The 55,682-nt window shown below is 62.1% G+C and carries 53 protein-coding genes, 1 tRNA gene and 1 pseudogene (1 of these 55 running past the window's edge); 18 read left to right on the forward strand and 37 right to left on the reverse strand.

Annotated elements, in window-relative coordinates:
- The first annotated feature begins 110 nt into the window (after positions 1–110).
- Positions 111–722, forward strand: a complete 612-nt coding sequence (locus tag JMN22_RS20260; protein ID WP_198797352.1) for a TetR family transcriptional regulator — start codon at positions 111–113, stop codon at positions 720–722.
- A 38-nt stretch (positions 723–760) separates the two neighbouring features.
- On the opposite strand, the gene JMN22_RS20265 is transcribed toward JMN22_RS20260, so the two are convergent.
- The 3 genes from JMN22_RS20265 to JMN22_RS20275 form a co-directional block, all read right to left on the reverse strand.
- Positions 761–1,864, reverse strand: a complete 1,104-nt coding sequence (locus JMN22_RS20265) for a polyamine ABC transporter substrate-binding protein (protein WP_198797370.1) — start codon at positions 1,862–1,864, stop codon at positions 761–763.
- A gap of 51 nt (positions 1,865–1,915) precedes the next feature.
- A complete protein-coding gene (locus JMN22_RS20270) occupies positions 1,916–3,253 on the reverse strand; it encodes an alginate export family protein (protein WP_198797351.1) in 1,338 nt (445 codons plus the stop codon).
- 117 nt (positions 3,254–3,370) lie between these two features.
- Positions 3,371–4,633, reverse strand: coding sequence for a serine hydrolase domain-containing protein (locus JMN22_RS20275; protein ID WP_198797350.1), 1,263 nt, complete (start codon positions 4,631–4,633; stop codon positions 3,371–3,373).
- Positions 4,634–4,848: 215 nt separating this feature from the next.
- Between JMN22_RS20275 and JMN22_RS20280 the strand changes: the two genes are divergently transcribed.
- Complete coding sequence (locus JMN22_RS20280; RefSeq protein WP_198797349.1) at positions 4,849–5,952, forward strand: sigma-54 interaction domain-containing protein; 1,104 nt, start codon at positions 4,849–4,851, stop codon at positions 5,950–5,952.
- 193 nt (positions 5,953–6,145) lie between these two features.
- Here JMN22_RS20280 and JMN22_RS20285 read toward each other — a convergent pair whose 3' ends face one another.
- The 6 genes from JMN22_RS20285 to sfnG form a co-directional block, all read right to left on the reverse strand.
- Positions 6,146–7,471 carry an ABC transporter substrate-binding protein gene (locus tag JMN22_RS20285; RefSeq protein ID WP_198797348.1) on the reverse strand — a complete coding sequence of 442 codons (1,326 nt, stop codon included), beginning with the start codon at positions 7,469–7,471 and terminating at the stop codon, positions 6,146–6,148.
- Between the two features lie 49 nt (positions 7,472–7,520).
- Entirely contained in the window at positions 7,521–8,588 is a 1,068-nt protein-coding gene (locus JMN22_RS20290; protein ID WP_198797347.1) for a branched-chain amino acid ABC transporter permease, read from the reverse strand.
- 9 nt (positions 8,589–8,597) lie between these two features.
- A complete protein-coding gene (locus JMN22_RS20295; RefSeq protein WP_181287053.1) occupies positions 8,598–9,479 on the reverse strand; it encodes a branched-chain amino acid ABC transporter permease in 882 nt (293 codons plus the stop codon).
- A 67-nt stretch (positions 9,480–9,546) separates the two neighbouring features.
- Positions 9,547–10,329, reverse strand: coding sequence for an ABC transporter ATP-binding protein (locus JMN22_RS20300; RefSeq protein WP_198797346.1), 783 nt, complete (start codon positions 10,327–10,329; stop codon positions 9,547–9,549).
- On the reverse strand, positions 10,326–11,492 hold the full coding sequence (locus tag JMN22_RS20305; protein ID WP_198797345.1) for an AMP-binding protein: 1,167 nt from the start codon (positions 11,490–11,492) through the stop codon (positions 10,326–10,328). The genes JMN22_RS20300 and JMN22_RS20305 overlap by 4 nt, the downstream gene beginning before the upstream one ends.
- A gap of 13 nt (positions 11,493–11,505) precedes the next feature.
- Entirely contained in the window at positions 11,506–12,603 is a 1,098-nt protein-coding gene (sfnG, locus tag JMN22_RS20310; RefSeq protein WP_198797344.1) for a dimethylsulfone monooxygenase SfnG, read from the reverse strand.
- A gap of 382 nt (positions 12,604–12,985) precedes the next feature.
- Here sfnG and JMN22_RS20315 point away from each other — a divergent pair, with 382 nt between their 5' ends.
- From JMN22_RS20315 to JMN22_RS20325, 3 genes are all read left to right on the forward strand, one after another.
- Positions 12,986–14,230, forward strand: coding sequence for an acyl-CoA dehydrogenase family protein (locus JMN22_RS20315; protein ID WP_198797343.1), 1,245 nt, complete (start codon positions 12,986–12,988; stop codon positions 14,228–14,230).
- A gap of 144 nt (positions 14,231–14,374) precedes the next feature.
- Positions 14,375–15,088, forward strand: a complete 714-nt coding sequence (locus JMN22_RS20320; protein ID WP_198797342.1) for a hypothetical protein — start codon at positions 14,375–14,377, stop codon at positions 15,086–15,088.
- A 21-nt stretch (positions 15,089–15,109) separates the two neighbouring features.
- Positions 15,110–16,249 (forward strand): epoxide hydrolase family protein, encoded by a 1,140-nt coding sequence (locus tag JMN22_RS20325; protein ID WP_198797341.1) that lies wholly within the window; start codon positions 15,110–15,112, stop codon positions 16,247–16,249.
- A 65-nt stretch (positions 16,250–16,314) separates the two neighbouring features.
- On the opposite strand, the gene JMN22_RS20330 is transcribed toward JMN22_RS20325, so the two are convergent.
- Together JMN22_RS20330 and JMN22_RS20335 are read right to left on the reverse strand one after the other, a co-directional pair.
- Positions 16,315–18,627, reverse strand: a complete 2,313-nt coding sequence (locus JMN22_RS20330; RefSeq protein WP_198797340.1) for a hypothetical protein — start codon at positions 18,625–18,627, stop codon at positions 16,315–16,317.
- Positions 18,628–18,651: 24 nt separating this feature from the next.
- Positions 18,652–18,726: transfer RNA gene (locus tag JMN22_RS20335), tRNA-Lys, on the reverse strand.
- 528 nt (positions 18,727–19,254) lie between these two features.
- On the opposite strand from JMN22_RS20335, the gene JMN22_RS20340 reads away from it, so the two are divergent.
- Together JMN22_RS20340 and JMN22_RS20345 are read left to right on the forward strand one after the other, a co-directional pair.
- Positions 19,255–19,536 carry a fructose-bisphosphate aldolase gene (locus tag JMN22_RS20340; protein WP_198797339.1) on the forward strand — a complete coding sequence of 94 codons (282 nt, stop codon included), beginning with the start codon at positions 19,255–19,257 and terminating at the stop codon, positions 19,534–19,536.
- Between the two features lie 393 nt (positions 19,537–19,929).
- Positions 19,930–20,250, forward strand: coding sequence for an isochorismate lyase (locus tag JMN22_RS20345; protein WP_030138766.1), 321 nt, complete (start codon positions 19,930–19,932; stop codon positions 20,248–20,250).
- A 203-nt stretch (positions 20,251–20,453) separates the two neighbouring features.
- Here JMN22_RS20345 and JMN22_RS20350 read toward each other — a convergent pair whose 3' ends face one another.
- The 5 genes from JMN22_RS20350 to JMN22_RS20370 form a co-directional block, all read right to left on the reverse strand.
- Positions 20,454–20,675 (reverse strand): formate dehydrogenase subunit delta, encoded by a 222-nt coding sequence (locus JMN22_RS20350; protein ID WP_030138765.1) that lies wholly within the window; start codon positions 20,673–20,675, stop codon positions 20,454–20,456.
- Positions 20,672–23,548, reverse strand: a complete 2,877-nt coding sequence (gene fdhF, locus JMN22_RS20355) for a formate dehydrogenase subunit alpha (protein WP_198797338.1) — start codon at positions 23,546–23,548, stop codon at positions 20,672–20,674. The genes JMN22_RS20350 and fdhF overlap by 4 nt, the downstream gene beginning before the upstream one ends.
- Positions 23,545–25,104 carry a formate dehydrogenase beta subunit gene (locus tag JMN22_RS20360; RefSeq protein ID WP_198797337.1) on the reverse strand — a complete coding sequence of 520 codons (1,560 nt, stop codon included), beginning with the start codon at positions 25,102–25,104 and terminating at the stop codon, positions 23,545–23,547. Before JMN22_RS20360 ends, fdhF begins: the two co-directional genes overlap by 4 nt.
- Positions 25,098–25,580, reverse strand: a complete 483-nt coding sequence (locus tag JMN22_RS20365; protein ID WP_030138762.1) for a formate dehydrogenase subunit gamma — start codon at positions 25,578–25,580, stop codon at positions 25,098–25,100. Before JMN22_RS20365 ends, JMN22_RS20360 begins: the two co-directional genes overlap by 7 nt.
- Before the next feature lie 240 nt (positions 25,581–25,820).
- Positions 25,821–26,750: a LysR family transcriptional regulator gene (locus tag JMN22_RS20370; protein ID WP_198797336.1), complete on the reverse strand. Its 930-nt coding sequence runs from the start codon at positions 26,748–26,750 to the stop codon at positions 25,821–25,823.
- 127 nt (positions 26,751–26,877) lie between these two features.
- Here JMN22_RS20370 and JMN22_RS20375 point away from each other — a divergent pair, with 127 nt between their 5' ends.
- The 4 genes from JMN22_RS20375 (at position 26,878) to JMN22_RS20390 (ending at position 29,680) form a co-directional block, all read left to right on the forward strand.
- Entirely contained in the window at positions 26,878–27,324 is a 447-nt protein-coding gene (locus JMN22_RS20375; RefSeq protein ID WP_198797335.1) for a cyclophilin-like fold protein, read from the forward strand.
- A 25-nt stretch (positions 27,325–27,349) separates the two neighbouring features.
- A complete protein-coding gene (locus JMN22_RS20380) occupies positions 27,350–28,378 on the forward strand; it encodes an alpha/beta hydrolase (protein WP_198797334.1) in 1,029 nt (342 codons plus the stop codon).
- A gap of 30 nt (positions 28,379–28,408) precedes the next feature.
- Positions 28,409–28,702 (forward strand): hypothetical protein, encoded by a 294-nt coding sequence (locus JMN22_RS20385; RefSeq protein WP_030138758.1) that lies wholly within the window; start codon positions 28,409–28,411, stop codon positions 28,700–28,702.
- Positions 28,703–28,786: 84 nt separating this feature from the next.
- The gene (locus JMN22_RS20390) at positions 28,787–29,680 is read left to right on the forward strand and encodes a LysR family transcriptional regulator (RefSeq protein ID WP_198797333.1); all 894 of its coding nucleotides are present in this window, start codon (positions 28,787–28,789) and stop codon (positions 29,678–29,680) included.
- Here the strand turns inward: JMN22_RS20390 and JMN22_RS20395 are convergent.
- Positions 29,668–30,831 (reverse strand): (R)-mandelonitrile lyase, encoded by a 1,164-nt coding sequence (locus JMN22_RS20395; protein ID WP_198797332.1) that lies wholly within the window; start codon positions 30,829–30,831, stop codon positions 29,668–29,670. The two genes, JMN22_RS20390 and JMN22_RS20395, sit on opposite strands and share 13 nt — an antisense overlap.
- A 250-nt stretch (positions 30,832–31,081) precedes the next feature.
- On the opposite strand from JMN22_RS20395, the gene JMN22_RS20400 reads away from it, so the two are divergent.
- A complete protein-coding gene (locus JMN22_RS20400; RefSeq protein ID WP_198797331.1) occupies positions 31,082–31,951 on the forward strand; it encodes a GyrI-like domain-containing protein in 870 nt (289 codons plus the stop codon).
- Positions 31,952–31,969: 18 nt separating this feature from the next.
- Here the strand turns inward: JMN22_RS20400 and JMN22_RS20405 are convergent, their stop codons facing one another.
- From JMN22_RS20405 to JMN22_RS20435, 7 genes are all read right to left on the reverse strand, one after another.
- Positions 31,970–32,485 (reverse strand): hypothetical protein, encoded by a 516-nt coding sequence (locus tag JMN22_RS20405; RefSeq protein WP_198797330.1) that lies wholly within the window; start codon positions 32,483–32,485, stop codon positions 31,970–31,972.
- A gap of 69 nt (positions 32,486–32,554) precedes the next feature.
- Complete coding sequence (locus JMN22_RS20410; protein WP_030138753.1) at positions 32,555–32,998, reverse strand: HIT family protein; 444 nt, start codon at positions 32,996–32,998, stop codon at positions 32,555–32,557.
- Complete coding sequence (locus JMN22_RS20415; RefSeq protein ID WP_198797329.1) at positions 32,995–33,381, reverse strand: response regulator; 387 nt, start codon at positions 33,379–33,381, stop codon at positions 32,995–32,997. The genes JMN22_RS20410 and JMN22_RS20415 overlap by 4 nt, the downstream gene beginning before the upstream one ends.
- Complete coding sequence (locus JMN22_RS20420; protein ID WP_198797328.1) at positions 33,378–35,561, reverse strand: PAS domain-containing sensor histidine kinase; 2,184 nt, start codon at positions 35,559–35,561, stop codon at positions 33,378–33,380. The genes JMN22_RS20415 and JMN22_RS20420 overlap by 4 nt, the downstream gene beginning before the upstream one ends.
- Before the next feature lie 187 nt (positions 35,562–35,748).
- Positions 35,749–36,579, reverse strand: a complete 831-nt coding sequence (locus JMN22_RS20425) for an amidohydrolase family protein (protein ID WP_198797327.1) — start codon at positions 36,577–36,579, stop codon at positions 35,749–35,751.
- A gap of 30 nt (positions 36,580–36,609) precedes the next feature.
- Positions 36,610–37,899: an MFS transporter gene (locus tag JMN22_RS20430; RefSeq protein ID WP_198797326.1), complete on the reverse strand. Its 1,290-nt coding sequence runs from the start codon at positions 37,897–37,899 to the stop codon at positions 36,610–36,612.
- Between the two features lie 134 nt (positions 37,900–38,033).
- A complete protein-coding gene (locus tag JMN22_RS20435) occupies positions 38,034–38,765 on the reverse strand; it encodes a GntR family transcriptional regulator (RefSeq protein ID WP_198797325.1) in 732 nt (243 codons plus the stop codon).
- Positions 38,766–39,049: 284 nt separating this feature from the next.
- Here JMN22_RS20435 and JMN22_RS20440 point away from each other — a divergent pair.
- A pseudogene (locus JMN22_RS20440) lies at positions 39,050–39,169 on the forward strand (Crp/Fnr family transcriptional regulator); the annotation flags it as partial.
- 123 nt (positions 39,170–39,292) lie between these two features.
- On the opposite strand, the gene JMN22_RS20445 reads toward JMN22_RS20440, so the two are convergent.
- Positions 39,293–40,183: a universal stress protein gene (locus tag JMN22_RS20445; protein ID WP_030138747.1), complete on the reverse strand. Its 891-nt coding sequence runs from the start codon at positions 40,181–40,183 to the stop codon at positions 39,293–39,295.
- Between the two features lie 83 nt (positions 40,184–40,266).
- The gene (locus JMN22_RS20450; RefSeq protein WP_198797324.1) at positions 40,267–41,160 is read right to left on the reverse strand and encodes a universal stress protein; all 894 of its coding nucleotides are present in this window, start codon (positions 41,158–41,160) and stop codon (positions 40,267–40,269) included.
- A 218-nt stretch (positions 41,161–41,378) separates the two neighbouring features.
- Here JMN22_RS20450 and JMN22_RS20455 point away from each other — a divergent pair, with 218 nt between their 5' ends.
- The gene (locus JMN22_RS20455) at positions 41,379–41,942 is read left to right on the forward strand and encodes a GNAT family N-acetyltransferase (RefSeq protein WP_198797323.1); all 564 of its coding nucleotides are present in this window, start codon (positions 41,379–41,381) and stop codon (positions 41,940–41,942) included.
- 176 nt (positions 41,943–42,118) lie between these two features.
- Here JMN22_RS20455 and JMN22_RS20460 read toward each other — a convergent pair whose 3' ends face one another.
- Together JMN22_RS20460 and JMN22_RS26680 are read right to left on the reverse strand one after the other, a co-directional pair.
- A complete protein-coding gene (locus JMN22_RS20460) occupies positions 42,119–43,369 on the reverse strand; it encodes an MgtC/SapB family protein (RefSeq protein WP_198797322.1) in 1,251 nt (416 codons plus the stop codon).
- Between the two features lie 370 nt (positions 43,370–43,739).
- Positions 43,740–43,865: a hypothetical protein gene (locus tag JMN22_RS26680; protein ID WP_272929150.1), complete on the reverse strand. Its 126-nt coding sequence runs from the start codon at positions 43,863–43,865 to the stop codon at positions 43,740–43,742.
- Here JMN22_RS26680 and JMN22_RS20465 point away from each other — a divergent pair.
- From JMN22_RS20465 to JMN22_RS20475, 3 genes are all read left to right on the forward strand, one after another.
- Positions 43,858–44,781, forward strand: coding sequence for a universal stress protein (locus JMN22_RS20465; RefSeq protein WP_198797321.1), 924 nt, complete (start codon positions 43,858–43,860; stop codon positions 44,779–44,781). The genes JMN22_RS26680 and JMN22_RS20465 overlap by 8 nt on opposite strands.
- 239 nt (positions 44,782–45,020) lie before the next feature.
- Positions 45,021–45,455 (forward strand): YeeE/YedE family protein, encoded by a 435-nt coding sequence (locus tag JMN22_RS20470; RefSeq protein WP_198797320.1) that lies wholly within the window; start codon positions 45,021–45,023, stop codon positions 45,453–45,455.
- A gap of 2 nt (positions 45,456–45,457) precedes the next feature.
- Positions 45,458–45,883 (forward strand): DUF6691 family protein, encoded by a 426-nt coding sequence (locus JMN22_RS20475; RefSeq protein ID WP_198797319.1) that lies wholly within the window; start codon positions 45,458–45,460, stop codon positions 45,881–45,883.
- Between the two features lie 23 nt (positions 45,884–45,906).
- Here JMN22_RS20475 and JMN22_RS20480 read toward each other — a convergent pair whose 3' ends face one another.
- From JMN22_RS20480 to JMN22_RS20520, 9 genes are all read right to left on the reverse strand, one after another.
- Complete coding sequence (locus JMN22_RS20480; RefSeq protein WP_030138740.1) at positions 45,907–47,274, reverse strand: sensor histidine kinase; 1,368 nt, start codon at positions 47,272–47,274, stop codon at positions 45,907–45,909.
- The gene (locus JMN22_RS20485) at positions 47,271–47,933 is read right to left on the reverse strand and encodes a response regulator (protein ID WP_030138739.1); all 663 of its coding nucleotides are present in this window, start codon (positions 47,931–47,933) and stop codon (positions 47,271–47,273) included. The genes JMN22_RS20480 and JMN22_RS20485 overlap by 4 nt, the downstream gene beginning before the upstream one ends.
- 13 nt (positions 47,934–47,946) lie before the next feature.
- Entirely contained in the window at positions 47,947–48,591 is a 645-nt protein-coding gene (locus JMN22_RS20490; protein ID WP_198797318.1) for a tetratricopeptide repeat protein, read from the reverse strand.
- The gene (locus tag JMN22_RS20495) at positions 48,588–49,397 is read right to left on the reverse strand and encodes an SDR family oxidoreductase (protein WP_198797317.1); all 810 of its coding nucleotides are present in this window, start codon (positions 49,395–49,397) and stop codon (positions 48,588–48,590) included. The genes JMN22_RS20490 and JMN22_RS20495 overlap by 4 nt, the downstream gene beginning before the upstream one ends.
- Positions 49,384–50,058: a TenA family transcriptional regulator gene (locus JMN22_RS20500; protein ID WP_198797316.1), complete on the reverse strand. Its 675-nt coding sequence runs from the start codon at positions 50,056–50,058 to the stop codon at positions 49,384–49,386. Before JMN22_RS20500 ends, JMN22_RS20495 begins: the two co-directional genes overlap by 14 nt.
- Positions 50,059–50,060: 2 nt before the next feature.
- Positions 50,061–51,536, reverse strand: coding sequence for an AMP-binding protein (locus tag JMN22_RS20505; protein WP_198797315.1), 1,476 nt, complete (start codon positions 51,534–51,536; stop codon positions 50,061–50,063).
- Positions 51,526–52,203, reverse strand: a complete 678-nt coding sequence (locus JMN22_RS20510; RefSeq protein WP_198797314.1) for a thermostable hemolysin — start codon at positions 52,201–52,203, stop codon at positions 51,526–51,528. The genes JMN22_RS20505 and JMN22_RS20510 overlap by 11 nt, the downstream gene beginning before the upstream one ends.
- 70 nt (positions 52,204–52,273) lie before the next feature.
- Positions 52,274–53,494, reverse strand: a complete 1,221-nt coding sequence (arsJ, locus tag JMN22_RS20515) for an organoarsenical effux MFS transporter ArsJ (RefSeq protein WP_198797313.1) — start codon at positions 53,492–53,494, stop codon at positions 52,274–52,276.
- A 9-nt stretch (positions 53,495–53,503) separates the two neighbouring features.
- A complete protein-coding gene (locus tag JMN22_RS20520; protein WP_198797312.1) occupies positions 53,504–54,508 on the reverse strand; it encodes an ArsJ-associated glyceraldehyde-3-phosphate dehydrogenase in 1,005 nt (334 codons plus the stop codon).
- A 376-nt stretch (positions 54,509–54,884) separates the two neighbouring features.
- On the opposite strand from JMN22_RS20520, the gene JMN22_RS20525 reads away from it, so the two are divergent.
- Positions 54,885–55,682, forward strand: partial view of an amidase gene (locus JMN22_RS20525; protein WP_198797311.1) — the beginning only. 933 nt of this gene lie beyond the right edge of the window; 798 of the gene's 1,731 nt are visible here — the first part of the coding sequence; its start codon is at positions 54,885–54,887; its stop codon lies beyond the right edge, outside the window.

Genomic DNA, 55,682 nt, shown 5'->3' on the forward strand with positions numbered 1-55,682 from the left:
GGTGTGTCAGCCACCTTATACGCAACTGACGCAACGCTATCGCGAGCAAGCTCGCTCCCACATGGGGCTTGCGCTAGCCCTCGATCCCTCTTTTCAACAAGGACCTCTTCGTGACCGGACTGCGTGAACGTCAGAAAGCCGAACGCCGCCAAGCCATCAGCAAGGCGGCGGTGGCGTTGTTCGAGCGCCAGGGTTTCCAGAACACCACCATCGAACAGATCGCCAGCCAGGCCGGGGTCTCGGCGCCTACGGTGTTCAAGTACTTCGGCAACAAGCAGGAAATCATCCTGGAGATCCTCCACGACGCCGACCAGCGCGCGCTCAAGGACACGCGCAGCCAGATTCCCGAGATCGATGATCCTGTCGAGGCGCTGTGCTACCTGGAGCGGCTGCTCACCGGTTATGCCTTGGAAGTGATGCACCCGAGCCTCTGGCGGGAGTTGCTGCCGTTGATCCTGTTCGGTGGCGGCAACGGTTTGCCCGAAGGCTATCGAGCGATGAACGATGCCCTCAGGGCCGAGATCAGTGGTTTGCTCAGGGAACTGCAGCAAGCCGGCAAGCTGCGCCCGGACCTGGACGTCGAACTCGCCGCGTTCCTGCTCAACGACTACTCGCACCTGCAACTGTTTCGCCTGGTGAACCAGGAAAAGCCAGACGTCGAGGCACACTCCTTCCAGGTCCGGCGCATCACCGAGCTGCTGTTCCAGGGCATGCGCGCCTGATGATGCGAACCCGGCGCCGAAACGCCGGGTGGCGTCTCTCAGCGATTGGTCTTGATAGCGGTCCAGGTGCGGGTGCGGATCCGCTCGGCGGCGGGTGACACCGGCGCCAAGGCGAACAGCGTCCTGCGGGCTTCGTCCGGCACATACATCGCCGGGTTGTTGCGGATCTCTGCATCCACCAGCGGCGTGGCGTCCATGTTCGGGTTGGGGTAGCCGATCTTGTTGCTGATCCGTGCGATGACGTCGGGACGCAAGATGTAGTTGATGAACGCGTAGGCTTCCTCGGTGTGTGGGGCATTGGCGGGGACCATCATCACGTCCGACCACATCGGCGCGCCTTCCTTGGGCAGCGCCATCGCCACCTTGACGCCCTTCCCTGCGGCGTCGGCCAATCGCGTGGCCAGGGCGACACCGCCAGACCAACCCACGCCCACACAGATCTCACCGTTGGCCAGGTCCATGCCATAACGCGACGAATTGAAATAGGTCACGTAGGGGCGGATCTTCGACATCGTGGCCTGCGCCTGGGCATAGTCCTCGCGCTTTTCACTGTTGGGGTCCAGCCCGGCGTAATGCAGGGCGATGGGCACGATCTCGTTGGCGGCATCGAGAAAACCGACGCCGCAATGGGTGAGCTTGGCCATGTTCTCTTCCTTGAAAATCATGTCCCAGCTGTCCATCTGCACATCGGCACCCAGTGCCTGGCGAACCTTGTCGACGTTATAGCCAATCAACGTCGTGCCCCATAGGTACGGCGCCGCATAACGATTGCCCATATCGCCCACCGCTTCCAGGGACTTCATGAACTGCGGATCGAGGTGCTTCCAGTTCGGCAACTGGCTGCGGTCCAACGGCTGGACGGCGCCAGCGGCAACCAAATGACTGATGTTGGAACTGCTCGGGTACACCACGTCATACCCGGAGTTGCCGGTCAGCAGCTTGGATTGCAATGTCTCGACGCTGTCGAAAACGTCGTAGATCGGGCGGATGCCGGTTTCCTCTTCGAAGCTCTTGAGGATTTCCGGCGGCAGGTATTCGATCCAGTTGTAGATTCGCACGGTCCGCTCCTCGGCCAGGCTCGCACCGCAGATCAGCATCGAAACGACTGCACCTGACAGCGTTTTGGACAACAGACTCTTCATACTCAAGCTCTTCATTATCTGACTCCAGCGCGGCCGCGACGGCTCGCGGCATCAATAGCGGTAGGTGAGGTAGAGTTCCAGCGCACTGAATTCCCGATCGTCGCCAAACACCTGCCGGGCCGCCGCCAGTGGCTTGACCCAGTTATACGAGAGTGAAGTCGTCAGCGACTTCGAAGCCGCCCAATCGAGGAAGATTACGCTCTCGTCGGCAAAGCGCCGATCGCTGACCGCCGCGCCCATGTAGTTTTTTTCGTCGAGCCAGAATTGATAGTGGATCGCGCCCAGGGTGAGGGTTTCGTCGAGGTGGGTCTTGAGGGAGAACTGCTGGACGTTTTCGTTGCTGTTGAACAGCAGGTAGTTACCGACCACATCGCCGATCAGCCAGGTGCTCCAATCGACGAACCCTTTGCTCAAGGACTCCCAGGCTTGCTGGCGGTTGTCCGTGAGGTTGCCGTCGCCGGAGAAACTTGCGTAGCGGTAACCAAGGACGGGCGTCAAAGGCAGGCGGTTGAAGGCATAGTCAGCCTGGCCGTACCAAGCCTTGGCTTCGTAATCCACGCCTTCGCCGCTGCCGCGTTCCAAGGCGTATTCGGCGTTCAGCGTCAGGTCGGGAATGCCCGGGATTCTGGCGTTCAGCGCCCTGACGTTGTACACCAGCATGCCGTCGCGATGTCTCGGCGAGGCCGGGTCCTTGTGCCCCATGGCCTTGACCTTGAACGCGGTGGCCCCGAGCGTGACCTGGTCCTGGACGTTGTAGTCGAGGTTCACGCCGCTCATGCGAAAGTCCCCCAGGTCGCTGTCTGTCCCGAGGATGAAGCCTTGGGTCTTGAGCGCGCCATGATCCCAGGCAACCACGGCGGAGTCCTTGAACGCCGTCCGTGGGGCCAGCCAGTAGGCGCCGTCCTTCAACTGATCGAGGTTGCCATCCATCACGATGAAACCGGTGCCGATCATGTAGTTCTGGCGGCCGGCGGTGACGGTCCATTCACCGCTGCGGAACCCGCCGTAGAACTCCTCGGTGTCGACCTTGCCGTCGGAGCCGCGGGTGAAGCCACCGGCATCGCCGTCTCCCGTGTTGGTCGCGCCGACGAGAGAGCCGCCGGCCAACAGCGCGAAGTCCGGCTGCAAGGCGTATTCCAGCTTGACGCCGGGCTTGACGTAGAACTCCTGCCAATCGATTTTCGTGCCGTCGTTCCTGCCGCTGCGCATGTCGACGCGGCCCGCGCCGAAATTGACGTTGCGGGTGGAAAGCGCCGCCGCACCGGCGGTGAGATTGACTTCGCCCTTGAGGTTGCCGTCTTCGAAGGTATAGCCCGCGAAGGCGGCCTGGGTCGCCAAGGGTAGCCCGAGCGCCATCAGCGTCCGGGACACATGGGTCGTGCAAACCATAAGTAGCTCCTGTTGATTTATTGTTGTTACAGGGCAGTGAATGGCGGCGCAGAACGTCGCCAACACCTGGCGAGGCCAGGTGAACGAAACGTGATTTCTTGTGGGGCGCAGCTCAGCTCAGCGGGCAAGGTCCGCCGCGATTGCGCGCAACATGCGCACGCTGTCACCGTCGAACGGGCTGACCGCCTCTTTCAACGACGATTGCTTGACGATCACCACGCCGGAAGGCTTGTCGATGAACAGGTATTGCCCATGGATGCCGCCGGCCATGAGCGCCTGGCTGTGGTCGTTGAACACGTACCATTGGCTGCGGTAGGACGCGCCGGGGGTCCATTCGGCGAAGTCCGGTGAGGTGGCGTAGATCGCCGGGTCGGCGCCGGCGGTGATGCGGGCGACGGTCTGCGCCGAGAGCAATTGGCGGCCGTCATGGCGGCCCTCGTTGGCCAGCAATCGACCGAAACGCGCCATGTCACGCAAGGCGGCGTTGAACCCTGCACCGGCGACGCTGCGCCCCCACGGGTCAGCCAGGAAATAACCATCGCGCTCGCAGCCCAACTGGCCCCAGATCTTCGCCAGCTGTTGATCGCAGGACTGGCCCGACGCCCGTTCCATCACCCAGGCCAGCGCTTCCGTCGTCGCCGTGACGTAATGAAAGAAGCCCCCATGACCGCCGCGCTTCTTCAATGACGGCAGGAATTGATAAAGCGACTCGAACTGCGCGTATTCGGCCGGCGTCGGCTGGAACCCGCAGGCGTAGCCGTACTGGGAGCTTTCCGAATCCGGGTCTTCATAGACTTCGCTGTAGGCGATGCCGACGGCCATGTCGAACAACTGCCGCACCGTCGCGTCGCCGAAGGCGCTGATGGCCAGTTCCGGCACGTAGTCGGCGGCAGGTCGGGCCGGATCCAGCAAACCTTCACTCACCAACTGCTCACCCAGGGTGCCGATCAGCGATTTAGTCACCGAAAACATGACGTGGCGGTCGTGGGGTTGTTGGCCGTTGAAGTAGCGCTCGAACAGCACGGTATCGCCCTGCATGACCAGGAACGCATCTGTCTGGCTGGCCACGAGATGGTCTATGACGCTGATGCTCAAGCCACATTCGCTGTCGAAATGCAGTTGATCCAGCGCCCGTGGGGCCTGCTGCAACGGGGTGACCGGGCCGGTGCCTGCCGGAACATCGATCGAAGGCCGCAGCCGCGCGAGGTGGCGAAACCCCCATTGGTTGAACGGCGGGCGCATCCAGTTGTGCCAGGTGACGCGGCGCTGGGGTTCGGCGGGAAAGCCCTGCATGAACGTGGGTGCCACGCTCGCTCGGATGGGAGATTCGTGGGCCTGGACATAAAGGTTGGCCAGAGTAGGCACAGTGTTCTGATTCATCGGGTCGCCCCCGGAAATGACTCTGCGTCAAAGCAGATGCAGGGAAATAATTACCCGATGTATTTCTTTAGTCAATAAATGTTTTTATCAGTAATAATATTTTGCGCAACCACTGGGCGATCAGCGCCCAGCCTTAAGCTTATAACTTGATGTTATTTGTTTTATGTTTTTTAGATCACTTAGATTAACGTTCCCTCACCAAACGGGCCACCGTCATGCAGCTCCTCACGCTTCCCCCCTCCCCCGGCCTGGCCACCTCGATTCGTGCCACGGCCCAAGTGTTCGCAGACCCCAGTTCCCAGGCCTTGCTTGCCCATTTGCAGCAAGTGGCGCCCAGCGACGCCAGCGTATTGATCATCGGCCAGACCGGCACCGGCAAGGAATTGGTGGCGCGTCACGTCCACAACCTCAGCGCCCGACGCGACAAGCCGTTCGTGGCGGTGAACTGCGGGGCGTTTTCCGAGACGCTGGTGGAAGCCGAGCTGTTCGGCCATGAGAAAGGCGCGTTCACCGGGGCATTGACGGCCAAGGCCGGGTGGTTCGAAGAGGCCGATGGCGGCACGCTGTTTCTCGATGAAATCGGCGACTTGCCGCTGCCGATCCAGGTCAAGTTGCTGCGGGTTCTACAGGAACGCGAAGTGGTCCGCCTGGGCTCGCGCAAGAGCATCAAGATCAACGTGCGGGTACTGGCGGCCACCAACGTGCAATTGGAGAAAGCCATCAACGCCGGGCATTTTCGCGAGGACCTGTATTACCGCTTGAATGTGGTCAGCCTGGTGCTCAAGCCTTTGCGCGAACGGCCCGGCGATATCCTGCCGCTGATCCGTCATTTCATCGCCGAATACAGCCGTCGGCTCGGGCATGGCGAAGTCACGCTGGACGCCCAGGCCCAGCGTAAACTGCTCGATTATTCCTGGCCGGGGAATATTCGCGAACTGGAAAACGTCATCCATCACACCTTGCTGATTTGCCGCAACAGGGTGATCGGCGAGCAGGACCTGCACCTGTCCAATTTCCGCATCGAGCGCCAGGACACGCCACAGGACAACGCGCCACAAACGGCCGAGGCGCTGCTGGAAAAAGCCTTTGTGCAGTTGCTTGAGCAAGCGCAAGGCGATGTCCATGAAAAAGTCGAAGCCGCCCTGCTGCGCACCGCCTACCGCTACGCCAGTTGCAACCAGGTTCACACCGCCAGCCTGCTGGGCCTGAGCCGCAACGTCACCCGCAGCCTGCTGATTCGGATCGGTGAGTTGGTGGTCAACAAACGCCGCGGGGCGCTGAGCACGCGGGATGGGCGGGTGGTCAACCTGTCAACCTGAGCCAACGCTCGCCCGTGGCGAGGGAGCTTGCTCCCGCTGGGCTCTGTAGGAGCTGGCGAAGCCTGCGATCCTTTGATCTTTCGCTTGAGATATCGTCATCCGCAAAGATCGCAGCCTCGCTTCGCTCGGCAGCTCCTACAGGCTGGAGTAGACCTCCAGCCCCGACGCTGTCACCAGGTCGCGACCCAAATCGTCAGGACTCCTTGCTGCAATCACGCGGCGTGATGCCCTTTTCCCGCGCGTACTGGTGCGACGACGCTTCGATGATCGGCCGCAACAAGGCGCGGTCGGCCTGTACCCAGTCGCTGATCAGTTTCCATTGCGTACCGTCCCACTGCTGGAAGCGCACCGCGCCGCCCCCTTCATGGTCCGAGCAGGACAACTGCAACGGCTGCACCAGCCCCAAGGCGCCCAATTCCTTGAGACGGGCGTCATCCAGCCTGAGGTTCTCGAAGCCCCAGCGCACCTGCTCGCCGGTCAACGGTTGCTGGCCGAATTTCTGTTGGGCGATGCGCAGGGCCTCGACGTTGAGGATGCCGTTGACCACGCCCAGGTTGTAGTACACCGTGCCGAAACGCTTGGGGTCCGCCAAGTCGCCATGGCCCGCGTCGACCACGTCTTTCTTGATGCCTTGCAGCACCGGGAAATCGGTGCCCGACGGGTGCGTGGTAATGGCGATGAAACCCTTGGCGGCGGCACCGGCCGGCGCGGCGTCGTCTTCGGAGTTGCTCCAGATGTTGCCGATGATGTGGTCCGCCGGGAAGCCGACTTTCTGCGCGGTTTTCAGTGCCACCGGGTTCATCACACCCCAGCCACGCAGGATCACCCAATCGGGTTTTTCCCGACGGATGTTCAGCCATTGCGATTGTTGTTCGTTGCCCGGATGCGGCACCTCCAGCAGGGTCAGCGCGAAGCCGTATTTGTCTGCCAGGGTCTGCAACACCTCGTTGGTTTCCTTGCCGTACGGCGAGCCGTGGTACAGGGTGACGATCTTCAGGCCCTTGAGCTTGTCCAGCCCGCCGGCGCGCTGGCCGATGTAGTTGATGATCGCCGACACTTCGGAATACGGGTTCAATTGCAACGGGAAGACGTAGGGAAACACGCTGCCGTCAGTGGAGTCCGTGCGGCCGTGGTTGATGGTGATCAGCGGCAATTTGTCGGCCGTCGAACGGTCCAGCGTCGCGTAGGCGATGCCCACCGACAACGGGTTGGTGGCAGCCGCCGGCGCGCCGTTCAAGCCTTTCTTCAGGCGTTCGTAGCACTCGACGCCCTTCTCCACCACGTACTCGGTTTCGCACTCGCTCCAGGTCAGCTTCACCCCGTTTACGCCACCGCTGGCGTTGACGTACTTGAGGTAGTCGATGAAGCCACCGAAAAAACCGGTGCCACCGGCCGCGTAGGGACCGACGCGATAGCTTTGCAGCGGGAAGTATTGTTCGTTGCCCGCCTGGACGGATAACGCTGCGGCGGTGAGTGTCAGGGCCAGCGCGAGGCGGCTGGCGATCAATCGTTTGGACATCGGATTTTCCTTGTTATGAGGCCATAGAGAATCAACGCAATGGAGCTGTTCAGTAGCGCAACGGCCAACGCCGCGCACGCTCGCGAAAACCTTGCCAGAGGCGCGCAAGGCCCTCCGGCTCCTTGATCAGGAACAGGATGATCAGGGCGCCAAAAAACATCTTTTGCAGGTTCTCCAACTGGCCGGCGTCGACCAGTCCGCCGGGCAGCAGCGACACCAGGTTGGAAAGCAGCACCGGAAACAGGACGATGAAGGCCGCCCCGAGGAAGTTGCCCAACAGGCTGCCGAGGCCACCGATAATGATGATGAACAGGATCTGGAACGAGCGGCTGAGATCGAAGCCATGGGGCTCGACGGTGCCCAGGTAAGCGAAGGCCCACAGCGCCCCAGCCACGCCGAGGTAAAACCCGCTGAGGGCGAAGGCCAGCAGCTTGGTTTTCGCCAGGGGAATACCGATCACCGCCGCGGCCGTGTCCATGTCGCGCACGGCCATCCACTGGCGTCCCAGTTCGCTGCGCACCAGGTTCTTGCCCAGCCAGAACAGCGCCACCACCACGGTCAGGGTCAACAGATAACGACCGGCCGGCGCATCCAGGTTCACACCGAAAATGTCCAGGCGTGGCGCGCTGATCACCCCCGATGCGCTGTCATTGGAAAACCAGCCAAACCGGGTCAGCGCCCAGCCCACGAAGAACTGCGCCGCCAAGGTCGAGACCAGCAGATAGAAGCCCTTGATCCGCAAACTTGGCAGGCCGAACAACGCGGACACCAACGCCGCCGCCAGCCCGCCCAGGGCTATGCTGATCAATAACGGCAAACCGTCGACACGCACTTCAAGGTTGTACGTGGCAAACGCCCCCACGGCCATGAACGCCGCAGAACCCAAGGACAATTGCCCGGCGTAGCCGGTGAGCAAATTCAGTCCGAGCCCAGCCAGGGACAGCACCAGGAAAGGGATGAGGATTGCGCTGAGCCAGTAGTCGTTCCCCACCCACGGCACCACGACAAAGGCAACCGCCAGCAGCGCCGCGAGCCCATGGCGATCCTGGCGCAAGGGGAAGCTACGGCGATCCTCGGCATAACGGGTGTTGAACTGGCCTGCTTCTCGATAAAACATATTGTTCTCCTAGACCCGTTCGATGGCGCGTTCGCCAAACAGCCCCGCCGGCCGCACCAGCAGAAACAGCAGCGCCAGCCCATAGGGAAACCAGTTTTCGATGCCGCTGCCGATGATTGGCCCCAGGTACACCTCCGCCAGTTTCTCCGAGGCGCCGATGATCAGCCCGCCGACAATCGCCCCGCTGATCGAGGTGAAGCCGCCGATGATCAGCACCGGCAACGCCTTGAGTACCACCAGCGACAGCGAGAACTGCACCCCCAGCCGAGCGCCCCAGAGCAGGCCGGCGACCAGGCCGACGAAGCCCGCCACCGTCCACACCACCACCCACACCCGCTGCAACCGGATGCCCACGGCCAATGCCGCCAAGGGATCGTCGGCCACCGCCCGCAACGCCAACCCCAAGCGGGTCTTGTTGAACAGCCAGGACAACAGCGCCACCAGTGATGCGGCGGTCAGCGCGGCGAAAATGTCGAACTGCGACAGCAGCATCCCGCCGAGTTCCAGCGGTTCGTCGCTGATGCCCAGGTCCAAGCCGTGCACCTGCGCGCCCCACAGCGCCTGGGCGAAACCTTCGATGACGTAGGAAAGCCCCAGGGTGGCCATGAACAGCGTGATCGGCGAACGATTTACCAGCGGGCGCAGCACCACGCGCTCCACCGCCACGGCAATCAGCAGCATCGCCGCCAGGCTGATGAGAAACGCCAGCCAGAACGGCACGCCGCGTTCCAGCAGGCTGACGAAGGTCAGCGCGGAAAACAGCACCATCGCGCCCTGGGCGAAATTGAACACCCCGGAGGCCTTGTAGATCAGCACGAAACCGATGGCCACCAAGGCGTACATCACCCCCGCGAGCAACCCGCCAATCAATACTTCAAAGAAAAATTCCATCGTGTTTTCCTGTTTCGCGGGCGCAACCTGCCGGCCCTCCCGGACGGGAAGGCATCGAATTGAAAAATCAGTGCCGCGTGCCGAGGTAGGCCGAAATGACCTCGGGGTTCTTCCGTACCGCTTCGGGCGAGCCGTCGCCGATCTTGCGACCGTAGTCGAGCACTACCACGTGATCGCTGATGTTCATGACGACGCCAATGTCGTGTTCGATCAGCAGCACCGTCGTCCCCAGCTCCCGGTTGATGTCGATGATGAAACGGCTCATCTGCTGCTTCTCGTCGGCGTTCATCCCGGCCATCGGCTCATCCAGAAGCAACAATCGGGGCTCCGCCGCCAGGGCCCGGGCCAGTTCCACGCGTTTCTGCAAGCCGTAGGGCAAAGTCCCCACCAACGCATCACGCCACGGTTGCAAGTGCAGGAACGCGATGACCCGCTCGGCCGCTTCGCGCTGGCTGTCGTCCTCGGCAGCGGCTCGTCCGACTCGCAACGCCTGTTCGATCCACGTACTGCGGCGCTTGAGGTGGCGTCCGGTGAGCACGTTGTCGAGCACGCTCATGCCCTTGAACAGCGCGATGTTCTGGAAGGTCCGGGCGACGCCACGCACCGCCACGTCGTGGGCACGCATGCGACGGCGCTCGCGGTTGTCGAAACGTATGCGCCCTTCCTGGGGTTGGTAGACACCGCTGATGATGTTGAGCAACGAACTCTTGCCGGCGCCGTTCGGGCCGATCAAGGCGCAGATCTCGCCGGCGGCGACGCGAAAGCTGATGTCGGTGACCGCTTTTACGCCTTTGAACGACAGCGAGATATTGTCCAGCTCCAGCAGGTGCGTGGCGGCCGTTTGTGTCATGTCGTCGCCTCCTTCCAGATGCGGTGTGGATGATGCTCGTCCCGTCCATTCGAAACGCTCGCCAACGAACTCGACGACTCTTCCCATTCGGTCGAATCCCCCCACTGGCGAACCTTGATCCCCAGCGATTCGAAAAACGCTTGTGTCCCCGGCTGCAACGCCTCACCCACCACCAGCGGCGCATGAGTGCGTGAAAAACCCAGGACATCGCGCAGCGGCCGGCGAACCAGCCAATGGCCCACGACCCGCCGCAACAGGCCCGGACGTGCCGCCAGGGCCCAATCCACCCACTTGCGGGCCCTATCGCCCGGTGGCGGCAGACGCTCCAGCGCGTAGCCGTGCAAACGTTCATAGGTCTCGCGCGTGCCGGCCACCAGCGTCGGGCCCAGCTCCCGTCGATCGCGGTCACGGGTCGCGAGGTTTTCCGGGAAGTTCAAGCGGAAACCGGCGATCAGCCAGGGCGCGAGCAGGTACCGCGCCTGGCCGCCCGAGGCAAAACCTCGGGCCGCCAGCGCTTCGTCCTGTCGGCCCAAACCTTCGCGCTGAACCAGGTGCTGTCCGTGCTGCAACAGCTCGGCGTGGCTGATGCGTTGTTTCTCGGTGGTGTGTTGGCCCCGTCGGTAGAAGACGAACGCCGTTTGTTGCGCTTGGGCCTGCGGGATAGTCTCAGCGAATGCCTTCGTCGCAATCAACGCGGCGTAGTCCAACGCCTGGTCAAACGGCCCCGAGTCCGACAGCCCGCGCTTATCCAGGTAGATCAGCACGCGGGGCGCCACCTGCGCCGCGCCCAGGCGCAACAACTCTTCGTGCCCTTGGGCCAGCACGAAATCCGGCTGCAACTCACCGAGCAGTTCTATCTGCCCGGCGGGTGCGTCCAACGGATCTAGCAGGCTTGCGGCGCCGCCCAGCCATTGCGCGGCCAACGCCGCGATGATCGCTTGCGGCGTCGGGCGGCTGATGATCGTCAGGGTCCTGCCCACCGAGAACCCCCGCGCTTGCAGAGCACCCGCCAAGCTCTGCACCTCATCGGCCAGTTGCCGCCAGGTCCGCACTTGCCAGATGCCCAAGTGCTTGTGACGCAGCGCGACGTCCGTGCCGTGCTCGAGCGCTTGTCGATGCAGCCAATGGGGCAACGTGTCGAGGGTATCCGTGAGCGTGCCCATGCTGCCTCCCCGCCTAAGCGACCGCCGCCGTTTTGACCGTGACTTTCTGCTGTTCCAACTCACGCACCAGTGGCAAGACCCGTTGGCCGAAATACTCCACTTCCTCCTGGAAATGCAGGAAAGCCGCAAGCACCAGATCCACACCCACGGCTTTCAACGCAACGATGCGCTCGGCAATCTGTTGCGGCGTACCGATCAGGTTGGTCTTGAAGCCATCGTTATACTGCACCAGGTCTTCGAAGCTGGACTTGGCCCAGTTGCCCTCGCCTTCCGGGCTGGCCTTGCCGGCCTGCTTGGCGGCGTCGCCAAACGCGTTGACGGCTTCGGGGTCGGCCTGGTCGATGATCTGGGCCAGCACCGCGCGGGCTTCTTCCTCGGTGTCGCGGGCAATGATGAAAGCATTCACCCCGACCTTGACCGTGTGATTGTTCGCCGCCGCCTTGGCCCGCAGGTCATCGACCTGAGCCTTGACCCCTTCCACCGTGTTGCCGTTGGTGAAGTACCAGTCCGAGACTCGGGCGGCCATGTCCCGCGCGGCGCGGGAACTGCCACCCTGGAAAATTTCTGGGTGCTGTTGCAGCGGTTTGGGCTTGAGGGTGTAGCCGTTGAAACGATAGAAATCACCGCGAAAGGTGTAGTTGTCGGTGGTCCAGATGCCCTTGAGCGTGGTGATGAATTCCTCGGAGCGGCGATAACGTTCGTCGTGCTCCAGCCAGGGTTCGCCAATGGCGGTGAATTCGCCCTTGAACCAGCCGGACACCACGTTGATCGCCACGCGCCCGCCGGTGAGCTGGTCGATGGTTGCGATCTGCTTGGCCAGCACCGAAGGCGTCCACGGCCCCGGCAATACCGCCGCGATGACTTTGAGGCGCGTGGTGGATGCCAGCAGCGCATGACTGAACGCCACCGATTCGTGCTGGTATTCGGCGCCGTAACCGGCGGTGAAACGGATCTGGGTCAGGGCATAGTCAAAACCAGCAGCCTCGGCGATCTGCGCCAGCTTGCGGTTGTAGTCAATGCCCCAGTCGGTGCGCTGCGGGATCTTGCTGACCACCAGTCCGCCGCTGACGTTAGGCACCCAGTAGGCAAACTTGATCGTGTCCTGGCTCATTGCGTGTACTCCCAGCTCGTTGAGATATAGGCGTCGTCGCCTCTGTACAACGGCTAGAGCAGCAACCGTGCCACATATATTTATCCTTTAGTTTCAACAGCTTAGTCAGTTTTCTGATTTTCATGGCTGTCGTGCGACAGGCAGGCTGTTGGATCGCTGTTGCACAGCCAACACCCGGCGTGCCGCTGCTGGAAATACGCATTGTTGCCTGACACACAGTCACCCAACAGATTGTCCGCCGGACGACAGCCTTTGTGCTGGGAAACCCGGCGAACGCCCCGTTTTCGTTGGCTTCAAGCACCGGGCATGGAGCGTGCAAAGGTTGTCGCCAACGGCAGGTTTTCACCCCGCCCGTCCCCTCGCCATCAGAAGGAACACCGCCATGACCGCACAGCAACAACACTTGCCACCAGTCCTTTCCACCGGCACCGACTATGAAACCCTGGCCGAGCGGTTCCGGCCGATTTTCGCGCGCATCCAGGCCGGCGCCCTGGAGCGTGAACAATCACGCAGCCTGCCGTTCGAACAGGTGAAATGGTTGAAGGAAGCGGGCTTCGGTGCCGTGCGGATTCCGGTCGAATTCGGCGGCGCCGGGGCTTCGTTGCCGCAGCTGTTGCACCTGCTGATCGAACTGGCCGAGGCCGACTCCAACCTGCCCCAGGCCCTGCGCGGCCACTTCGCCTTTGTCGAGGATCGTCTCAATGCCCACGCCAGCAGCCCGCAAGACGTCTGGTTCAAGCGCTTCGTCGACGGTGACCTGGTGGGCAACGCCTGGACCGAAATCGGCGCGGTGAAACTCGGCCAGGTCATCACTCGCGTATCCCGCCAGGGCGGGCAATGGGTGGCCAACGGCACCAAGTACTACAGCACCGGCAGCATCTTCGCCGACTGGATCGACCTCTATGCCCAACGCGACGACAACGGTGCCGATGTGATCGCCGCCGTCAATGTCCACCAACCGGGTGTCAAGCAAAGCGATGACTGGGACGGTTTCGGCCAGCGCACCACCGGCAGCGGCACATCGGTGTTCGAGAATGCCGTGGTGGAGGCTGAAAACCTCATCGATTTTTCCACCCGTTTCAAATACCAGACCGCGTTCTATCAACTGGTCCTGCTCGCCGTGCAGACGGGCGCCGGCCGCGCCGCCATCCAGGACTTCAGCGAACACGTGCGCCAACGCACCCGCGTGTTCAGCACCGGCAACGCCAGCGAAGTGAGCCAGGACGTCCAAGTACAGCAAGTGATCGGCAAGGCATCAGCCCAGGTCTACGCCGCCGAAGCCACGACCCTGCGCGCCGCCAGCGCCTCGCAGCGAGCCTATGAACGTCGCTTCGGCCAGGACACCGAAGCCGAGCACACCGCCAACATCCTCGCCGAACTCGAATCGGCCCAGGCCCAAGTGGTGGTCGCCGACCTGACGCTGCGCGCCACCAGCGACCTGTTCAACGCCCTCGGCGCATCCGCCACCAGCACCGGCAAAGCCCTCGACCGCCACTGGCGCAACGCCCGCACCGCGGCGTCCCATAATCCGCTGATCTACAAGGAACGCATCATTGGGGATTGGGAGATCAATGGGACGGAACCGCCGTATGTCTGGCAGATTGGTGGGGGGTCGAAACAGCGTTGAACGGGGCGTGGCCAATTGCCGGTGCCTGTTCAAATCGCCTACCCTAGGCGCCTGAATCGGCCTGCCAGCGGGCCAAGACAAAAACGACTGCAGTCGCCTGCCTTGGCCCGCCCCCGACCATTACGAGCCACGAACGGATGCAACATGCCGCTGAAAACCCGCGATTTGATTCTTGCGGCACTGGAAGAGCTGGATATCGGCGACTTCCCGGCCCGCCCCTTTGACTGCGCCTTCGAGCTGCTTGCCGCGCCAGCGAGTCGCAAACGATTGATCATGGTCGGCTTCAACGGCTCACTCGCCGACGCCATTCACACCAACGCGGGAGCCATCCACGCCGGCTATGACCAACCGTCCTTTTCCAACGTCGCCCATGGATTGGAAGGTGGCTGGGGCACCAAAACCCTGGCCCGGCGCCTGACACAACTGCCTGCCGACCTGGGCTTCGACTGGCGCGACACGGTCTACACCAACGCCTTGCTGCTTTGCTCCGCCGACGCCGCGGCCATCCAGAAAGTGGCGCGCCAGTCCTCTGCGGCCAGCCTTGAATCGTTGACTCGAAAATCCATGGATTTCTTCCAGCGCGTAACCGTACCCCTCGCCGAGCCTGAGCTGATCATCGCCTACAGCAATGGCCTGGGCAGCCCGTCGGCCGCGCGGATCCTGTGGGAAGCATTCGGGAACGAAGCACCGCTCGACCATATCGATTCTTCGTCCTACCGCGCCACGTACGGGTTTACCGCCACCATCAACGACCGCAAGGTACCGGTAGTGGGAGTTCGGCATATGTCCAGGTTCGTGCCGAACATCGAAGCCATAAAACTGGCCTGGACCCGGCAGAAAGCACGCTTCGGTTCCTGATCCGGCTGTTTGGAGGAAAACATGTTCGCCAGACCTTTTGTCATCGACACGCCTGAAAGCATGCTCGCTGACTTGAAAGATCGCCTGCGAAACACCCGGTTGCCGCAGCCCTTGGCCAGCGTGGGCTGGAACGAAGGCATGGACGCGGACGTGCTGCGCGACCTCATCACCCACTGGTCGACAACCTTCGACTGGCGCGCTCAGGAAGCAGCACTCAATCGCCTGCCACAGTTCCTCGCCACCCTGGGCGAGCAAGAGATTCATTTCGTCCACCAGCGCGGGGTCGGGCCCAATCCCATGCCGCTGGTGCTCACCCATGGCTGGCCCGGCTCGTTCATCGAGATGCAGCGGATCATCGAACTGCTGACGGACCCCGCCAGCCATGGCGGCGACCCGGCCGATGCCTTTGACGTAGTGGTGCCGTCCTTGCCGGGCTACACCTTTTCCGCGCCGTTCAAGCAAACCGGTTGCGGGCCTTATGAAGTGGCCGGTTTGTGGCGCGAGCTGATGGCCGGGCTCGGTTATGAGCAGTTCGGTGCCCAGGGTGGCGATGTGGGCGCGGCGGTCACCAGTTGGTTGGGCCTGCGCTTTCCCGAGCGCCTGACCGGCATCCACCTCAACTACATCCCCGGCGCCTATCGCCCGCCCCTGGGCGAAGTCGACCCGCCTTTGAGCGAAGAGGAAACGGCGTTCCAGCAACGCGCCGCGGCCTTCAGCGAAGCCGAAGGTGCCTATGCGCACATCCAGCGCACCAAGCCGCAAAGCCTGGCCGTGGGCTTGAACGACTCACCTGCGGGATTGCTCGCCTGGATGGGCGAGAAGATTCTGTCGTGGTGCGATCCGAGCGCCCCCATCGACCGCGGATGGTTGCTGACCAATGTGACGCTCTACTGGCTGACCAACTGCATTGGCTCGTCGTTTCGCCCCTACGTGGAAGGCAGCCGCCGACCTCTGGTGCTTGCCAGCGGTGAGCGAATAAAGCCGCCGTTGGGGGTCGCGCTGTTTCCCAAGGAACTGCCGCTGCCGCCACGCAGTTGGGTGGAGCGTGGCTACAACGTCCAGCGCTGGACGCAGATGCCCCGGGGCGGTCATTTTGCGGCGTTGGAACAGCCTGAGTTGTTGGCGGAGGAAATTCGGGCGTTTTTCCGGGACTACCGTTAAGCACCTATTGCCTTGCGATGAGCAGGGCAATCTTCAGCCGGCTTGCCCTTCGTCAGCGCACGTCTTTATCGCAACCAATGCGACTCAGTCGTCCACCCCAGGAAAACGCGTGCACCTTCGATGGTTCGATTCTGTTGCGGCAAGCGACGTCCCGCTGCTGCAAGGCGCAGCCCAATCATCACAGGTCGAAACTTCTCCTGAAAAGCCGCCGGCTGGCTAACGAAATGCGCTTCGATGCGTTCGATAGCCGACCCCCTTTCGGATTCGTCGAGCATCGACAGGTAAAAAATCATCTGGCGCCAGGCATACGCCGTGTTCTTGAGCATGATCAAGCGCCCGTGATAATGCTCGATACGCATCTGCTGGCGTCTGCAGATCCATTCAAAACAGGCCTGGGCGAGTGAGTTCAAGCGTGGGTGCAACAGTGTTTTCAATTCAAGCTCGCAAAACAGCACCGAGAGGTTCTGCGTGGTGACTATCTGTTGCTGTTCAATGATGGTGCCGTTGGTTGCGGGACGCCACGTACCCAGCTCTGCGTTTGCCCGCTGCGCGCACAAGGTCGTCAAGGCATCGGTGCCTGTTGACGAGCGCCGCCAGAAGGGTTGGCTCGCCCTCGACTTGGGTTTGTCGGGAAGCGTCGTCAGGACCTGCGTATCGATATCGTAGTAACGGGCGTACAGGGTACCTGCCAGCGCCCTGCCAGCTCGCCTGGCGGCGTCGATGAACTTGTTGGAAAATTCCCCCATGAAGATGTCCGAAGCAACTTCGTCCACGAATGGCAGATCCAGCCCGGCTGTTTCGGCGAGGGCACGCAGTTCCTTGAGCAGCTTGTTGGGCAGGATCGCCTGGGGAAAGGCAGTCAGCGTCAGCGCTGATGCCTCGATAAGCGCCTGCCGAGCGATGTCCGCGTCGAGAGAGTGACGTTGTCGTTGGCCTTCCATGAGCGCCACCCAGGGCAGCTCGTCCAGCCTGACCTGGCTTTGAAGATCGATCAATAACAACGAGCGGCGCCGGCGAAAAGCACGATAAGTCGCCGCGTAGAGATTGCCCAGTATCGGGTCGGGAAACCCGGCGCTATGTATGTCAGCGGTCATCGCCGGCAATACCCGCGCGACGGTGTCGCCCGAGGTAATCAAGCCGCGTTCGATCAGTTCGGCAATCGTACCGCTACCGCAGCGCTCCACCCGCTGGCGAATCGACTTCGGAAGGTCAGCCCCGTCGGCAAGGGCGAACACGGCTGCCTCCTCTGCGGTGATCGGCTCAAGCAAGGGCGCCAAGTCCGATACGCCGTCATGGGCCGGATAATGTTCCATTCGCTTGGCAACCGCCTTGGCGAGCACGTGGTGGTCCGGCGCAGCGACATCCTCGCGCTGTCTGGATCGGTACTCACGATGAAGGTCGGAGTCGGGTAGACCATGCTTGCGCACGAAATCTCCAACGATCTGACGAATCCGGCCGACTTGCCGGCCTGTCAGCGAGCTTGGATCGCCAGCGCATTGTTCGAGCAGTGCGAACAGTTCCGAGAGGCGTGGTTTAGAAGCGCCAATGGTGTGCCCTTCGGCATCGCGGAACGCATAGAAACGCGTGCACAGCGAAGCGGCCTCTTCGGGCCAGCCCTCGGGATAAACCCTGCACGGCCACTCATCCTGGTAAGTCAAAAGGAAATGGGAGACAGCGGCGTCGTACAGCGGCAGGCAGATTTCGATGACCTGCTTCTGGACCGCCAGTCGTGGCTGAGCCCGCAACTTCAAGAGCCGCTGGCGAATATCACCGACATTGAAGACATGGACTTGCGCCGAAGAAGATTGCGGTTTTGCACAAGGCGATGGAAAGAAGCGCAGCCGATCGAAGAACGGGGTGATGGTCTCGATGAGTGCCCAGGCTTCATCCACTTGACGTTGGTCCAGCAGCCACGCAACGCCCAGCAGGGCCGACTCCTCCGGAACGTCGACACGGTAATTGCCCGTCGCCAGATAGCTCCGCAATACGTCGAGCCCTTCATCCGTCAGATACCACGCATTGAGGTCCAGACGTTCGAAGCCGGAACGGATGCCCGGGATCGATGCAGCCAACGCTTGCTCGTGCTCATTCAGCTCACCACCGGCCAGCAGCTGCCCCGTGGCAAATCCGCCCGTGGCAACTTCCAACGTCACCCAGACAGGAATATCGGCTATCGGCATCCGGGCGCCGTACCGCAGAGTCCTCTGCGCGGCGTGCGCTAACACCTGCTGCCAACGGGCGATCCGCTGAGCCACTTTGGCCTGGGCTTCTGGCTCGGGATCGGCGCTTTGGGCGACGAGTGCCTTGGACAATTGGAAGGCCGTATAGCCCACGCCGATGCCCTGTGTTCCGTCAGATTCGGTGTCGTCCGTGAGCATACGTGCTGATGACCCTGCGAATAATGGGTCCGGGGGCTGGATTCGAACCAGCGCCCACCCGGTTAAGAGCCAGGTGTTCTACCGCTGAACTACCCCGGAGCAGAGCGGGCATTGTCGGTCAGCATCACCGAGATGTGAAGCGTCTTGGATGACAGGATATGTGGCGCGATTTTGCGGTCCGAAAATCACGTAGGAAATGACGACCCGTGGCGAGGGAGCTTGCTCCCGCTGGGCTGCGAAGCGGCCCCAAATCAGCGATTCCATTTGTCCAGGTACACCGCATAGCCCGGTTTTGCGGCGGCTGCGCCACCGAGCGGGAGCAAGCTCCCTCGCCACGGGGGATCGGGGGCGTCCTACAAGTCGGTTGTGGGGGGTGGGATCGACTTCTATAGTTGGGGCGTCGCTGGCTTTCGTCAGTGACTGGGTTTCGCAGCCCGATCACAAAGGAAATGCACCGTCGAGTGAAATTCAGGCAAACTTGCCCGCTTTCATTTTATGGCGGTTGCGCGCGGGAGACTTTCGGGTCTGCCGAGTTTTCCTTCCTCGGTCTGCGAACCTGCGCGCAACTGCCACCCATTTGTTTCGCAGCGAAAAGGGGGCATTTCTTTTATTGAAGGAAGTAATCTCATGACAGCTAATCAACAGTTACCCCGCTACACCCCTCTGACCCAAACCGCTACGACCCAGCCCGTCCTGCTGATCGACACTCAAGCCCCACTGCCCGAACTTCACGCCTGCGTCAGCGAACGCCTGCACGCCACGCTCGATTTCCTGACCCTGGTAGCCTGCTCCAGCCTGCGCGACTCCTCCACCAGCGACATCAACACCCTGACCAACGTTGCCCGGATCCTCGTGCGAGACGCGACGGACGTATTCGGCGTCATCGAACAACGCGGCCTAGAAGGCTAACAGCACTGTAGGAGCGAGCTTGCTCGCGATGGCACCGTGTCAGCCACCACGGATAGTGACTGATCGAATGTCATCGCGAGCAAGCTCGCTCCCACAAGAGATCTGTGGAGCGCATAAGTTTTATATTCGCTAAAGATCCACTGTGGGAGCGAGCTTGCTCCGGGCGGCGTTCCGACGATGACGGCGGCACAGCGAATGCAGATGCAAGCTGACCCACCGCTTTCGTCGGAACGCCGCCCGGAGCAGGCTCGCTCCCACAATGGATCGGAGTATGACCGTAAGAATCAGGTCGGTTACGCCAAACCCAAAAACATCCAGGCCGGCTGTAGAGCCAATATCCAGAGTAAGCTGCCACAGCAAATAGACCATCTACCACAAATGGAATAAACCTAAATGGAAGTAAAAAACCAGCTATCCCCTGCGCAATGCACCGGCATGGAAGAAATCCGCCAAGAAATCGATACCCTCGACCGAGCCGTCATCAAGCTGCTGGGCAAACGCTTCCAGTACGTGCTCGCGGCGTCGAAGTTCAAGACATCGGCCACGTCGGTACGTGCACCGGAGCGCTTCAAGGCGATGCTGGCGACTCGGCGGGAATGGGCCGAGGCCGAGGGATTGAGCCCGGATGCTATCGAGAAAATGTACAGCGACCTGGTGAATCATTTTATTGCTGAAGAGATGAAACACTGGACGGCGCAGCAGCCCCAGACCTGAGCCATCTCATAATACTGTGGCGAGGGGATTTAGCGAAACGTCGCACCGCCCCGCTGGGTTGCGCAGCAACCCCATACCAGGCACCGCGTTGCATCTAATGAACCGTGCTGACTGGTTACGACTGCTGCGCAGCCGAGCGGGGATAAATCCCCTCGCCACAAGGGCACAAGGGCACAGGGGCACAGGGGCACAGATAGTTTTGCTTAAGTGGCTCCCTCCGGCTCTTTCAACGCCGCCAACACCAACGGATGCAGCACTGCATCCGGATGTTTTTCCTGCCACGCCCCCAGGTCCCGGCGCATGCCCGGCGTCCAGAAGTTCTTGATGTGCTGGCGGATGCCATTCACCGCCAGCGCCTGGTCAGGCTCGGTGGCGAAGTACCGGGCGATTTCGTTGGCCATCTTGATCAGGTTCTGCGAGCTCATCGGCGCACCTCGGCTTTTTCGGCATGGCGACGTTCCCTCAGCAGACGGCTTTGTTCATCGCTGAAGGCCTGATAACGCTTCTGCCATTCCGAAGGCTGGCTGACCCGCACGATTTCCACCGCCGTCACCTTGTATTCCGGGCAGTTGGTGGCCCAGTCGGAGTTGTCGGTGGTGATCACGTTGGCCCCCGATTCGGGGAAGTGGAACGTGGTGTAGACCACGCCCGGCGCCACCCGCTCGGTCACCTTGGCCCGCAGCACGGTCTGCCCGGCGCGGCTGCCGATGCCGACCCAGTCTTCGTCGACAATCCCGCGGTTCTCGGCGTCGGTCGGATGGATTTCCAGGCGATCTTCCTCATGCCAGGCGACGTTGTCGGTGCGCCGGGTCTGGGCGCCGACGTTGTACTGGCTGAGGATGCGCCCGGTGGTCAGCAACAGCGGATAACGGCTGTTGACCTTCTCTTCGGTGGGCACGTAGCCGGTGAGCATGAAGCGCCCTTTGCCGCGCACGAACTCCTCCATGTGCATGGTCGGCGTGCCGTCCGGCGCGGCGTCGTTGCATGGCCATTGCAGGCTGCCGTGGCGCTCCAGTTCGGCGTAACTGACACGGCTGAAGGTCGGCGTCAAACGGGCGATTTCATCCATGATTTCCGAAGGATGGTTGTAATTCATCTTGTAGCCCAAGGCATCGGCCAGGGCGATGGTCGCTTCCCAGTCGGCCTTGCCGGCCAACGGGTCCATCACCTTGCGCACGCGGGAGATGCGGCGTTCGGCGTTGGTGAAGGTGCCGTCCTTTTCCAGGAACGAGCTGCCCGGCAGGAACACGTGGGCGAACTTGGCCGTTTCGTTGAGGAAGATGTCCTGGACAATCACGCATTCCAACGCGGACAGCGCGGCGGTCACGTGTTGGGTGTTCGGGTCACTCTGGGCGATGTCCTCGCCCTGGCAGTAAAGCGCCTTGAAGGTGCCGTCCAGCGCAGCCTCGAACATGTTCGGGATGCGCAGACCCGGGTCGGGTTGCAGGGTCACGTTCCAGGCCTGCTCGAACTGGGCACGGACCGCTTCGTTGGAGATGTGCCGGTAGCCGGGCAGTTCGTGGGGGAACGAGCCCATGTCGCAGGAGCCCTGGACGTTGTTCTGCCCCCGCAGCGGGTTCACGCCGACGCCTTCGCGACCGATGTTACCGGTGGCCATGGCGAGGTTGGCGATGCCCATCACCGAGGTGCTGCCCTGGCTGTGTTCGGTGACGCCGAGACCGTAGTAGATGGCCGCGTTGCCGCCCGTGGCGTAGACCCGCGCGGCGGCACGGATCTGTTCGGCAGGCACGCCGCAGATCGGGCCGAGTTCCTCGGGCGAGTTTTCCGGCAGGCTGACAAAATCGCGCCAGCGGGCAAAGTCCGTCGCCTCGCAACGTGCCTTGACGAAAGGCTCGTCAACAAGGCCTTCGGTGACGATCACATGGGCCAACGCGTTGAGCATCGCCACGTTGGTGCCCGGACGCAGTTGCAAGTGCAGCTCGGCACGGGCGTGGGGCGAATCCACCAGGTCGATGCGCCGCGGGTCGATGACGATCAACCGCGCGCCCTGGCGCAGGCGGCGCTTGAGTTGCGAACCGAACACCGGGTGCGCGTCGGTGGGGTTGGCGCCCATCACCAGGATGACGTCGGCTTTCATCACCGAATCGAAATTCTGGGTACCGGCGGACTCACCCAAGGTTTGCTTGAGGCCATAGCCGGTCGGCGAATGGCAGACCCGGGCGCAGGTGTCGACGTTGTTGTTGCCGAACGCCGTGCGCACCAGTTTCTGCACCAGATAGGTTTCTTCGTTGGTGCAGCGGCTGGAGGTGATGCCGCCAATGGAGTCGCGCCCGTACTTGAGCTGGATGCGCCGCAGTTCACTGGCGGCGTAGGTGACCGCCTCGTCCCAGCTGACTTCCTGCCACGGGTCGTTGATGTGCTTGCGGATCATCGGCTTGGTGATGCGATCCGGGTGCGTCGCGTAGCCCCAGGCGAAGCGGCCCTTGACGCAGGAGTGGCCGTGGTTGGCCTGGCCATTCTTGTCCGGGACCATGCGCACCAGTTGTTCGCCTTTCATCTCGGCGCGGAACGAGCAACCCACGCCGCAATAGGCGCAAGTGGTGATGACGCTGCGCTCAGGCTGGCCGATTTCCACCACGCTCTTGTCGATCAGCGTGGCCGTCGGGCAGGCCTGTACGCAGGCGCCACAGGACACGCATTCGGAATCGAGGAAGTTCTCACCGCCGGCCGCTTCCACCCGGGAATCGAAGCCGCGCCCGCTGATGGTCAGGGCAAAGGTGCCCTGGATTTCCTCGCAGGCGCGTACGCAGCGACTGCAGACGATGCACTTGCTCGGGTCGTAATCGAAATACGGGTTGGACACGTCCTTGGCTTCGGCGAGGTGATTGGCGCCTTCGTAACCGTAGCGCACCTCGCGCAAGCCCACCTGCCCCGCCACGGTCTGCAATTCGCAGTTGCCGTTGGCCGGGCACGTCAGGCAGTCCAGCGGGTGGTCGGAAATGTACAGCTCCATCACGTTGCGCCGCAGGGTGGCGAGCTTGGACGTTTGCGTGCGCACCACCATGCCCGCGGTCACCGGCGTCGTGCATGAGGCTGGATAGCCGCGCATGCCGTCGATCTCCACTAGGCACATGCGGCAGGAGCCGAAGGCTTCCATGCTGTCGGTGGCGCACAGTTTGGGAATGGTCGTGCCGAGCAAGGCCGCCGCGCGCATCACCGAGGTGCCGGAGGGGACGCTGATTTCCCGTCCGTCGATGGTCAGGCTGACCTGCACGTCGCTTTCGCGGGCCGGGGTGCCCAGGTCGATGTCGCTGGCTGGATCGAAGATAGTGATCATTGGTCGGCCTCCGAGGTCGCCAGACCGAAGTCGGCGGGGAAATGCTTGAGGGCGCTGGCGACGGGGTAGGACGTCATCCCACCGAGGGCACAGAGCGAGCCGTATTGCAGCGTGTCGCAAAGGTCATGCAGCAACAACGCCTGTTCCTGGCGGGCATTGGCATCGGTGCTGGCGAGCAGGCGATCCACCACCTCGACGCCACGGGTCGAACCGATGCGGCACGGCGTGCATTTGCCGCAGGATTCCTCGGCACAGAACTGCAAGGCAAACCGGGCCATCTTGGCCATGTCCAGGCTGTCATCGGCGACCACCACGCCACCGTGGCCGAGCATCGCGCCCATCGCCGCGAACGCTTCGTAGTCCAGCGGCGTATCGAACTGAGCAGGTGGCACCCAGGCGCCCAACGGCCCGCCGACTTGCGCGGCCTTCAGCGGACGACCGCTGGCGGTGCCGCCGCCGTACTCTTCCACCAATTCGCGCAAGCTCAGGCCGAACGCCCGCTCCACCAGGCCGCCGCGACGCACGTTGCCGGCCAATTGGAACGGCATGGTGCCCAGGGAACGGCCCATGCCAAAGTCACGATAGAACTGCGCGCCTTTCTCCAGGATCACCGGCACCGAGGCCAGCGTCACCACGTTATGCACCAGCGTCGGCAAACCAAATAGCCCTTGCAACGCCGGCAGCGGCGGCTTGGCGCGCACCGTGCCGCGCTTGCCTTCGAGGGATTCGAGCAGCGCGGTTTCCTCGCCACAGATGTAGGCGCCGGCGCCGACCCGGACTTCAAGTTCGAAGGCGCGGCCACTGCCACCCACATCCACGCCCAGGTAACCGGCCTCGCGGGCAATGCGCAGTGCTTGGTTCAGGGTGCTGACGGCGTCCGGGTATTCCGAACGCACGTAGATGTAGCCCATCGTCGCGCCCACCGCGATACCGGCGATGATCATGCCTTCGATCAGCAGGAACGGGTCGCCTTCCATCAGCATGCGGTCGGCAAAGGTGCCGGAGTCGCCTTCGTCGGCATTGCAGACCACGTATTTCTGCGGTCCCGGGGCGTCGCGCACGGTGCGCCACTTGATGCCCGCCGGGAACGCCGCCCCGCCCCGGCCACGCAGGCCGGAATCCAGCACTTGGGCAACCACCTCGGCGCCCTCTGTCTGGATCGCCCGGGCCAGGCCGAGGAAGCCGCCTTGGGCGCGGTAGTCATCGAGGGACAACGGCTGGGTGATGCCGGCACGGGCAAACAACAGGCGTTGTTGGCTCTTGAGGTAAGGAATGTGCTCAACCAATCCCAATGCCGATGGATGGCTGCCAGGATCACCCGCCAGCGCGTCGAGCAGGCCCGGTACGTCCTGGGCCGTGACCGGGCCAAAACCCAAGCGTCCTTCAGGCGTGTCCAGTTCCACCAACGGTTCCAGCCAATAAAGCCCACGGGAACTGGTGCGCAACACCTCCAGCGGCAACTGACGCCGCTCGGCCTCGCGAACCAGCGCATCGGCCACCTTGTCCGCACCAACGGCACGGGCCACTGAATCACGGGGAATGCAGAGGGTCAGCATGGACCGTCCTCCAGGCAACCATTCACCAACTGGCGCAGGCGTTCCGGGGTCAATCGCGCGTGCAGTTCCCCATCCAGTTCCAGGGCCGGCGAGCAGACACACGCGCCGAGGCAATAGACCGGTCGCAGACTGATGGCCCCGTCGGCGCTGGTGCCGTGATCGTCCAGCGAAAGCTGTTCGCGCAACTGCGCCGCCAGGCCCTCGGCCCCCATGCTCTGGCACGACTCGGCCCGGCACAGGCGCAGGGTGTGGCGCGCCGGTGGCGTGGTGCGAAAGTCGTGGTAGAAGCTGATCACACCGCGCACTTCAGCCTGGCTGAGGTTGAGGGCATGGGCGATTTCAGGGACGGCGGCGTCGGGAACGTACCCGCAACCTTCCTGGATGGCGTGGAGGATCGGCAACAAGGCACCGGGGGTGTCCTTCTCGCGCGCCAGCACGCTGTGGATCAGAGGCAGGTGAAGCGTCTCATCAGGCATAAACGTACCTCGGCATCTCGAACGACAACGCCGCGTGGCGCTGGTCGTTCGGAGTCTTGGCGGCGGCGTCCGGCCCACGTCACGGTAGCGTGGCATTCCGATCGCCATTCTCGCTCTCCGGCCAGGTGTCTTTAGCGCACTTGGTCCGGGGCATCTTCACAGCTTGCCACTCCCGGGGACTGGCGATTGCATATGGACGACTAAACGTATCCTGAAAACGACGACTGGTGCTTTTTAGCCTTATGGGCCAGCAGGCAGCGGTTTCGAGGCATCCCCCTGGATGTCCTTGCGCAACGCATTGGCAACCAGTGTAAACGCAGGTGACGGTTGGCGCCGGCTCGGATAGTACAAATAGTAGCCTGAGAATGGCGGGCACCACGCTTCCAAGATGCGCACCAATCGGCCGTCCTGAAGGTACGGTTCAAATTCTTCTTCCGGCAGGTAGGCAATGCCCAGCCCGGCCACTGCCGCCTGCACGATGTGCGTCGACGTGTTGAAGATGAGCTGGCCGTCCACGCGCACGTTCACTTGCTTGCCTCGCTGCTCGAAATCCCAGACATAAAGCCCGCCGGAGGTCGGCATGCGCTGGTTGATACAGCGATGGTTCATCAGGTCGCGAGGATGCCCGGGGATGGCGCGGCTGGCGAAATACGCTGGCGAAGCCACGGCGGCCATCCGCAAGGGTGGGCCGATCGGCACCGCCACCATGTCCTTGTCGATGGTGTCGCCCAGGCGCACGCCCGCGTCGAAACGGTCCGCGACGATGTCGCGAAAGCCGTAGCTGACATCAAACTCGACGTTGATGTCCGGGTATTCGTGCAGCAGCCCGGTCAGTTTCGGCAGCAAGGTCGTGCGCAGGACATGATCCCCGCAGGTAATGCGCACGGTGCCGGCGGGCTTGTCGCGCAGCTCCGTGAGCCTGTCCAGCTCCGTCTCTATCTCGTCGAAGCGATTGCCGATGGCCTGAAGCAAGCGTTCGCCGGCGAGAGTTGGCGAAACGCTGCGGGTGGTCCGCGTCAGCAGCCTGATTTGCAAGCGCGATTCCAGGCCATTGATGGCCTGGCTCAGGGCCGATTGCGTGACGCCCAGTGCGTTGGCGGCGCGGGTGAAACTGCCTTCGCGCGCCACCGTCACGAAAGACAGCAGATCGTTGAGATTTCTTCTGACCATGGCGAAACGCTTCAAAGGTTATTGATTAGCTGTGCTTATAGCCTCTTTAAGCATTCATTAGCTAGTCGCGCAAGTGCCCGCGCGTCACCATTGTTCCCATGAACAGAAACGAATTCGGGGCATCGCGATGAGACCGGTCTGGCTGGGTTTGCTGGCGTCAGCGTTGATGCTTGGCAGCTACGGGACAATTTCCGGTGCCGCCTCGGCACCTTCGATAACGGAGCAACCTGAGATGTGGATGACCGTGGGCGAACAACGCTTTGCCTTTACCTTGGCTGACAACGCGGCCACCCGTGCATTTGTCACGTTATTACCGCTGACGTTGGAGATGAGTGATCTCAACCGCAACGAGAAATACGCCTCCCTTCCGCAGAAGCTCCCCGCCCAAGCGAGCAAGCCGGGAACGATCCACAACGGCGACCTGATGCTGTACGGCACCGACACCCTAGTCATTTTCTACACGACCTTCGACTCAACCTACGCCTACACCCGGCTGGGGCATATAGGCGATGCCGCAAGACTGGCGCAAGCGTTGGGCCGGCGAGACGTGCAGGTGACGTTTTCCCAGAACTGATTACTTCGCACCGACAGGATTCCCCATGAAAAAGATCATCGTTTTATTAACCCTTCTGTTCAGTTCTCTTTCAGCAATAGGAGCCGATATGTCCAACGGCGCAGACAACTTCTACACCAGCGACGAAGTCACCGTGCAAAAGGTCAACTTCAAGAACCAGTATCAAATGAACGTCGCGGGAAACCTGTTCATTCCGAAGAACCTCAATGGCAAGAAAAGCAATCCGGCGATTGTCGTGGGCCATCCAATGGGCGCTGTGAAGGAACAGAGCGCGAATCTATATGCGACGAAGATGGCGGAAAAAGGCTTCGTGACCCTCTCCCTGGATCTTTCATTCTGGGGCGAAAGCGCGGGCCAGCCGCGCAATGCGGTCTCGCCGGATATCTACGCCGAGGACTTCAGCGCCGCCGTGGATTTTCTCAGCGCCCAGCCCTTCGTCGACAAGGAGCGCATTGGTGCCATCGGTATTTGTGGCAGCGGCAGCTTCGTCATCAGCGCCGCCAAGATCGACCCGCGCATGAAAGCCATTGCGACTGTGAGCATGTATGACATGGGCGGCGTCAATCGCAACGGGTTGAAGCATTCCCAGACGCTCGATCAGCGCCGGGCCGTCATCGCTCAGGCGACACAGCAGCGTAATGTGGAGTTCGTCGGCGGCGAAACGCTGTACACCAGCGGTACGGTGCATCAGTTGGATGAAAATACCCACCCGATCCAACGGGAGTTCTACGACTTCTACCGCACCCCGCGCGGCGAGTTCACGCCGGCCAGCTCGTCGAAAGACCTGACCACGCACCCGACGCTGACCAGCAACATCAAGTTCATGAACTTCTATCCACTCAATGACATCGAGACCATTTCGCCTCACCCCATGCTGTTCATTGCCGGCGCCGATGCGCATTCCAGGGAGTTCAGCGAAGAGGCTTACAACCTCGCCGGCCAGCCCAAGGAACTGGTGATCATTCCTGGGGCCGGGCATGTTGATCTTTATGATCGGGTCGATCTGATTCCGTTTGACAAGTTGACGAGTTTCTTCCAGAACAACCTGAAATGAATTCGAGCATCAACCAGGATCGGAAAAACCATGGATGAACGTGTAGCCTTCATCAAGCATCGGATCCGCGCCGTTGTGATCGCAGGCGACTGCGACCAAATCACCTATCAATCCGAATGGCTCGGCTACATGCCCTTCCCGGTCGATCACTGGGTTGAACATCAAGGCAAGACGTTCTCCGGCGACTTTCCTTTTGACTGGACGCTCAAGGACTTGGCCGTTCTTGAGCGCACGGGTTTTCTGGAAAAGTTGGAAGCTTACGAAAACCCGGAAGACCGGTTTGACCGGTGTATCCGGTATCGCGTGCATATTGGATGTGCGTAACCCTGAGTTTTCGATGATTCGGGGCTGGGTCATTCCAGTCGTTCCTGTTCATAATCCCTGCCTGCTCATACCCGAGGCGGATCAATGACCACAGAACGCTACGACCAACTCGCCATCTTCTCCGTCGTCGCCCAGGAGCGCAGCTTCACCCGCGCCGCCGCCAAGCTCGGCATGTCGCAACCAGCGCTGAGCCGGGCGATGCGTCAGTTGGAGGAGCGCCTGGGGGTCCGGTTGTTGTCGCGGACCACGCGCAGTGTCGCGCCCACCGAAGCGGGCGAACGACTATTGCAGGTGGTCGCGCCGAGGCTTGAGGAGATCGACCAGGAAATGGCGATGCTCAGTGAGTTTCGCGACAAGCCGGCCGGCAAGTTGCGCATCACCACGGGCGAGCACTCGGCAATCACTGTTTTGCAGCCCGTTCTCGCCAAGCTGTTACCCGACAATCCCGACCTTAATATCGAAATCATCGTTGACTACGGCTTTACGGATATCGTCGCAGAGGGTTTCGACGCCGGGGTGCGGCTGGGTCCCCAGGTCGCCAAGGACATGATCGCCCTGCGCATCGGCCCGGACATGCGCATGGCAGTCGTGGGCTCCCCTGCGTATTTCGCCCGGCACGCCGTGCCTCGGACTCCCAATGACCTTACGGCCCACAATTGCATCAACCTGCGCATGCCGACTCATGGCGGCCTCTACGTCTGGGAATTCGAGAAAAACGCTCAGGAAGTGCAAGTGCGGGTGGAGGGCCAACTGGTATTCAACACGATTGCCATGCGCCTGGAGGCCGCGATCCAGGGATTGGGCCTGGCGTTCATGCCTGAGGATCTGGTAGAGGACGCCGTGGCGCAAGGCCGGTTGATCCGCGTGCTGGAGGATTGGTGCGAGCCGTTTTCCGGCTATCACCTCTATTACCCCAGCCGCCGCCAGAATTCGCCGGCCTTCACGCTGTTGCGCGACGCCTTGCGCTACGAGGACTGACTGGCGTCCAACGCTTGAGCAGCACGCTTGGCCGCAGCGGCGTCGCCCTGCTCTTCCAATAACTGGATCACTTGCCGCAATTGCGCCGCGCTCAGGCCGACTCGCAGGCTGGCGGCCATGTGCGAGCGCAGTTGTGAATCCACGCCTGGGGTAACCGCCAGCGCGGCGACCGTCGCCAGCTCACGGCTTTGCCAATCCAGATTGTCGCGTTCGAAAATATCGCCAAACAAATGCGTCTGCAGGTATTGGTTGATGACCGGAACGAAGTCGAACAACGGCCCCTGGACGGGGGCGCCGGCAATGCGCGTCTGATTGGCCTTGCCTACCGCCAGCAATGCGTCGCCGGTGGGAATCGGGCCAGCGGGTTCACGCCCCGGCTCGTCCTGCACGCCACGTTGCTTGCGCGCCTCCACGACTTTCATCAGTTCACCCAGCGCGTTGAGACTGCGGGGAAAACCACTGTAGGCGTAGAGCTGCACCAGGATTTCCTTGGCCTCGCTGACGGTCAGGCCCGCATCCAGCCCTTGATTCAATGCGGTATTGAGCGCCGGCATGTTGCTCGTCGCCATGGCGGCGGCAATCACCGGGATGGCTTGCTGCTTGGCCGACAGGGTTTGTGAAACCGTCACGTTATCCGGCGCGGTCGGCGGCGTCGGTGTTGCGCCGGTTTCGTATTGCTCTTCGCTGACTTTTTCCATCCATTGCACATTCTTGCCGTCCACCGTGCCGGTCACGGCCAGGTGGGTCATGGCGCTGTCTGGCGCAGCGCCGTGCCAATGCTTGACGCCCGGCGGACAGACAATCACGTCTCCCGGGCGAATCTGCTGCACCGGCTTGCCCCACTCCTGCGTCAGGCCAATGCCGGATACCACCACCAATCGCTGGCCGGCGGGATGTGTATGCCAGGCCGAGCGCGCGCCAGGTTCAAAGCTGACGTAGGCCGCGGAGGCATTGATTTCGCCTGTGGCAGGAAACAACGGATCAACCCGCACGCGACCGGTGAAATAATCCTCAGGCCCTGCGGCCGAGGCCTGGCTGCCCGCTCGGCTGATCTGCTGTGACGTGCGCGACCCGCCGGCGCCTTCCTGGCCGGCGGCGTCGGCAAAAGGCGCCGCCGCGCATAACGCGAAATACAAGGTGCTTGCCTTCATTGGGTTGCCTCTCGATGGATATCGTCGAGAACAAACTACCCACGCAGCATTGATCGATAAACCGTGCCAATGGCATAGGACTCATATCAAAACTACATAAATTCGTATAACCGCTGATCGTCATTGACGCTCGTTGGCGAACGCCCCCAATCTCGACGGCCGAGCTACGCTCTTTTGAGCAAACGCGGCTAGGCAGGCCCATGGCCAATCGAAGACTCTACGCCGACCGCACCTCCAAGAGCCTTTACCCGTGCCTGAACAACCGAGCGATTTCGCTTACACAAAACGCTTCGCCGCCGTCCTGGCCTACATCGATACCCATCTCGAAGGGGATCTGTCGGTAAAGGCGCTGAGTGATGTGGCGAACTTCTCGGTGTTTCACTTCCATCGGCAGTTTACGGCGTTCACGGGCGTACCCGTTTCACGTTATGTGCAACTGATGCGGCTGCGACGCGCGGCACATCGCCTGATTGCAAACGCAGATTGCTCGGTATTGGACGCGACACTGGATGCAGGCTTTCAAAGTCCCGAAGCCTTTAGCCGGGCGTTCGGACGAGCGTTCGGCATGGCGCCGAGTGTGTTCAGGAAGAACCCGAACTGGCAGGTCTGGAGTACGGTGTTTGCCATCCCCCATTTCTCAAGGAATATCCTCATGCACGTTCGAATCGTTGAATGCCCTGAAATCAAGGTAGCGACGCTTGAGCACCGCGGACCTCCGGGGCTCGTCAATGAAAGCGTGCGCCAGTTCATCGAGTGGCGCATGCGCAGCGGACAATCGCCGGTGGCGACAAGCCGCACGTTCGGCATCCCTTACGGCAATCCCGATACGACACCGCCACAGGCCTTCCGCTTCGCGATCTGTGGTGAGATTGACGAGGAAGTGGCGCCGAACGAGTTCGGCGTCCAGCCGCTCGTCATACCTGGCGGCCGCTATGTCGTGGTTCGCCACGCGGGGTCACCGGATCACATCGGCGAAACGATCTACCCGATCTACCGCGACTGGCTTCCCGCCAGCGGCGAAGAGCTTCGGGACCAGCCGCTGTTCTTCCACTACCTGAGCGTCTACCCAGAGACGCCACAGGATCAATGGCAAACCGATGTGTATGTTCCGCTGCAATAGAGGCATCACGACATCGCCTTATTTGATCTCCATCAACCGCAGGGAGGGTGAGCCATCCAGGGAAAGGTGGATGACCGCCGCCCTGCTGGGGAAATTCGGCGCATCGTCGTCGGTATTTTCCATCACGGGGATGTCGATCAAGGTCTGCTCACCCGCCGGGTCGCTGACCAGCTTGGCGTCCAGCTTATCGATCGCCCGCCAGCTGTCACCGCCGATGCGCATCACGTCCAACAGACTGTAATGCGGCACGCCTTCTTCGTTCTCCTCGGGATTGAAGACCGCCAGGTACTGGCTGTAGTTGTTACCCATCCCGAAACCCTCGAGGGTAAAGACCGCGAGCGTGACCTGGCTGTCCTCACCGGTGTCCAGGGTCTGCACCAGCGTCGCTTCGGGGTAGCCGGTGGCATAGCTGTCCTTGAGCAGCGCCACCAAGTGCCCGACCTGCTGTTCCAGGGCTTTGGGGATTTTCGGCTCGGCGGCGTGGGCCAGGGTGCAGGCGAAAAACAAGGCAGCTGTGAGCAGGCGCAATTTCATCGAGTGGGGTCCGCGGTGTTGGGAGGTCAGCGCGGATGTTAGCGTCCAAACCAGACAAGCGCTACGGCCTCAGCCCGCCGAACGAACACGCTCCACCAACCGCGCCTGCAACGCCTCAAGCTCCTGCGGATCGGCCTTCCCCTGCCCGTGGGCGCCAGGCGCCTCGCCTTCCCAGCGCGGAATGATGTGCACATGGATGTGATAGACCGTCTGCCCGGCCGGTGCGCCGTTGAACTGAGCGATCTGCACACCGTCCGGCTGCAATTCGTCAACGATGACGCGGGTCAGGCGCTGCACGGCTGACATCAACGTGCCGAGAACCGCGGGTTCCACTTCGAGGATGTTGCGAGCCTGGGATGCCTTGGGAATCACCAGCACATGGCCGCGCGACTGAGGGAAAATATCCAGGAAGGCCAATACATCGGCGTCCTCGTAAATCTTGTAGGCGGGTGCTTCACCGCGAAGAATCATCGCAAAGATATTCTGCGAATCGTATTGGCCGTTCAAACTCATGGTTGCTCCTTGGACCGTGCTTGTTTGTTTAATGTCAGCGCTATCTTCAGCTGTAATTCGCTTTCTGAAAACGGCTTGTGCAAAACCGGACTTTGCGCAAACTCCTCGGGCAGGCCGCTCGCGCCGTATCCGGTGCTGAACAGGAACGGAACCCCACGCCCACGCAGGATTTCAGCCACCGGGAAGACCCGTTCCCCGGCGAGATTGACGTCCAGGATCGCCAGGTCGACTTGCGCCGTACCCGCCTTCTCCCGTGCCAGGGCGAGCCGTGGCACGGACGCCACCACTGTGCATCCCAGGTCCTCAAGCATTTCCTCGATCAACATCGCGACCGTGCCTTCGTCCTCCACGAGCAGGACCCTGATACCCGCAAAAAGGGTCATGCCGAATGCTCAGTGACCATGAACGAGAAGCGACAGAGAACGCCCTCTGGGGCATAGGTCAGCACGAATATCCCACCCAGGTCGCGCTCGATGCAGCGCTTCATCAAACGCGATCCCAGCCCTTCGCGTTCCGGCGGTGACACCGGGGGCCCGCCCTGCTCACGCCAATCCAAGGTCAACAAGTTTCCGTTCGATTGCGCTTGGACGTTCCAATTCACTGAAAGCCTGCCTGTCTCGACGGACATCGCGCCGTACTTGAGGGCGTTGATTGCCAGTTCGTTGAGGGTCATCGTGAGGCTGAGCGCTACGCGGGTATCGACATCGACGGCATCGCCTTCGATCGTGACACGGCCGGGCTCGGCGCCGAATATCGGCAGCAGTACTTCCTGGGCCAGCGACGCCAGGGGCGTCTGTCCCCAATGCCGCCTCGTCAGGAGATCGTGGGCGCGCGACAAGGCGAGCAGGCGTGCCTCGAAGCGGTTGTAGCCCTCCTTGGCGCTTTCCGCGTTGCGTGAGGTTTGGGCCGCCAGGGATTGCACGGTGGCCAGGGTGTTCTTGACCCGATGGTTGAGCTCGTCGATCAGGGTTTTCTGCCGGTCTTCGGCCTGCTTGCGCTCGGTGATGTCCACCAACATGTTGATCGCGCCCACCAGGTTGCCCTCGGCATCGTGCAGCGGCGTCGGGTATGGTGTGAACGGCACGCGACTGCCGTCGGGACGCTCCGCGATGGCCTCGACCCCGCGTATCGGTCGGTTTTCCTTCAGGGCGACGGCCATCGGGCATTGGTCGTGGGGCAGGAAGCTTCCGTCGGTGTTGAACAATTTCCAGGTCACGCACCACAGGTCGCCCAATTGAGGCGTGCGCCCCGACAACTCGATAGCCGCCCGGTTGAAAAAAGTGATGCGTCCTTGGGCGTCGGTGGTGTAGACCGCCGCCGGCAATGCCTCGAGCAGATTGCGCATGTGCCGTTCGCTTTCACGGACCTGGTTTTCCATCCGCCGCGCCAGCGTGACGTCCTGGAGTACCCGCACGCCATAGCGGAATCCGCCATGCGTATCCCGCACGGAGGAGCTGTGGATGTCCAGGTAGACAGTCTCGCCATCAGGCTTGAAGGCGCGCTTGCGCAGCACATAGTGGTCCAGCTCGCCCGCCACCTGGCGCGCATACAAGGCCGCGTCCTGGTCGTGGCTGTCGGTGTGGGTGTAGTCCAGGAACGTCATGTCCAGCAGTTCTTCGCGGGAGCGACCGAGCATGTTGCAGAGGGCGTCATTCACGCGCAGCAGTCGGCCGTCCGCCCCCGCCTCGGCGATGCCAATCGTTGCCGCTTCGTACGTCGCGGACAACCGATCATCGCTCTCCTGGCGCGCCGCCTCGGCCAGGTGGACACAGGTCATGTCAACCGTGAAGCAGCGCGTATTGAACAGCTTGCCGTCCTCGAACCGGCCATTGGAGGTGATGGTGACGTACTTGATCGAACCGTCCTTGGCCTTCAATCGCGCGGGATAACTTTCCAGGCACTCGCCACTGCTCAATTTGCCCAGGATGTCGCCAATCACCGGCTCATCGACATGAAAATCAGCGATGGGCCGGCCAATGTATTCGTCCGCCGAATACCCCAGCAGGGCCAATTCGGCCTTGTTGGCACGCAGGATGATGCCGTCGCCACTGACGATGTGCAGGCCGACGGCGCTGTTTTCGAAGAAGTCTTCCAGGTCGGCATTCTTGCGCCGCAGCTCTTGCTCCAGGGCGTGGTGCGCCGAGACGTCCTGGAAACAGTTGATTGCCCCTTGAATGATTCCATGACCATCTTTCAAGGCGCGGATGTTGACCAGTGCCACGATCCGCGTTCCGTCCGGACGCTCGATGAGCACTTCCTGGTTACGCGTCGCCGCGCCGTCTTCAAGCGCCGAGGCCATCGGGCAATCTTCGAACGCCAGCGGCGTACCGTCGGGCAGGTAGAGACGATAGGAACCGCAAAACCGGTCGCCGCCCTCACCCACTATTGGCGTGCGTCCCCACAGGGTTGCTGCCTCGCTGTTGTAGCGGACCAGCCAACCCTGGCGGTCGCAGAGATACACCGCGCCGGGAATCGCATCGAGCGCGTTGGCCCCCATTGACACGAGACTTTCGTACTCGCTCGGCGTGCGCGTCTCCAGGGGAAACGCTTCAATATTCGACATTACTGATCCTCAATCCGCCTGGCTGGATGCCTGCTACACAGCGCTTGCGGTCAAAATCCGAGGCGCGATCCCGGCCCGGATAAATCCTTTCATACGCCGGCGCGGATTTTTTCATGCAGCTGCAATGGATTCTAGATCCCTATCCAACCCGCGAGTTCAGGAAAATTCGACGGCACCTCCGCTGACATCAGAACCCGAACAATGCACGCGGTGTTTCGACCATCAGCGCACGCATGAGCGGACCCGCACACTCCAACGCCCGCAACTGTTGCATCACGGTATCGAAGCCGACGCTGGCCTCATGTTGTGTATGGGGCCAGTCACTGCCCCATACCAGACGCTGGCGGCCGAAATTCTGCTCAAGCAAGGCCAGTGCGGCGCGGGCAAATTCCAGGTTCCGCCGGTCCGTCCCCGCCAGCCGATAGATGCCCGAGACCTTCACCCATACGTGTCCGCCGAGCCCCAGCGCCAACAACTCGGCAAAACCCGGTTGGTCGATGCCCAGACGCGCATCCGGGCGACCGAAATGGTCGATGACCACCTGCACGCCAAACGGGATCAACTGACGAATCAAGCTTGGCAGCTCCGCCACCGGGGCATGCAATTCCACATGCCAGCCCAATGTCGCGAGATGGCCAAGCAATTCCTTCCAGGCGGCTTCGCGAAAATCGGGCAAGGCCTTGCCCATCAGGTTCAAGCGAACGCCGACCACCCCCAGCCGGGCCATGTGCTCCAGCGTAGCGCGGCCGATACCCGGCCCCACCACCACAACCCCGCGCAACTGCTCCGGCGCTTGTCGTAGGGCGGCCAGCAGGTAGCGGTTATCCGTGCCGAGAAAGCTCGGCTGCACCAACACGCCGTGGCTGAGGCCGTGGGTTTGCAAATGACCCAGGTATTGCCCGAGCGTGGCGTCGTAGTCCGGTGTGTAGCGCCGCACCGCCGCCCACTCCAGCTCCCGGCTGAACACATGAGCGTGGCAATCGATGCCGGTAACCGGCGTCTTGGTGAGATCAACCATGAGTCTTCATCTAGCGTAAATAAGAAATAATCAGGCCCGGGCGCGCTCGCCGCCGGGTGCCAGGTCGGACGCCGCAGGCGCAGTGGCTTCCAGGCTCCGGCCTCGGGTTTCCGGCAGGCACAGCGCCGCAAGCACCGCCACGCCGTAGGCAATGCCGGCGTCGATGCCAATGGCCGAGCCCAGGGACATCGAGTCGCTCATGTGGCCGACCAGGAACGGGAACACCGCCGACAGCACCCGGCCGAAGTTGTAGCAGAAACCGACGCCGGCACCGCGTACGTCCGCCGGGTACAGCTCATTGAAGAACGCCCCGAGACTCGCCGGGATGCCCGCCGCGAAGAAGCCCAGCGGAAAGCCCAGGAAGAGCATCTGGGTATTGCTCAGCGGCATGAACACGTAGCACTGCACGGTGATCACGCAGCACAACGCGAAGAGCAGGATGTTCTTGCGTCGGCCTATGCGATCGATCAACAAGCCACTGACCACGCAACCGCACCAGAAGGCAAAGATGATCACCGCCAGGTAGCCGCCCGAGTTAAGCACCGACAGATTGCGCTCGGTCTTGAGGAAGGTCGGCAGCCAAGTCATCACCGCGTGATAGCCACCGTGGGCGCCCAGCCCGAGCAATCCACCGAACAACGTGACGCGAATCAACTCGGGACGAAAGATGCCGGCCAGGGACTTGAAGAAACTCTGCGGGATGGCCTGTTCCTTTTGCAGGCGCTGGAAGCTGTCCGGCTCTTCGACGTTGCGGCGCACCCAGATGATCAGGAACGACGGCAGCAGGCCGACGATGAACATCACCCGCCAAGCCATGTCCTGCGGGACGAACGAATAGATCAGCGTGAAGACCCCGACCGCCAGTCCCCAGCCCACCGCCCAGGCACTCTGGACCGTGCCCATGACCTTGCCGCGGTATTTTGGATTGATGGTCTCGGCCATCAACACCGCGCCGGCGGCCCACTCGCCACCGATGCCGAAGCCCTGCAAGGCCTTGACGATCAACAACGAGTGGAAACCGGTGACGAACGCCGACAGGAACGTGAAGAAGGAAAACCACAAGATCATCCATTGCAGCGTGCGCACCCGACCGTAACGATCGGACAACGTGCCGCCGACCCAACCGCCCAGGGCCGAAGTGACCAGCGTGACGCCGCTGATCAATCCGGCATCGCCCTTGGACAAGGCGAACGCGGCAATCAGCGCCGGTATCGCCAGGCCGAACATCTGGACTTCCAGCGCGTCGAGCGACCATCCGCCGAAACACGCCCAAAACGTTTTACGCTCCCGCGAAGTGATTTGGCGATACCAACTGAACATGATTTTTATCCTTATAAATGGAACGAAAGGCAGCCGAGCGCGAACCGTGCCGCTGCAAGGCCAGTCAGGAACAACAAAATGACAAGGGCAGCGGCAACCGACTGGTCGCCGCAGGATCCGCTAGCCCGCCAAGGTCAGCGGATCTCGACGCTGTAGCGGAAATGCTCGGCATGCCCGCGTGAGCGGCGCCACTCCAGCGGGTTGCCGGCGTAGTCCCGCGCCAGGCGCTCGATCACTACCACCGGGCTGTTCACCGGGACCTGCAACAAACGGGCGTACACCTCGTTGACCGACTCGGCGGTGAGCGTTTCCTGCGCGTAGGCCACGACCTGCCCGCAGGTTTCTTCATAGATGGGATAGAGCAGCGGGCCTTTCTGGTTCAGGTCGATCTCCAGGAGCGCCTGGAACCGACTGCGCGGCAGCCAGATCTCCTCGGCCAACACCGGCTCCACCTCCAGCAGACGCAGCCGGACAATGCGGATCACCGGCGCGTCCACCGGCAATCCCAGTACCTGAGCCACCGCCGAAGGCGCGGCCACAGGTTCTACCGACAAGATCCGGCTCTCCGGAACCCGGCGTTCACCGGAGGCGGATTGAAAACGGAAGAAACGGAACAGTGACGATTGGAACTGCGGCCGGCGAATGAAGGTACCGCGCCCTTGCTGGCGCTCCAGGATGCCCTCGGCGACCAACGCATCGATCGCCTTGCGCACCGTCCCGGTGGACAGCCCGTATTCGGCTGAAAGCGCCGCCTCAGTAGGAATCGCCTCTCCCGGGCGCCAGCGATTATTGGCGATCTGCTCGGCCAACTGGTCGCGCAAACGTTGATAGAGCGGCAGGCGGGTATCGCTGGGCAGTGGGTTCATAAGATTTTGGCCTTCTTATATAGTCATCTATATGAATATTGGCGGCGAGTATTTGCCTCGCTTCGACGATTGTCAAGAATGTGGGGGTGGCTGAGGTGATAAACGGCGCTGTCGCGACGCTTGCGCCAATGTCGCGGCCAAGGGCGGCTGGAGAATAGCCACCCCAGGTGCCCCATCCTGGATAGCTGCGCTGTGGCTGTCGACAATGGGTGTCGCCTGAATTGAGAAAAACAAGCACGGCTGCGTTGCTCTTCTATGCTTGCCCCAACCAAAGGAGCTTCGCCATGGCCGAGATCGAACCGCGACTTCTACAGGTGCAGGCCCTCAAGGCCGCTTGCTCGAACTGCAGCGTGCTTGAACTGTGCCTGCCTATTGGCCTGACCGGCGGTGAGGTCGAACGCCTCGCGTGACCTGCGATTTACCTCACCTTCAGCCCACCCCAAGGCATGCGGCCAGCGCGGCAAGGCGCTCGCTCAGATCTCCACGGTGTCGCGGTACCTCGTATCGTTTGCACCAGGGCCGTTTCTTCAGACCGCCAGGACACTGCACTGCGCCTGGTACAGGATGTGTTCTGTCGTGCTGCCCAACAGCCCAAACGAATCTTTGTGCTGGGATCTGCCCATGACAATCACATCAACGTCATGCTCCAAGGCAAACTCGCTGAGCGCCGACACCGGGTGCCCCAGTAGAAAGTGCCGGCGTTCGGCAGGCACGCCGAACAGGTTGGCCAGTTCGAGTAAGGTTTTCTCCAGTCTTCGCCGCAATTCCTTGCTGAGCTGCGACAGCGCCAGGCCGCCGCCGCCCACATCGCTCAGGTAGACCGAGGACACCTCAGCGGCGTAAACCAGATGCAACTCGGCGTCACATTGCAGCGCCAAGCCCAGAGCCTGGCGAATGACCCGGTCGTTGAGCCCGCTGTTCTGTGCAAACGCACTGGAGGGGTCTACCGCCGCGACCACCTTGCGCGGCAAGGCGTGACCGGCTGCGCCGACCATGTACAACGCAATGGGGCACTCGCGTAGCAGATGCCAATCCAGCGGCGTGAAGAACGCGCGCTTGAGCAGGGATTCATGCTGGACCTGCTTGATCAGCAAGTCCGGCTGGAAACGTACGACATGTTCCAGAACCTGCTCGCGCATGTCGTCCACCCATGCCATCTCCGTGGTGACACCCAGGCCTCGACGGCGCATTTTGTCCGCCTCTCCCTCCAGCCAATCACTTTGGTCCTGGAAATATTGCTGCCGCGCAGTTTCACGATGCCCCTCCTCAAGCAAAGACAAGATATCCAGCGAAGGAATCAATGCAGTGATGTGCAGGTGTGCCTCGCTGGCTGCCGCCAGGGCGGCGGCGTGATGAAGCGCGGCGGAGTGTCGTTGCGCCGGGTTGAGGATCAACAACAAGCGTTGGTACTGGCTCATGATGAAATCTCCAGGTCCGGACTCGAACGCCACATATTGGCGCTCGATGCCGGGATTAGGGAACGACCGCCATGGCCTGGGGTTTATCCCCTGACCGCCAAAAGACTGCCCGGCAATGCATAGAGCGCCCGCTCCGTGGTGCTGCCAATCAACCGCTCCAGGCCGACGCGGTGCGCGGTTCCCATCACCATCACGTCAGCCTCGATCTCGTCGACGAACTCATGGATAACTGGCACAGGCAGGCCAAGGATGAAATGTCGACGCTCGGCCGGCACGCCACAGCGCTCGGCCAGGTTGATAAACGCCATGTGCAATGACTCACGCAAATCATCGGCAAACTCGTCATCCCAGGCGCCAGCCAACAACGCGGTATCGCCATTGACTGCAGGCGACAGGTCGCAGGCATACAACAGATGCAACGCGGCGTCACATTGTCCGGCCAGCATGGTGGCGGTTTGCACGATTCGTTCGTTCAAGGCACTGGCATGAGGATCCGAGGGATCAACCGCGGCCACCACCCGACGTGGCAAGCCATGCTCCGCCTGGTTGACCAGCAGCACCGGTACCGTGCATTCGCGCAGCAGATGACAATCGAGCGGTGTGATGAAGACACGCTTGAGCAATGGTTCAAAGGTCACGTCCTTGATCAACAGGTCGGGTTTGAACTGCTCGACATGGCGAAGAATGTCGAGCAGCGGGTGCGTGGTCCAGACCACCTCGGTATCCACTTGCAACCCCTCCTCCCTGAGCATTGTCGCTTCCTCCACCATCCAGCGCCGATAACGATGCAAATATCCCTGGATGGTCACCTCGTCGTTTTTTGCGCCCCACAGATGTGTGCGAGGCGGCGGTTGGACAAACACGCACAGGCGCAACACCGCCCCGCTGGCACGGGCCAGGGCGCAGGCCCTGCGCATGGCTGCGGAGGGATGCAAATCGGGCTCGACGATCAATAGCAGACGCTGGTACTGGCCCATCGCACACCTCCACCGGTTTGTTCAATTCATCTGCGACTCCCTTTGCAGCGTGCGCCCGGCGATGCCCCCTGCAGTTTGATCTGAATCAACTACAGCGCAATCAACGGGCGGCTACGCAGGGACTGATCCAGATCAGAATCGATTGCCGCCAAAGGCGTAGAACAGAGATGAATGCGTAGGTTTGCCGAACCGTACGCTCATACCCGATGGAGGCCTCCATGCTCACAGTCAAGGACCACAACGAACGCGCCGCCGCGCTGTATGCCAGCATCAGTGGCAAGCACTGGATCCAGGCGCTGAAAGACGGCCGGCACGTGCTGATCAGGCCGCTGCGGGAAGAGGATCGCCAGCGCGAATATGACTTCATCAAGCGCCTCTCGCCCGAGTCGCGGCACATGCGTTTCCTATCACAAATCAACGAGCCCGGAGCAGCCCTGCTCGATCATTTGATGGATGTCGACTGCAAGACGCGACTGGCCTACGTTGCCTTAGTCCATGACAATGGCCAATTGATCGAAATCGGCGTCAGTCGCTACTGCGCCACCTCTGAACATGAATGCGAGTGCGCCGTGACCGTTGCCGATCACTGGCAGCATTTAGGATTGGGGACATTGTTGATGGAGCATCTGATCGCCGCAGCTCGAAAAAATGGCTATCGCCAGATGTATTCCATCGATGCCGCCAGCAACGCCCCCATGCGGGACCTGGCCCACAGCCTGGGGTTCGAAACCCGCAGCGACCCCGACGACACTCGACAGGTCATCCATCGTCTTTATATTTAGCCGCGACATTGCGCGGGTGCCGCATCGCGGTCCCGCGCAAGGGTTTACCGCCACGCCTGCGGCTTGATCGCCCAGCCGCTGTAAGACGCCCGCTGCGGAGTGAAGAAGACCCGTTTCATCGCCGGCTCCGGCTACGCATCCTCGATGATCAACGCCAGCGGCCATTCGGTCATCATTCAGCGTGGCAGGTTCGGCAGTAGTAGCCCCGCCCAGATCGCCAGCGTCATCAATACCTGGCCAGGAATCACATACCCGGCAAACCGCCTTCCACCGCTGAGCCAGGCAACCAGGCATTTGCTCACGGAGTTGCTGCTCATTGCCATCAAGAGCGGCATGGCGGCGTCATCGAAGGGCAATAGCCCGGACTTGGCCAGGGAAGCCATGGAAGCCGCAGACGCATGGGCGTCGGCCAACCCACTGAAAGTGGCAGTCACGATCATGCCAACCCGCCCGAATTCGTCGAGCATTGCCGACGACAGAACGGTGAGTGAGGTCATCGCCACGACCACCGTCAACGCCAGTTTCAGGCTGAAGGCCCCGCCGTGCTGGATCGCCTCCTCGACCCGCACCCTGGGTCGAGCAAACAACAGCGCGCCGGCATAGACCGACACCGTCAGCAACCCGCACAGCAGCGGCCAACCTATCCAACGCAGCAAGCCAGGTTCCACCGCTCCAACGATTAACGCGATTTGCGCAAGGGTCGCCACGTTGGCCAACAGGGCGGCCGCGCTCAGCATTTTCACATTGGCCGGTTCCTTCGCGGCGAGGTGCCCCATGGCCGCGACGGTCATCGTCGCGGAGGCAAACCCCGACGCAATGGCGCCTAGAGCGTAGCCATAGCGAGTGCCAAGGGTGCGAACCGCAACGTGCCCCAGGCCGCCCACCGCCATCAACATGACCGTCAGGGAGCACAGGGTGCGAAGGTTGATGGCGTTGTAAGGCCCCAGGTAACGATCCGGGGCAAGCGGCAATATGACCAAAGCGGCGATCAACAGCATCAGGCCATCGCGCAACTCAACAGCGGTCAATTGGCTGCGAGCAAAGTGATGCAGCACTTGGCGGCTGGCCAGCAGCCCCGACATCACTACGCCTATCGCGGTGGCCAAGGCCGGAGCGCTGACGCACAGGGCGCCCAACACCAACACCGCAAACAACGCCACCTCGCTGGTGATGCCAGGATCCTTGTCGAGGTTTTTCCAATACGCCAGGGTGACCAGTGCGCCCAACGCCAGCGCGACGAACCCCAATAATAAAGGGCCACCGGCCCGGATCGTGGCGTACCCCAATAGCGAGGTAATCGCAAACGTGCGCAGGCCGGCAGAATCGCGCCTGTCCCCTTCCCCCTTGCGCCGCTCCCGCTCAAGGCCCACCAACAGGCCGATTCCCAGCGCCGCGCCGGCGTTGACAAAGCCCAGGGCTTCGGTCATGGCCGTGGTGCTACGGCGACACGTGAGCAGGCGTTCGCAGGGGCGCCGCTTGCACTATATGTGCGCCATTCATGCGCGTGACCATGCCTTGTGGCCAGACATGGGGGGCGTCGATTCGAGCCTGCAACGTCCTGGTAAACAACAGCGCGTCATCAACGTTCTTGAAGCCCACGCACCAGTCATCCAAATGCACCAGGCAGCGCGTTCCTGGCTGCTGCTCTTCGAGCCGAATAATCATGACCAACCTCTCATCACGGGTGAGCTTGGATTTGAGGAACAAGCATCAGCCTGCGCCCGATTGAACCGGGCGGATTGACCATGATCAATGTTTCGCTGTGGCGCATTCGACATCGAGGTCGATCCGGCGCTTTCAAGAGTGTTTGACGCAAGTCAAGTTACCAAGGCTCAGCGCGCCCATGATCGATACCAAGTCAATGCCCGCGCGGACGTCGTACCGCGCCGGCAGGTCCTTGCCCAGGAGGTATGTCATGTCCATGCAATCTCGCTTGATGCTGGTGGTTTCGCCACTGATGGAACACAACCCCGCGTTTGACCGGGCCGCCGCCCTTGCCCAGGCCGAAGGCGCCGCGTTGCACATCGTTGCTTTTGATTATCTGGAAGGCCTGGCCACGGCCGGGCTGGTGAATGAGCAGGCGCTGGAACAGATGCGCCTGGGCTACATCGAGCGCCATCGCGACTGGCTGGAAGAGAAAGCCAGGCCCTTGCGCAAGCTCGGCATTCAGGTCACGACTGAAGTGACGTGGGTCGAGCGTCCCCTGCAGGAAATCCTGGTGCACCTAAAGGAAACGCCGATGGAGGCGCTGATCAAGACGGTGGATCCCGAATCCTGGTTCTCGCGCCTGATGTTCACGCCGCTGGACGTGCACTTGTTGCGCGAGTGCAACGTGCCATTGCACTTCGTCAACAAAGTGGCCCACGCGCGCCCGCGCAAGATCCTCGCGGCCATCGACCCGTTCCATCGCGACGGCCGCTACCAAGGCCTCAATGACCGGATCCTGGGTGAAGCCAACAAACTGGCGGCGAGCTGCGATGCGGAACTGGAAGTCATCTACGCCTACGATCTTTCCTCCATCACTGCCTCCGAATACGGCTTTGGCAGCGGCTCGACCTTCTTCTCATCCACGCTGGCCCGACAGCTCTACGAGTCCCAGGGCGAGGCATTCGACGCCTTGGCTGAACGCAACGGCATCGCCCCGGAACAACGACGCATGATCATGGGCGATCCGGCAAGGGTGCTCGCCAGCTACGCCGGAGCCCATGACATCGACGTCATCGTCATGGGACGCGTGCGCCATAGCGGCCTGGACAAACTGATCGGCAGCACCGTGGAAAGCCTGCTGTACAAGATGCCGTGCAGCCTGTGGTTGATTGCGCCGCAGCAGACTGATTGAGAGCGCCACGAAGGTCGGCGGAGCAACGGTTCCGACCGCCTGGGAACGCCGCCGATAAGCCGCAGGCCCGATAGCCACCATTTCCTGCCCCAGCAAGGACAATGAGCCATGAACGCGTCCCGATGCGCCGCCCTCGCCCCTGACCGCCGTGCTTTTCCCCTCGCTGAGCATTTGCCGCTTGCTTTACGGGCCGGCCATCAGGCAGCTTGCAAACGATTAGTGGTTGCCGGAGGACGGTGATGGATCTTGATTGGCTCAACTTCACGCCATGGTCATCCCTGGCCGGCGGTATGTTGATCGGCCTGGCTGCCAGCCTGTTCGTGGTCGCCAACGGCCGGATCGCCGGCATCAGCGGCCTGCTCGGCAGCCTTCTGCAGCGTGGCGGCGAGGGGCTTGGGGAAAAGGCCCTGTTTCTGCTGGGCTTGCTCGTCGCGCCGCTGTTGTGGGGGATGTTTGCGACGTTGCCGCCGATCGAATTCCAGAGTGGAGGGTTCGGCCTCGCTGTCGCGGGCCTGTTGGTGGGTGTCGGTACCCGTTACGGTTCGGGCTGTACCAGCGGCCACGGCGTCTGCGGCCTGTCACGCCTTTCACCGCGCTCGTTGGTTGCCACGGCGTGTTTCATGCTCAGCGGTTTTGCGACTGTGTTTGTCCTGCGTCACCTGATGGGATTTTGAACATGCGCAAACTGACGGCATTCATCGCCGGCCTGCTCTTCGGCCTCGGCCTGCTCCTGGCGGGCATGGCCAACCCGAAAAAAGTGTTGGGTTTCCTGGACCTTGCCGGCACCTGGGATCCATCCCTGGCGCTGGTGATGATCGGCGCGATTGGCACCGCCATTGCCCCGCTGGCATGGGCGCGCCAACGCACTCATTCCGTGCTGGGCAACCCGATGCAACTACCGGCCAAGCGTGAATTGGACCGGCGGCTGATTGGCGGGAGCCTGGTGTTCGGCATCGGCTGGGGCATCGCCGGTATCTGTCCTGGCCCTGCTGTCGCCATTCTGCTGACCGGGCATTGGCAAATCCTGGTGTTCATGGGGGCGATGCTGGCCGGGATGCTGGTGTTCAACGCGCTGGAAAATCGCCAGGGCCAACGGACCTGAATCGCAGATAGGCTGCCTCGCGCTCAACAGCGACCTATCTCCAGCGTCGCGGACAACCCGCCTTCAGGGCGATTTTCCAAACGGACCTGACCGCCCAGGCGATCGGCGATCGTGCGCACGATGGTCAGGCCCAACCCCGCGCCCTGGTCATTGCCACGGCTGTAGAACCGTTCGAAGAGCCGTTCACGTTCGGCCTCGTCGATGCCCGGCCCTTGATCTTCAACGGACAGCTCGTAGTGGTCGCCCTTCTTGACCAATCGCACGGTAATCGTGCCGTTCGCGGGCGAAAAATTCGCGGCGTTGGTCACCAGGTTGTTCAAGGCGATATCGATGGCCACCGGATCGATACGAACAGGACCGACGTTATCGCTGACGTCCAGCACCGGCTCGAGCCCCTTGCTCAATAACCACGGCGTCATCTGCACCAGGCTCTCACGCACCGCGGCCGGCAGATCGATGGGAACCGCCGCATCGGCAGTCGCCTGCGGTTCAAGCCGCGCCATGGTGAGCAGTTGGTTGACCAGGCGCGTGGTGCGATCGACACCGGCGACCAGATGTTCCAAGGACTCGCGACGGCTTTGCTCGCTCCCCGCCTCCATCAGGTTCTGCGCATGCACGCGAAGCACGGCCAAGGGCGTGCGCATCTCATGGGCAGCATCGGCGATGAAACGCCGCTCACGACCCATGACCTCCTGGATCTGCGCCAACACCCGATTGAGTGCCGCTTGCATGGGTTCAAGCTCCGTCGGCAGTGGCATCAACTGCAAAGGTTCCAGGGAGCCCGGATGCCGGGCGCGCAGCTTGGCCGCCATGTCCACCAACGGCTTGAGGCCCCAGCCGATCGCCAGCCAGATCACCGCGGCCAGAATCACGCTGCCGATCAGGTTGGGCACAACCGTGTGACGTACGATCCGATCGACCAGGTCGGCACGCACGTCGTCGCGTTCACCGACCCAGATCTTCAAGCCGTATTGCGCGTCGTCGAGGACGAATGCCCGCCACCGGCGGTTCTTCTGGTCCACGACCTCGCTGAAACCGGGGGCACCCGGAGGTGAGGTGAACGACGGTGCGCTGGAGGTATGGACCAGCACCGAACCCTGGGCATTCCAGACCTGGAAAGCGATCTTGCTTTCGTAGGGATGCCCATCGACCCTGGGCGCCGCCTGTCCCAGGGCTGAATTGAACGCCTGGTACAACTGCGCGTGTTCCTGGCTCGCCATCGGCATGCGCATGACGCCTTGCAGCAGCCGGGCGTTCTGCGCCAACTGGGCATCGTAGACCTCGGCGATTTCATGATTGCTGTCATGCAGGTTGAAGACAGTGATGATCAATAGCCCAAGGAACAACAGGCCGAGAATCAGCGTGAGGGTACGCCGCCGGATCGAGCTCATCGGCGCTCCTCCACCAGATAACCGACACCCCGGAGGGTGCGGATCAAGTCGGTGGAGAATTTCTTGCGCAGGTGATGGATGTGCACTTCCAGGGTGTTGCTTTCGGCTTCCTCGCTCCAGCCGTAGAGCAGTTGCATCAGATGGTCACGGGTCATGACCCGGCCCGGCGGCGAGAGCAGCTCATGGAGCAGTTGATATTCCTTGGGCGTCAGCGCCACCGGTTTGCCTTGGTAACTGACTTGCTGGGTCACCGGGTTGAGGCTGATGCCGGCATGCTCGATCAACGCCTGGGCGCGTCCGGCACTGCGGCGCAACAAGGCCCTGAGCCGGGCCTTGAGTTCCGCCAGGTCGAAAGGCTTGACCAGGTAATCGTCGGCGCCGGCATCCAGCCCGGCGATGCGGTCTTCGGTGGCGTCGCGCGCCGTGAGGATCAGCACCGGCAGGTTGGAGCCGCTGTCGCGCAAGCGCCGCAGCACTTGCAGCCCGTCCATCCGCGGCAGGCCGAGATCAAGTACCGCCAGGTCAAAGGCTTCGCTGAGCAGTGAATGCAATGCGCTGCCGCCGTCCTGCACCCAATCGACGGTATAGCCCTCACGTACCAGCGCCTGGCGGATGCCTTCGCCCAACGCCACGTCGTCTTCGATCAGTAATAAACGCAACGCACGCTCCCCGTCAGTTCAGCCGCTTGTCCACATCCACCAGTAAAGCGTCGATTTCCTTGCGGCGCCCGGCATCGGCTGTTTCCCGGCCTGGCCTCGGCGCGGCCTGCAAGGCTTTTTCAAGCGCCACCTTGGCTTCGCTGTAGCGCTTCTGACGGTAGAGGTGATCGCCCCAGAAGTACAGGCTGTCGATGCCGTTGGGGTTGAGTTGCAAAGCCTGCTTGAGCATTTGCTCGGCCTTGTCCGAATCACCGAAGCCCAGGGGCCAGCCCGGTACTCGGTCGTAAAGTGCGCCGAGGCTGGTATAAGCCGAACCTTGCAGTGCCTTGGGATCGAGGGCCAAGGCTTTTTCCAGGTCGCCCTTGGCGTCCTTGACCTTGCCAAGGGCACCGATGCCACCCTTGGCGCCGGCCCAACTGCTGTTGACGATGCCAGACCAGATCCACGCCTCGGCCATGGATTGGCGTTGCTGTGTGAATGCCGACGCCTGGGTGGCGAGTTGTTCGAACGCTTCGGCGCGCTGACCTTCGGGCAACTCGTATTGGATGTGCGCCCAGCGCTGCTGGATGTCACTGAGGCGTTGCTGGTCAGCCGCTTCCAGCGCCCAGACGCTTTGGCTCAAGGCGCCGATCAACAGGCAAGCGAGGATTTTTTTCATGGCTTGAGGTGCTCGTTCTCGGGTTTGTGGCTGAGGCGGCGAACCAGCGGCAGTTGCTTGCGCAGGCCGCGGTCCACCAGGTTGGGCAGCAGGCTGTTGAGGCCGACGAAGAAGCGTTCGGGCCAGCCCAGATAGAGCTCGCGACGGTCGCCGATAATCGCGTGGATCACCGCTGACGCGACGGTCTGCGGGTCGTCGACGTTGGCCTTGAGCGCACGGTTGAGCGCGTCGGCCGCCGGGCTGTTCATTGAGGTGCGGGTGGCCCGTGGCGCCACGTAGAGCACGCCGACGCGGGTATCGGCCAACTCCCGGCGCAAGGCTTCGGAAAACCCGCGCAAGGCAAACTTGCTGGCGCAATAACTGGCATAGCCGGGATAACCGATGGAGCCGTAGGTCGAGCCGACGTTGACGACCATGGCGCTGGCCGCTTGTTTGAGCAGCGGGAGCAGCAGCTTGGTCAGGCAGATCGGCGCGCTGATGTTCACCGCCAGCATGGCAGTGATCTCACTGTCGTCGAGTTGTTCGAGCATGGCGAAGTGATTCACGCCAGCGGCGTTGATCAACAGGTTGATGCCGCCGATGGCTTCGGCGGCGGCCAGCACCTTGCGTCGATCGGCCAGGAAGGTCAGGTCGGCGCCGATCCAGCACAAGTGCCGGGGATAGCGCTCGATCAGCGGCAGCAAGGCTTCGTTGTGCCTGGCCACGGCCAACACCCGCGCACCGCTGGCGCACAGGGCAGTGGCGATCGCCAGGCCGATCCCGCCACTGGCCCCGGTCAGCACCACACGGGCATCACACAGGCGCATGTTCAGACTCCCCATGGTGAGGCAGGCCCCGGAACATGTCGGTGTACAAGCGGTACACCACTTTGGAAGCGTGGATCACCGCCGCCTGGTCCGCCGGATCGTCCAGCCTGTTCATCAAGCCGCGGTAGGTCTGCATGTGCTCGATGTCCAGCGAACCGTGGGAGCTGAGGTAGCTGAACGCCGTCGCGGGCAGTTCCAGGCGCTGGCGGATGCTGTCGGCGGCATGGGTCGCCAGGGCAATGCTGGTGCCTTCGAGCACGTTGACCATGCCGAACAGGCCAACCGGGTTGCCTCGGGCGATCAGGTCATAGAGGTAGCTGACCATCAATTCGATGGGCAGCGACGGCTGGCCGTTGCGCACCGCGTCCTTGTCGCCACCGCACGCGGCGATGTCATCCAGCACCCATTGCTCGTGGCCGTATTCTTCCTCGATGTACTCGCAGACAGCCTTGCGCAGCCATTCCAGGTGCGTGGGCAGGCGCGCTCCGCACGCCATCATCAATGGCACGGTGTGACGGACATGGTAATAAGCCTGGATCAGGAAGCTGCGGTAGCTCCCCAGGCTGACCTGGCCCGCCAGGGCGTCACGGATGATCGGCAGATTGAACAGTGTCTGGCGTTCCTGGCGGGTGGCTTCTTGCAGGGTGTCGAAAAAACTCATGATCAGGATTCCTCGGACTGAACGGGGTCGGTGAGCAGCGCTCGGTACTGCTCGACAATGGCCTCGCGGCGCGGACGGCCGTTGGCGGTGAGCAGGCCATTGGCGGCGCTGAAAGGTTGGTCCAGGCGCGTCCAGCGATGGACCCGGGCGTAATCGGGCAGCGTGTCATTGGCCTTGGCCACAGCCAGCGCAAGCGCCTGGTCGGAGCAGTCGGCACGGTTGGGCCAGAGCAGCGCATGGTTGTGGGGCATGGCTTCGCCATAAACGAAGGCCTGGGCGATGTCGCCGCCCTGGGTGAGTTCGGCTTCAACCCATTCGGGATTGACGTTGCGCCCGAAACTGGTGACGAACTGATGCTTCTTGCGGCCGCGCAGGTAAAGAAACCCGTCCTCGTCGAATTCGCCCAGGTCGCCGCTGGGCCACCACTGGCTGGTGCGCGACGGCTCACCCAAGTAACCGAGCAGGGTCGAACCCTTGATCAGGACTTCGCCGTCCTCGGCCAGGCGCACCTGCACATGGGGCAACGGCTGGCCGACGCTGCCGGCGCGATGGGCCTGTGGTCGATTCAGGCACACCACCGAGGCGCATTCCGACAATCCATAACCTTCATAGACCGGCAAGCCGAGGCGCTGGGCCCTTTGCAGCAGATCGTGGGACACCCGCGCACCGCCCACGGCGGCAAACCGCAGCACATGAGGGTTGAACATCTTCTGCTCGGCAGCCGTGACCAGCAGCAATAACAATTGCGGGACGAGGATCAGGCTCTGCGCACGCCGTTCCGCCAGGCAACTCAACAGCCGCGCCGGCTCGACCCCGCTGGCACCCTGGATGCCGAGTGTCTTCTGGCTCGGCAGGCTCACCATTGCACCGGCATACAACGCCGCGTAACAGCCGAGGTTTTCCAGCAGGATGGCCAGGGGCAGCAACGCCAAGTGATGCCTGGCCTCGACCGGTTGGCTGGCCTGCTCCAGTTCCCGGGCCACGCGCAACAAATTTTCGGCGCTCAGGCACACTCCTTTCGGCGTACCGGTGGTGCCGGAGGTGAACGTCAACTTGGCGGTGCCCGCCGGCATGCGACCTGGGCCGTCGAACGTCCGGCGCCAGAATTCGCCGCTGTGCCGGTAGCCGGCAGCGCGCAACTCGACATCGAACCCGGGCTCGGCGAGCACCCGTTCAGCCTGGCTCTGCTCCAGGCAGTGACGCCGCTGCGCCTGGCTGAAAAACCCGGGCAGGATCACGCAGGTCAGCCCTTCGAACAGCGCCGCAAGGTCCCAGAGGATCGCTTCGATGCCATTGTCCAGGGCGAGGGCGACGACCTGGGCGTTTTCCTCGCGCAGACGTTGCTGGCGGTAGACCACTTCAGCGTAAAGCGTCGCGTAATCGAGCTGCGAACCATCGCCCCACAACGCGATCGCATGCCCCCGCCGCTGCGCATGGCCGCGCAACGTGTTCTTGAAGCGCTCCATTTCAGGCGACATGGCAGGTTTCCCCAAGATGGGTTGGCAGTCCCAGGCGATTGAACAGGCCGGTGTTGCGCAGATGGATGAAGCCGGCGCGGATGTTGCCGACATGGACCCACGGTTGGCTGTCGTAGTAGCGGCCCCAGAGGTGACGTTCCTCGCCGAGGCGCTGCGGATCGGCCGAACATAAGGTCACGGGCTTGAGGCCGAGGCGATGGAAGCTATTGACCAGGCCGATGTTGCCGGTGAACGCGACCCACTCCAGGCCGCCCATGGCCAGCAGATAAGTGATCGCGATGATGCTCAACCGAGCGCTGCCGGTGTCGCTGGCGGCCAGGTTGCCCACCTCGACGATGCCGGCACGGTCCACCGGGCGGTCGGCCGCGGCGCTGATCAAGGGTTCGATGGGCTCGTCCAGATAGCGCTCCAGGAACAGCGCCCCTTGCGCGGCGCGGCGTACGCCCGCCACGGCACAGAGCGCTCCACTGGGGTCATCGAGCCCGAACAGCTCCGGCATGAAGTGCCGAATGTCGGCGCCATGGACCTGGCGGAAACGCTGCTGGATAAAAGTTTCGAATTCGCCGCGCCGAGGGTGTGCCGGCAGGCCCCTGTGCAAATGGCGGAGCCCTTGGCCGGCGTCGCCGAAGGCCAGTGGCAAGTGGATGTTCCAATCGAAATCGGGCATGAGCCGACGTTCTCCCCAAGGCTGATGGGGAGGAGTATCGAGCCCGTTTCTTAACGGAGTCTGAAGGGCATCAAGGATTGACCGTCGTGGGCTGCCCATGCCGAGGCAATGCGAGGGAAACCAGGGCGGCCACCACCACGAATGCACTCGACAGCCACAGGCACGCCCCCAATCCGTGCGCCTGGTACACCCAGCCGGACAGCACCGTCCCGGCCAACCGACCGAGGGCGTTGGACATGTAGTAGAAACCCACGTCCAGCGACACACCGTCTTCCTTGGCATACGCCACGATCAAATAGCTGTGCAGCGACGAATTCACCGCGAACAGCGCACCAAAGACCATGAGCCCGCCCAACAGCACCGCTTGATGAGACAGCCCCAGCGCAATGATTGCCGGGAGACCCGCCAGCGCAAGCGCCCAGAGGCAAGCGGCGCGTCCATCCGGCACTTGCCCGCGCTTCTTTCCAGTGAGGTTCGGCGCCAGGGACTGCACGATGCCGTAGCCGATGACCCAGGTGGCGAGAAAACCGCCGACTGTCCAGAAATCCCAGCCAAAGACACTGCTCAGGTAAACCGGCAAGGCCACCACGAACCACACGTCCCGGGCGCCGAACAGGAACATCCGCGCCGCTGACAGCACGTTGATCGCCCGACTTTTGGAAAGGATGTCGCGAAACTTCGGCTTGGCTTTCGCCCTGCCCAAGTCTTTCTTCAGCAGGATCAGGCTACCGGCCCAGATCAGCGCCAGCACTGCCGCCATCGCCAGCAACGCACCTTGGAAACCGAGCACGGCGAGCAGCACCCCGCCGAGGAAGAAACCAACGCCCTTGAGCGCGTTCTTCGAGCCGGTGAGGATCGCGATCCATCGATAAAGCGTGCCCTGCTGCCCATCCGGCACCAACAGCTTGATCGAGCTCTTGGCGCTCATCTTGTTCAGATCCTTGGCGATGCCGGACAATGCCTGGGCGCTCATCACCCAGGCGATGGTCAGGAGCGCGGAAGGCACCGTCAGCATCAGCAGCGCTGCAACCTGCAGGCCCAAACCGATGTTCATCGTCCGGTTCAGGCCCAGTCGTGCGCCCAGGTAGCCGCCCAGCAGGTTGGTGATCACGCCAAAGAACTCGTAGAACAGGAACAGCGCGGCAATCTGCAAAGGGCTGTAGCCCAACGCGTGGAAGTGCAGCACGACCAGCATGCGCAGGGCGCCGTCGGTCAAGGTGAACGCCCAGTAATTGCCCGTGACGAGCAAGTACTGCCGCACTTCTGGCGCAAGGGCCGACAAGACTTTCATCGCCCCTCCTCAGCCCGCCAGGCCGACCATCCGGGCCAGTTCGACGGTACGGTTGGCGTAGCCCCATTCGTTGTCGTACCAGGCATAGAGTTTGACCTGGGTGCCGTTGATGACCAGGGTCGACAGCGCATCGATGATCGAGGAACGCGGATCGGTGCGGTAGTCGATGGACACCAGTGGTCGCTCTTCGAAACCGAGAATGCCCTTGAGCTCGCCTTCAGCGGCGTCCTTGAGCAAGCGGTTCACTTCCTCGACCGTGGTGGCGCGCTCGACCTCGAAAACGCAATCGGTCAGCGACGCATTGGCCAACGGCACCCGCACCGCATGGCCGTTGAGGCGTCCGCGCAGCTCTGGGAAGATCTCGGCGATGGCGGTGGCCGAGCCGGTGCTGGTGGGAATCAGGCTCATGCCCGAGGCCCGGGCGCGGCGCAGGTCCTTGTGCGGCTGGTCAAGAATGCTCTGGGTATTGGTCAGGTCATGAATGGTGGTGATCGAGCCGTGGCGAATACCGAGTTTTTCGTGGATCACCTTCACCACGGGCGCCAGGCAATTGGTGGTGCACGAAGCGGCAGTAACGATGCGATGCTGTTCTGGCTTGAACAGTTGGTGGTTGACGCCCATGACGATGTTCAACGCGCCCGGCTCTTTCACCGGGGCGCTGACCACCACGCGCTTCACGCCTTGGTCCAGATAAGCCTGGAGCACCGCGACGGTTTTCATCTTGCCGCTGGCCTCGATCACCACGTCGCAACCCGACCAGTCGGTGTCGGTGATCGCCTTGTTGGCGGTGACGTTGATCCGCTGGCCGTCGATGACCAGCTTGTCGCCCTCGGCGTCGGCCTGACGGTGCCAGCGACCGTGCACCGAATCGAAGTTGAGCAGATGGGCGTGGGTCGCCGCGTCGCCCGCCGGATCATTGATCTGCACGAATTCGAACTCAGGCCAGCCCCAGGCCGCACGCAGGGCAAGGCGCCCGATGCGGCCGAAACCGTTGATGCCGATTTTGATAGTCATGGTAGGGGCTCATAGAGGGTGGCGCGAATATAGGGTTTTCCGCATACGAGCGAAAGACCCTCTTTTTGTCGAGCATCTTTACCGGCGCATAACCTCGTGGCGAGGGGATTTATCCCCGCTGGGCTGCGAAGCGGCCCTGATGGTGACAGCCTGATGCCTCAGAAAAACTGCTTGAAGGGCTGCTGTGCAGCCCAACGGGGATAAATCCCCTCGCCACGGATAACCGTTAATCTTGTGAATGGCTGTGCCCTCAAGTCACGCTCGTAGTACAGTCTCAACCCGATGTCAGAACCCATTTCGAAAGACGTGAAGCCAACAGAACTCCGTTCGAACCGAGCCTCGCCTCACGTCATTCACCAGCCGCAGCGGTCACAGCATGATTGAAATCACCGAAGTCTCCATCGCCCAGCTCCGGGCAGCGCTCGAATCCGGCCAGACCACGGCGGTCGAGTTGGTCCAGGCCTACCTGGCCAGGATCGATGCCTACGACGGCCCCGAAACGCCCACCGCGCTCAATGCCGTGGTGGTCCGCAACCCCGCAGCACTGGAAGAAGCCAAGGCCTCCGATGCCCGTCGCGCCGCGGGCCAGACCTTGGGTCCACTCGACGGCATTCCCTACACGGCCAAGGACAGTTACCTGGTGAAGGGCCTGACCGCCGCCTCCGGCAGCCCGGCCTTCAAGGACCTGATCGCCTATCGCGACGCCTTCACCATCGAGCGGCTGCGCGCCGCCGGGGCCATCTGCCTGGGCAAGACCAACATGCCACCGATGGCGAACGGCGGCATGCAGCGCGGCGTGTATGGCCGGGCCGAAAGCCCCTACAACGCCGCCTACCTCACGGCGCCGTTCGCCTCGGGCTCTTCGAACGGTGCGGGCACCGCGACCGCCGCCAGTTTCGCCGCCTTCGGCCTGGCTGAGGAAACCTGGTCCAGCGGACGCGGCCCGGCCTCGAACAATGGCTTGTGTGCCTATACGCCGTCGCGCGGGGTGATCTCGGTGCGTGGCAACTGGCCGCTGACACCGACCATGGACGTGGTCGTGCCCTACGCCAGGACCATGGCCGACCTGCTCGAAGTGCTGGACGTGGTGGTGGCAAACGACCCTGAGACCCGAGGCGACCTGTGGCGCCTGCAACCCTGGGTACCGATTCCTCCCGTCGATTCGGTTCGTCCC

It is taken from the genome of Pseudomonas sp. HB05 (assembly GCF_016756915.1).
Taxonomy (GTDB): domain Bacteria; phylum Pseudomonadota; class Gammaproteobacteria; order Pseudomonadales; family Pseudomonadaceae; genus Aquipseudomonas; species Aquipseudomonas alvandae.

What these genes read in the sequence shown, in the direction of transcription:
- JMN22_RS20520 (WP_198797312.1), bottom strand. Translation starts at nt 54,508, where the DNA reads ATGACTATCAAAATCGGCATCAACGGTTTCGGCCGCATCGGGCGCCTT.
- JMN22_RS20330 (WP_198797340.1), bottom strand. Translation starts at nt 18,627, where the DNA reads ATGCTCACGGACGACACCGAATCTGACGGAACACAGGGCATCGGCGTG.
- JMN22_RS20390 (WP_198797333.1), top strand. Translation starts at nt 28,787, where the DNA reads ATGACCACAGAACGCTACGACCAACTCGCCATCTTCTCCGTCGTCGCC.
- JMN22_RS20470 (WP_198797320.1), top strand. Translation starts at nt 45,021, where the DNA reads ATGGATCTTGATTGGCTCAACTTCACGCCATGGTCATCCCTGGCCGGC.
- JMN22_RS20300 (WP_198797346.1), bottom strand. Translation starts at nt 10,329, where the DNA reads ATGACACAAACGGCCGCCACGCACCTGCTGGAGCTGGACAATATCTCG.
- JMN22_RS20305 (WP_198797345.1), bottom strand. Translation starts at nt 11,492, where the DNA reads ATGGGCACGCTCACGGATACCCTCGACACGTTGCCCCATTGGCTGCAT.
- JMN22_RS20445 (WP_030138747.1), bottom strand. Translation starts at nt 40,183, where the DNA reads ATGAGCCAGTACCAACGCTTGTTGTTGATCCTCAACCCGGCGCAACGA.
- JMN22_RS20495 (WP_198797317.1), bottom strand. Translation starts at nt 49,397, where the DNA reads ATGCGCCTGTGTGATGCCCGTGTGGTGCTGACCGGGGCCAGTGGCGGG.
- JMN22_RS20345 (WP_030138766.1), top strand. Translation starts at nt 19,930, where the DNA reads ATGGAAGTAAAAAACCAGCTATCCCCTGCGCAATGCACCGGCATGGAA.
- JMN22_RS20275 (WP_198797350.1), bottom strand. Translation starts at nt 4,633, where the DNA reads ATGAATCAGAACACTGTGCCTACTCTGGCCAACCTTTATGTCCAGGCC.
- JMN22_RS20360 (WP_198797337.1), bottom strand. Translation starts at nt 25,104, where the DNA reads ATGCTGACCCTCTGCATTCCCCGTGATTCAGTGGCCCGTGCCGTTGGT.
- JMN22_RS20430 (WP_198797326.1), bottom strand. Translation starts at nt 37,899, where the DNA reads ATGTTCAGTTGGTATCGCCAAATCACTTCGCGGGAGCGTAAAACGTTT.
- sfnG (WP_198797344.1), bottom strand. Translation starts at nt 12,603, where the DNA reads ATGAGCCAGGACACGATCAAGTTTGCCTACTGGGTGCCTAACGTCAGC.
- arsJ (WP_198797313.1), bottom strand. Translation starts at nt 53,494, where the DNA reads ATGAAAGTCTTGTCGGCCCTTGCGCCAGAAGTGCGGCAGTACTTGCTC.
- JMN22_RS20425 (WP_198797327.1), bottom strand. Translation starts at nt 36,579, where the DNA reads ATGGTTGATCTCACCAAGACGCCGGTTACCGGCATCGATTGCCACGCT.
- fdhF (WP_198797338.1), bottom strand. Translation starts at nt 23,548, where the DNA reads ATGATCACTATCTTCGATCCAGCCAGCGACATCGACCTGGGCACCCCG.
- JMN22_RS20450 (WP_198797324.1), bottom strand. Translation starts at nt 41,160, where the DNA reads ATGGGCCAGTACCAGCGTCTGCTATTGATCGTCGAGCCCGATTTGCAT.
- JMN22_RS20290 (WP_198797347.1), bottom strand. Translation starts at nt 8,588, where the DNA reads ATGTTTTATCGAGAAGCAGGCCAGTTCAACACCCGTTATGCCGAGGAT.
- JMN22_RS20410 (WP_030138753.1), bottom strand. Translation starts at nt 32,998, where the DNA reads ATGAGTTTGAACGGCCAATACGATTCGCAGAATATCTTTGCGATGATT.
- JMN22_RS20420 (WP_198797328.1), bottom strand. Translation starts at nt 35,561, where the DNA reads ATGTCGAATATTGAAGCGTTTCCCCTGGAGACGCGCACGCCGAGCGAG.
- JMN22_RS20320 (WP_198797342.1), top strand. Translation starts at nt 14,375, where the DNA reads ATGCCGCTGAAAACCCGCGATTTGATTCTTGCGGCACTGGAAGAGCTG.
- JMN22_RS20365 (WP_030138762.1), bottom strand. Translation starts at nt 25,580, where the DNA reads ATGCCTGATGAGACGCTTCACCTGCCTCTGATCCACAGCGTGCTGGCG.
- JMN22_RS20465 (WP_198797321.1), top strand. Translation starts at nt 43,858, where the DNA reads ATGTCCATGCAATCTCGCTTGATGCTGGTGGTTTCGCCACTGATGGAA.
- JMN22_RS20405 (WP_198797330.1), bottom strand. Translation starts at nt 32,485, where the DNA reads ATGAAATTGCGCCTGCTCACAGCTGCCTTGTTTTTCGCCTGCACCCTG.
- JMN22_RS20385 (WP_030138758.1), top strand. Translation starts at nt 28,409, where the DNA reads ATGGATGAACGTGTAGCCTTCATCAAGCATCGGATCCGCGCCGTTGTG.
- JMN22_RS20505 (WP_198797315.1), bottom strand. Translation starts at nt 51,536, where the DNA reads ATGTCGCCTGAAATGGAGCGCTTCAAGAACACGTTGCGCGGCCATGCG.
- JMN22_RS20490 (WP_198797318.1), bottom strand. Translation starts at nt 48,591, where the DNA reads ATGAAAAAAATCCTCGCTTGCCTGTTGATCGGCGCCTTGAGCCAAAGC.
- JMN22_RS20480 (WP_030138740.1), bottom strand. Translation starts at nt 47,274, where the DNA reads ATGAGCTCGATCCGGCGGCGTACCCTCACGCTGATTCTCGGCCTGTTG.
- JMN22_RS20375 (WP_198797335.1), top strand. Translation starts at nt 26,878, where the DNA reads ATGAGACCGGTCTGGCTGGGTTTGCTGGCGTCAGCGTTGATGCTTGGC.
- JMN22_RS20295 (WP_181287053.1), bottom strand. Translation starts at nt 9,479, where the DNA reads ATGGAATTTTTCTTTGAAGTATTGATTGGCGGGTTGCTCGCGGGGGTG.
- JMN22_RS20460 (WP_198797322.1), bottom strand. Translation starts at nt 43,369, where the DNA reads ATGACCGAAGCCCTGGGCTTTGTCAACGCCGGCGCGGCGCTGGGAATC.
- JMN22_RS20435 (WP_198797325.1), bottom strand. Translation starts at nt 38,765, where the DNA reads ATGAACCCACTGCCCAGCGATACCCGCCTGCCGCTCTATCAACGTTTG.
- JMN22_RS20265 (WP_198797370.1), bottom strand. Translation starts at nt 1,864, where the DNA reads ATGAAGAGTCTGTTGTCCAAAACGCTGTCAGGTGCAGTCGTTTCGATG.
- JMN22_RS20510 (WP_198797314.1), bottom strand. Translation starts at nt 52,203, where the DNA reads ATGCCCGATTTCGATTGGAACATCCACTTGCCACTGGCCTTCGGCGAC.
- JMN22_RS20500 (WP_198797316.1), bottom strand. Translation starts at nt 50,058, where the DNA reads ATGAGTTTTTTCGACACCCTGCAAGAAGCCACCCGCCAGGAACGCCAG.
- JMN22_RS20325 (WP_198797341.1), top strand. Translation starts at nt 15,110, where the DNA reads ATGTTCGCCAGACCTTTTGTCATCGACACGCCTGAAAGCATGCTCGCT.
- JMN22_RS20350 (WP_030138765.1), bottom strand. Translation starts at nt 20,675, where the DNA reads ATGAGCTCGCAGAACCTGATCAAGATGGCCAACGAAATCGCCCGGTAC.
- JMN22_RS20280 (WP_198797349.1), top strand. Translation starts at nt 4,849, where the DNA reads ATGCAGCTCCTCACGCTTCCCCCCTCCCCCGGCCTGGCCACCTCGATT.
- JMN22_RS20315 (WP_198797343.1), top strand. Translation starts at nt 12,986, where the DNA reads ATGACCGCACAGCAACAACACTTGCCACCAGTCCTTTCCACCGGCACC.
- JMN22_RS20455 (WP_198797323.1), top strand. Translation starts at nt 41,379, where the DNA reads ATGCTCACAGTCAAGGACCACAACGAACGCGCCGCCGCGCTGTATGCC.
- JMN22_RS20380 (WP_198797334.1), top strand. Translation starts at nt 27,350, where the DNA reads ATGAAAAAGATCATCGTTTTATTAACCCTTCTGTTCAGTTCTCTTTCA.
- JMN22_RS20285 (WP_198797348.1), bottom strand. Translation starts at nt 7,471, where the DNA reads ATGTCCAAACGATTGATCGCCAGCCGCCTCGCGCTGGCCCTGACACTC.
- JMN22_RS20340 (WP_198797339.1), top strand. Translation starts at nt 19,255, where the DNA reads ATGACAGCTAATCAACAGTTACCCCGCTACACCCCTCTGACCCAAACC.
- JMN22_RS20270 (WP_198797351.1), bottom strand. Translation starts at nt 3,253, where the DNA reads ATGGTTTGCACGACCCATGTGTCCCGGACGCTGATGGCGCTCGGGCTA.
- JMN22_RS20475 (WP_198797319.1), top strand. Translation starts at nt 45,458, where the DNA reads ATGCGCAAACTGACGGCATTCATCGCCGGCCTGCTCTTCGGCCTCGGC.
- JMN22_RS20395 (WP_198797332.1), bottom strand. Translation starts at nt 30,831, where the DNA reads ATGAAGGCAAGCACCTTGTATTTCGCGTTATGCGCGGCGGCGCCTTTT.
- JMN22_RS26680 (WP_272929150.1), bottom strand. Translation starts at nt 43,865, where the DNA reads ATGGACATGACATACCTCCTGGGCAAGGACCTGCCGGCGCGGTACGAC.
- JMN22_RS20370 (WP_198797336.1), bottom strand. Translation starts at nt 26,750, where the DNA reads ATGGTCAGAAGAAATCTCAACGATCTGCTGTCTTTCGTGACGGTGGCG.
- JMN22_RS20415 (WP_198797329.1), bottom strand. Translation starts at nt 33,381, where the DNA reads ATGACCCTTTTTGCGGGTATCAGGGTCCTGCTCGTGGAGGACGAAGGC.